This is a genomic window from Paenibacillus aceris, from assembly GCF_017874035.1.
Classification (GTDB): domain Bacteria; phylum Bacillota; class Bacilli; order Paenibacillales; family NBRC-103111; genus Paenibacillus_E; species Paenibacillus_E aceris.
Window position 1 is genome coordinate 173015 of record NZ_JAGGKV010000012.1, and the last position, 57671, is coordinate 230685.

The following is a 57671-nucleotide window of genomic DNA, read 5'->3' on the forward strand; positions in this document are numbered from 1 at the left end:
TAGTTCCTCATCCACTGCACAAGTGTCGAGTTTTTGGGAAATAGCGGATCATAGTTCCCGCTTGTCGGCTAGACGGATGGCTGCAAAGCGCATAACCACCTACCTCGTCTCACCACATTTCCCAAGCTGCAATCACCTTATTCTTCCCCGTCCGCTTTGCCGTAATTTCGGCTGTGTCCGCCTGCTCAATAAGCTGCTCAATCGAGCTTGGCTTGCACAACTCCAGGGAGGATACGCCTACGCTGACGGTGATGTTGTACGGACGCCCGTAGGCGAACTCTTTCTCAATCTCGCCCCGCAGCTGATGGGCAATCTTCAGAGCTTCTTTGCCGTCCGTTTTCGGTAAAATAAGAATGAGCTCCTCGCCCCCATATCGGCCTGCGATGTCACTCTTCCTCAAATTAAACCGGAAAATATCGGCGATTTCCCGCAGTACCCGGTCCCCTTCGGGATGTCCGAACTCGTTGACTCTCCGGAAATTATCGACATCGATCATGATGACCGATAGGTCCAGTTGATAGCGGCTGGCAAGCTCGAACTCTTCTCTCAGTTTCTCCATGAAATAGCCCCGCAAGTAAAATCCGGTGAGGTTATCAATAACCATTTCTCGATGCAGAAGCACGTTGATGATATGCGGTTTGATGAAAGAAAGGAAGTGCTCCATATGCTGCTGTTTGGTTTTGGTCATGCCGTCGACATGAACCTGTAAGGTAATTGCTTGATCGCCCCGCTGAAACAGTGTGAAGCTGAGCGCGCAGCTGTATTCGCTTCGTGCCTGGTAGGCAATCAATTCGTCATGATCGCGCAGACCGGAGGCCGTGACGAAAACCTTTTGCTTATAGTGCAGAAGCTTGTACGTGATCGAAAGCTGGATGACCGGAAAGTAGTCGAACAGCGCTTTGGTCAGTCTTTGCATGGTCGTGGATAGATCCAACGTTTCGGTCACTTGCTCGCTGAGCTCGATAATAATTTGCAGATCCAAGGAAAGCAGCAGCCATTGTTCACGGTCAGCAGTCATTTGCTGAACATACTCGTCGTGCAGAATGGTAGGGGAGGCCGGCACATAGGCAGGAGCAATCACTCTTTCCATGCAGGCAGTCAGAAACGGCCGCCACGTTTCCTTTTGAATCATCTGATAGCCGTTTAAGGCTCTCCGCAAATACAGCATGGCATGTTGGATATCGCCCTCGGACATGGACTTTTCTGCTGAAAGTCTGTAATAATCAGGCCAAAAGACGTCATAGGCGTATCGTTTCAAATAGGCTTCGAAATGGTCGAACCATGCCTCCAATTTCTCCGAGCGAAGCTCGAGCAGGAGGGGAAGCATCTCCCGGTATGCCCAGCCTGCATATAGCCCCGAGTTGTTTCTGGATATAAATTGCTCAAAGAGTTTGCAGGCTTGTTCGGCATCGCCTAGACTCGTTTGACGCAGAGCTTCAAGGAAAATAGCATGGTTCTCATTCTCGAGAGAGTCGGGAAGATGAACCGGTTGGTGCCTGCGAAAAGCGGCGTAGCCTCGGAACACGGACAATAAGGAGAGACTCCAATCCGTAATCTGCTGCTCAATCAGGCTGGACTCCAACTGCTGAAACAGCGTCCATTCTTCCCATTCCAGCGCGAATAAGAGCTGATTGGTCAAATAGTTTTCCGCCAAATCCTTGCGTCTTAGCAAGTCGACCTGCAAAACCCGTTCTTTATGATACAAGTAACTGGCAATATCGCCTTGATTCAAGGAAAGCTCCATCGCGTTCAGATGCCCGACTTGTTCCTTAATGGTGTATCCGGAACGCTTGGCGCCTTCAATTCCACGATAGACATACGTATTGATGATCTTATTGTTGCTCTGATAGGAATAAATGTCGTAAAGGCGCAGCATCAGATCTGTATGCGGTGAGGAGTCTAGAAGCGGCTCCAGCTTAGCAGTAATCGATAAGGCCCATTCCTCGGTTTCCGGAAAATGAATCAGCATATTGATGGTATAGTAATTTGTAATTTCGGCAAAATGACGCAGGGTAAGCAAATGGCGCTTAGGGTACACCACCTCGGTATAAAAAACATGCAGTCTATGCATTTCTTCATCTTGCAGCGGAAAACAGAGGTTGCTGGTATTGAGCAAAAATGCTGCCCTCACCCGATCCGCCAGCTGCTGGCTCTCGTCCAAAATAAAGGGAAAGAGCTCTTCTCGCAGTTGATAGACATCCAGGTCATTTTGAATCATGCGGATATACAGCCAACCAAAGCGATCGGAAATTCTTCCTGTCCGTTCATAGACGGTTAAAGCTAATTTTTCCGACAGCGCAAACTGATTGAGCAGATGATGCATGCGGCTGAGCAGCCGATCCAGGAAGACAAGGTAGGGCCTTTCCAGTTTTTCGTATAAATATTTGATGCGCTCTAATAATTCGGCCTTTTGGCTGTAGGAAAGCAAGGAGCGAATCTGTCTGTAATATTTTAAAAGTAAATAATATTCGACCTTGTACTCCCCGGCTTGGCAGGACAGAGAAATAAGCTGAGGCAGCGCAAATGGACGAAACCGATATAGATATTTCAGTGCGGTTTGGTAGTATGTCGCAAGCTCGCTCTCAGACAGCCGCCCCAGCGCCAAATTGGCGATGTCGCTCGAAATAAATAGACTGTCATTGCGGCTGATATGAATAAGGCCGATTTCTGCAAGTTTGGCTACCGAAAGCAGAATATTCCCAGAATCCAGCCGATTCGCGGTAAAAAGCGATACTAAGTTGATGGGCATTGGCAAACAGCACAAGAGTCTCAGGAGCTCCTCTTCTTTCTTATCCAAAAGAGCGATACGCTTTGCAAACAAATGAAGGGGGTTCAGCTTCTGATGATCCAGGTGAAATCCGGCTGTTTTTTGCCAACCGTTTCGTGTAAGCCCAATGCTATGGGACTCAATGAGCTCCTCCAAAATGATCCTTAAGTGGCTAGTGTTAACCTCATTTTCGTACAACCAAATTTTCAACTCGCTCACTAAAGCTTTATCCGCTCGTCCGAATTGTGAAGCGAGCAATCGCTCATAAATGGCCGGATCGGAGTGAAGAATTTCAAGCGTTTGAAAAGTTACCGCCTTAAATTGGGTTGGCACACAGCTCCCGCTGAAAATGAAATGCAGGCACTTCATCTCATGCCCGTGCTCCCTCCAAAAATTCAACAAAATGAGCTGTGAATCCTCATCAAAGTGCTCGCAGTTTTCAAAAGTGAAAACAAAGTTTTGAATCGGGAACAGCGGAATCACCGACGAGAAAAATTGATGCAGCCACTCCGTCAGCAAATACAGGATGTCGTCGCCTTCATAGTGTTTTTTGAGCAGTTGATCAAATTTCCTAGCCAGGTTGCGCAGCATCGTTACGGACTCAGGCAGGATATCGTAGGCTCGGTGCAGCGTTCTTGAGACTACTTCGCGCAAGGTAGAGTACGGCAGCTCCTGCGAGATGATTTTGAAGTAATACCCTTTTTCAATGACCTCATTAATGTACTGCGCATATAAATCGAAACGAATAGCCTCATCTTCACAGATGAGACCTAGCAGACGATCTTCATTGGACTTCAAAAAAACGCGAAAAAGCTCCTGCTGTTCATGTGAGAGAGGAGAAGCAGATGGGTGAAGCAAATTTGATCTTATTTGGATAGCCGTATTCGGCTGTGATTTAACAGGAAGATGCAGGCTGGCACGAAGGGAAGCTGCAATTTCATCAGCGAATAGAAACGTTTCCGGCTTGGTACGGAGCCGCTCGGATAAAGGCTGCAAAGCAGCAGGGACAACGTCATACATGAAATCCAGCAGCAAATGAATAGATTCAAAATCCGCGATACGAGATAAAAGAAACCTCCGTGCATAGCGTGGAAATAAACGGTATGGATAATCCGTCAGTAAGTGATTGATAAACTCAATGGCGGATGGGAATGGTTGGACATCAAGAAGAATAGCTTTCGTTTTTGGATGAAAAAACAGCATGTCGGGCAGCAAAAAGCCCATAAAGAACTGCTTATCATGCAGGAATGTGAGCGCTTCACAAATAGAGATAAGCAGCTTTCCTTTGGCCTCGTCACTCAGTTGTTTGTGATCCAATTGCGATAAGGGGATGAAGCCCTCGGGTAATGAGGGAAGCTGAACAATCAGATTTCCTTCAACGAGGTTCCAGCCTGTCGGCTGACGAAAAAAATCACCTTTAGCCGCTTCTGTCCAAGCAGTCAGGCGGCTTTCAATTTGTTTATAGTGAAAGTAGTGCCATAGCTTATGACTAAAATGCATTTCTGAATATTCAAAAGTGTGAGAGTAAGTTAGATGTCGAGTATCCGGATAGGTGCTTTGAATTGTAGTATTTATCTTACTCCCTCTCCTTCTAAAGTATAAGATTCTGTATGCAAGGGATGGGATGATTCCATCAATGTGGACTAGTCATTCAATTGTATCAAAAATAAGCCGTAAATGGGAGACACAATGCTGAAAATTCAAACGAAACAGCGCCTTCCTTGAGTCAGGACTGCCTGGCTATTGCTTGCCCGCTTGGACATCTACCTGCTTGGCTATATAATTTAGCCTAATTATTTGAAAACTAGGCATTGGTACATTCCTCGGACTAGGCATAGACGTATACTAACACAAACCTAAAGAGGAGTTGACTTATCAATGGCTTTCCAACCGAACCAACCTGGCCAAGGAAAACAATTTCAGTGTCCGCCTGCTGACCCTATAATGACGAGTCCAGAAAGAGTTGTTAGAGATTTCTATCACCCGCAAAAAGTTCAAGTTATCCATCCCATTCAAATCGTAAACAGACATCACTGTGTACCTGTCTATGAGCATGTGTACACTTGTGAAGAGACCGATGAGTATTGCGGCACTCACCCGCATCCGCACCAAGGCATGCTGCGCGACAAATAAGCGTGACACCCTAGTCTGAATCTGCGAAGATTCCAGCTAGGGTTTTTTTATCGATGGGATGCCTTTTCCTGTATAATGGAGGGATAGCTTTTTAAGAGTGGTGGAGGATCAAAGATGTTTGAACTAGATGCTAAGCAGTCACAATTCGATCTCGCGTCCCGCGTTCCGGTTAAAGTGCCAAAAGAGGCAGGAACGTGCGTGGAGTGGGTATCTTACTTTGATAAGCAATATGCGAATGCCAAGGTATATAATGCTTTTAGTGTCGAGGAATTGTATATGCGCGCCTGGGGACAGCTGAATCAGCTCGCAGATGAGTGGGAACCGACGATACGGGGGATTTACGATATTCAAGTAGTGTTGTATCTCATTCAGCTCTGTGATGCTTTGGCTGAGGCGAAGTCAGGTATGTATGATTTCTTCTATAATGCAGGCTATTATTTTTCCAAAATCGCGAAACACAGCCATGAACAGTTAACTTCCGTTCTTCGGGAGATCGATATGGAAAAAGCGCAAAAGAAGTACCCCGAACATTTGAAGGACCTTGCGTCTTACGTGGCTGTGCAGGCTGCTAAGGAATCAGAGGATTCCAATACCAAATGGTCTGAGACCAGTAAACTCCTGTGGTCCGGTTTGCTGAATGAGAAGAGTCTGGTAGCGGACGAGCTAGCCAGATTACGGCAGATTGCCGCCGATAGAGGGCGGGATAAGAGGACGCGTGAAGCTGCGGTCGTTGCTTTAGCGCATTTTGATATCTTGGCCGGCGAAGACGAAAATGCCTGGGATCGAGTGACGACAGGTTTTGATGAGATCAAGTCTCAGGATTGGTTCGGTTATTTGAGCACTTTTGTTAAGGAGCGGCAGTGGGGGCGGTTATTAAAGTGGCTCCGGTGGCTGAGACCCATTATCCAACAGGAAGCGCTGCATCATGCAGATGAGTATTTGGATTTTTGGAGAGAGGCGGCAGCCTATGTTGATATTGACAAAGAGCACAGAGAAGTGATGATAGGGCTGCTGCCCGCCAGTTATGGGCATTATGCCCGTTTCTTACTGGACAAAGAAGAATTTCAATCCTGGGCCGATTTGATTTTGGCGCTTCATGTATCTCCCGAATACTTGGATTCGGCTGTCTTGAAAAAGGTCGAGAGAGCTGATGTTCGCGTGCTGCTGCCCATATATCATTATGCGGTGGAGGAAAGTATTCAGTATAAAAATCGCGACGGGTATAAACAAGCTGTTAAGCTGCTTAAAAAGTTGGCTGCTGCTTATAAAAAGCTGAAACAGACACCAAGATTCGAAGCGTATTTGGTGCAGCTTATCAAGCAGTATTCGCGCTATCGCGCATTTCTCGAAGAATTACGGAAAGGGAAGCTATGGATATGATCAGCTTGTCACAGATACATATTCGGGTACAAATGCTCCCAACTGGGAGCTTTGCCTTCTATGGGGAGACGGAGCAAGCCAATGAGGTTCCTGCCTATGTGCTGCGGAAACTGCTATTTGCTTGGCATGAAGGGTCTTTTTATGGCACACAGCTCGAAAGCATTCGAACCGGATATGGTGAAGCTTTAGTCGTAACGCCATATATGGCAATGGATTACTTGGCTGGACCGGGCGTTTTATTGCATGGGAAATTATCGTGGGATTCAGACGTGCTGTTAATGAAAAAAGGGGCCTCTCTGTTCAGAGAGGCGCTGGCTGCCGGTTGGTACAAGCCGTCTTTTCGGCATTGGCTGCTTCAAGGCGGCATAGGGTGGAAGCCGCAGCTGCCAGGTGCAAAACTGGGAGAGCTTGAGCAGCTTTATGGCGGGCGGCTGGGTGAAGAGTTCTGGCTTGATTGGTTCAATACCGCTGCTGGGGAAAAGGTTAAAGAAGAGCCAGAGTCGGAGATTGGCGTGGCATGGAGCCGCTTATCGGAGGGGAATACACTGCTGAAGAAAGGGCCTGTCGCCGGTGTAAGCTGGATGCAGGAGCACGACTGGCTTCTGGCGATTGGCTGGAAACAGGACGACACGCCGTACCGGATTTGCGTGCAGCTCGTGGAGCCCTATGTGGAAACCTATTTGGACGGGACGACGGCGGCCAAAGATAACGGAGCTGACTGGCGTCTAAGATTCATCGCGCAGGATCGTAGGGATGCGAACCGATTCGTGGAATTCAGCACGACGGGGAACAGTCTGGCCGGACGAGCTCCTGCAGCGTGGCAGGATAGTATTGAGGTAAAAATTCAGGAGCAAACGGATCGGGTCCTGCGTATTTTGCCACAGTTGGAGAGTGAGTACCAGCAGGGGAAAATCGTGGAGCAGCTGTCGGATGATGAGGCTTGGGAGTTTCTAACGGAATCGAGCCTACAGCTCGTTGCCGCCGGCATCTCGGTGTTCCTGCCTTCGTGGTGGGGAGAGCTCAGTCAAGGGCGCCCTGAACTGCGTGCGAAAGTACGGAGCTCCGTGGGGACATCACGTAAGCCGATGTTTGGCATGGACCATATCGTTCAATTCGACTGGCGGGTCGCTTTGGGCGGGATGGATCTGTCCGAGGAAGAGTTTCATCAAATTGCGGAGCAGAAAAAAAGGCTGATTTATATCCGCGGCAAATGGGTCCAGCTTGATCCAGCAGACCTGGAGCAGTTGAAAGCCGTGATGCGGCACAGGGATAGAAGGAAGGGACTCTCCTTTCGGGATGTTTTGGAGATGCATTTGATGGAAGGAGAGGGAGATTCTCTAAGTATGAACCCTCAACTTTCCGAGACCTCTCAAGACGGGAAATTGGAGCGAGAGTTCAAAGTTACCATTGAGCTTAACAGCTCACTAAGGACTTTGCTGAGGAAGCTGAATCAACGAAAATCAATACCGCTTGCCCGCATTGACGGCCTGGAGGCTGATCTGCGGCCTTATCAGGCGGAGGGGGTGTCTTGGCTCCTTTTTCTGAGAGAGATTGGGCTGGGCGGGTGTCTGGCCGATGATATGGGGCTTGGGAAGACGGTGCAGTTTATTGCTTATTTGTTGGCGCTGAAAACAATAATTCCCTCACAAAGTCCGGCACCCTCCCTGCTGATTTGTCCAACATCCGTCCTTGGCAACTGGCAAAAAGAGCTTGAGCGCTTCGCGCCGTCTCTCAAGGTTCATCTCCATTATGGAGCACAGCGCCCCAAAGGGGAGGCTTTCGAAGCTTCCGTGGCAGGCGCAGACCTCGTAATAACCTCTTACAACATCGCTCAGTTGGATGAGGACGAATTATCGAGCTTGGCTTGGAACACGCTTTGTTTGGACGAGGCACAAAATATCAAAAATGCCTATACCAAGCAATCCCAAGCGATTCGCAGCCTGGAGGCTCTACACCGGATAGCTTTGACAGGGACACCGATGGAGAATCGCTTGACCGAGCTTTGGTCGATATTTGATTTTATCAATCCAGGGTACCTCGGGACGCTGAGGCACTTCAATCATCACTATGTGGGACCTATTGAAAAAAGCACCGACGGCTCGCCGGGATTGACTTCGCGCGTTCAGCGTTTAATCCGCCCGTTCTTGCTAAGGCGCGTCAAGAAAGATCCGGCGATTCAGCTGGATTTGCCGGAGAAGGTGGAGTCCAAAGCTTATGTGGCTTTGACTCCCGAGCAGGCAGCGCTGTACGAGAACGTCGTGCAGAGCATGATGGAGAGACTTGATAGCCTTTCCGTCATGGAGAAGAAAGGGCTCATTCTTGCTTCGCTAATGAAGCTGAAGCAGATTTGTGATCATCCTTCGTTGTTATTGAAGGATGGAGATCGTCCGGGGGAAGTTGGAGCACCCGGAGTGGAGAGAGCGGTACGCTCAGCGAAGCTGGAGCGCCTGCTTGAAATGCTTGACGAACTGAGGAGCGATGGAGGCGGCTGCCTCATCTTCACCCAGTTCGTCGAGATGGGCCACCTCCTGCAGCGCGTTATCGCGCAGGAGCGGGGGGAGCCCGTGCAGTTTTTGCACGGGGGAGTAGCCAAGGCGAAGCGCGATGAGAAGATCGCGCGCTTCCAGGACGAGGCGCTCCCGGAGGGGGAGCGCTGTAGAATCTTCATCCTCTCGCTGAAGGCAGGAGGAACCGGTTTAAACCTCACCGCGGCGAACCATGTTTTCCACTATGACCGCTGGTGGAACCCCGCCGTGGAAAACCAGGCCACGGACCGTGCCTTTCGCATCGGCCAGACCCGCGATGTGCAGGTGCACAAGTTCATCACATTGGGCACGCTCGAAGAGCGTATCGATGAGATGATCGAACGCAAAAAAGGCCTCAGCGATCAAATCGTCGGTACCGGTGAGAGCTGGGTCACAGAGATGTCGACGAGTGAGCTGCGGGAGCTGTTCTCACTTCGGCGGGAGTGGGTGGAGAAGTAATAACAAAGAAGCGCCGCATCATCGCGGCGCTTCTTTGTTATTTTGGAAAGTTTGAAGCAACAATGGCATCGATGTTTTGCTTTTCAGCAGGATCTTTAGCGATCAGCTTATCCAGCAAAGCCTGATCTTTCGAACCTTGCTTTTGAAGAGCGGCCAAATACCATCTAATCAGAACACGATTCGTTTGATCATCTAGGTTATCATTTATATGCGGTTGGATCGTTGCGGCAGCACCAGCGTAATCTCCACGCATATAGTTGATCTGCCCAACGTTCAAAGCCATATTTGGAGTAACCGCAAATTCGCGGCCCTGTGCCTGTTCTTTAGGCAGGTTTTTCAGAGAATCAACACGAGCAAGAACTTCTTTGTACGTTGCAAGAGCATCATCAAGTCTTTTATTGAATTCCTGTGTATTATTTTTTTCATTTGCTTGATTTGCAAGATCAATGTTCAGAGCGATACTTTTTTCATACATCTCCGTGTACCACGGGTAGTTAGGAATTTGGGATTGGGACCAAGCCAGCGCTTCCTCGCGCTTTCCTTTGAGCAGAAGCATATTGAGCTGCTGTAACGCTACAATGCGGTTATGCGGCTCTTTCTTCAATAGCTGATTTAGAAGATCTTGTGCTTGATTGAAGAAAGGTTCTGCTTTCGCGGGATCTTCCTTTTGCATTTGATTATAAACCTGAAGCAGAATACCGATTCTGCTGACTTGACCTGTTAATAAATAATCAGGATGAGCTGGATGCAAGGAAATCGCTTTGTCCAATGGAGCAACAATTTGATTGTAATCCTGAGACTTTTTAACGACCTCAATTGTTTCTTTATATGATCCATTCGCCGAAACGAGCTGAGCAGAGATATAGAACATCACAATCGACAAAACTGCCAGCAGTGCCGGGAACATTTTGTGAATTGCAGCAGAATCAGATTTAAAACGCAGCGGAGCTGACGAAACGTTACTGAGCAGTCCGCCAAGAGCAAGGAACAGAATAGCGCCCAGGTAGACATAACTCAAATCGAAGTCAATCATACTGTGGACCAAGAGAGAAATCGCTACAATGAAAAATAAGAAGTGCAGATCTCGTTTCTCTTGTGAACTTTTGATGTAACTTCGAATATAGAAGGCAAAAACCGCGAGAACGAATCCAACGAATACAAGAAAACCTAGCGCTCCGACCTCAACCAAATACTGCAGTGCGAAGTTGTGAGCCTGACGGCTTGTATAAGGATTGTTTTGATACTTTTCATATAAAGCAGCCCACGCGCCGCCACCGGCACCAATAACCGGATAATCAGACCACAGTTTCACGGCATCCTTATAAAAAGTACCGCGCTCTAGAACACTGTGCTGCTGGAAGTTAATATTTTCGATCCGTGTTTTCACGTTGTCTGGAAGAATGTTTTTAAAGCCTGTGTCACTTAGGATTAGGATAGCTCCTAGTACACCAACGATAATCGCAGCAATAGGAAGAATGAAAGTTGCATATTTTTTAGCATCGAAACGAGCTGTAACACGCTCAAGCCACGGAGCTACAAAGAGTTGAATAACGATTGCTAGCACAGTGAAAACTACGGAAGCAAGCAACAGAATTGACCAACCATGCCATGATTCTGAAGCACTAGGTTGTTTTTGCAAGCCAATACCGATATCTGTCACCTTTTGAAGAATAAGTAAAGATGTTATAAATGCTAGCCCGAACTGAATGAGAGCAAGAATTTGCCGGCTGATCGATAAGAAGAACAAAATAATTAGCAAAATAACAGGAATAACGACAATCGCACCGCGGGAAAGTGTGAGCCAGAAAGATACAATCATTGGCACCATCATGAGTGCGTGCGGCAGAACGGAATACCATTTGTGAGTTTTTATAATAAAAAATAAAGATCCAAAAAATAACATAATCAAGTAAGCCGCATATGTGTTAGCATATTGGAAGACGGATGTAAGCCTAAGACCATAAGATTCTGACATGACGACATCTCTATATACTAGTGGGTTGTTCTGATCCATAAGAGCAAACCATCCAAATAAATGGCCAGCAAAATTCCCATTACCGAACAAATAAAGAAGTCCAAAAATAACAATAACATAACCGGAAATCATTAAAATTCCAGCAACAATTAATGTGCCTAGTTTGTTTTTCGTCAAGAAAACACCTAGTATAAAGAATGTTGCATATAGTATTTGAATGTAAATCATGTTCGTTGCTAAATAATGCGAGGCTGCATGCGATAGTGAAATGACGTATGTCAGTGGCATCAACATGACCATAATGGTAAGCAAATCTTTACGCTCTTTGAGTTTATAAATAAAAAATCCTAAGATAGCAAGTAACAGTAAGATGATGGAAGACCATGCCGATGCCGAGTAAATCGAACGCTCGAAATCATAAGTACCTCCATTAAACAACGCCCGCTGAAAAGGCGCCCAGATAAGAAAAAAGCCAGCTAAAGTGGTCAAAATCCAAAAGATTACCGATGTCTTGTCTGTAGTTATCGTTCCGTTTGTTTTCGCTCGCGCAGACGCGTATGTATTCTTGCTTGCACTCATGACAATTTGTCTCCTTCTTTGCTATCGTTCGAGTTTATTTTAGCATACTGGAAGAGGGTTTCCAAATAATTAATCATAATATGTAGTATTAATGATTGTGTTTTTGCTATACTCGTATTAATGGATGTTCTGGGAGTATTATTGGTATAGGGGAAAAGTAAAGTGACGATGGTTTCAGTTATTATGAGTGTGTTTAATACGAATGATGAAACACTACTTCAACATTCTATTCAATCTATTATATCCCAAACTTTTTCTAATTTTGAATTTATTATTTGCGATGATGGTTCTACTGATGGTACCTATGAAATTCTAGAAACTATTAGCAAGGGCGACAGCAGGATCAAGCTTATTAAAAATGAAACAAACCTGAGGGCAGCCACGGCTCGAAACCGTTGTATATCTCTAAGCAAAGGGAAGTACATAGCGGTTATGGACGCAGATGATTATTCAGCTGTAAATAGACTTCAGATCCAGGTGGATTTTCTAGAGAATAATAAGGAAATTGACTTTGTCGGAAGTGGTGCCGATTTATACAATGAGAATGGCATATGGGGTCACCGTAAATATAATAGTACCCCTGAAAATAAAGATTTTCTATTTGTATTACCCTTTATCCACGCTTCGGTCATGTTTCGTAAAAAAGCTCTGAAGGCAGTCGGCGGATATCGTGTAGCAAAGGAAACGATTCGAACTGAAGATTACGATTTATTTATGCGCCTATATGCTAATGGTTATAAGGGAGTGAATCTTGAAGACACGCTATACTTTATAAATGAGGACCAGTCTCTGTACAAACGAAGAAAATATTATCACAAATTTAATGAGGCTGTGGTCAGATATAAAGGTTTTCGCGCACTTGGATTGATGCCAGGAGGCTTTTTATATGTAATTAAGCCACTTATTGTCGGTTTGATTCCGCTGTCAATACTAAATTTGCTGAAAGATAAGTACTATAGACATAAGAAGTTGGTGGATAAATGATTTCCCCAAAAGTATCGATTGTTATTCCCGTTTACAATGGATCAAACTTTTTGAAAGAGGCTATTGACAGCGCGTTGGCACAGACTTACTCCAACATTGAGATTATTGTTGTAAACGATGGCTCAACTGATAATGGCTCAACCGATACTATTGCCAGGTCTTATGGAGATAGGATTCGTTATTTCTCAAAGTCTAATGGAGGCGTGTCAACAGCTTTAAATCTGGGGATCGAGAAGATGACAGGTGATTATTTTTCTTGGTTAAGTCATGATGACGTGTATAAGCCTGAAAAGGTGGCTAAACAAGTTGAATTTCTACAAAGCCTCGAAGGTGGAGACAGCATGAAAACCATAGTTTATAGTGGGTATGAATTGATTAATGATAAATCCAGAACAATTGATATTGTAGATTTCTCTAAGCTTTATGAAATTTATCAATTATCTACCCCTCTTTTTCCCATTTTTAGAGGTCTTGCAAATGGATGTACAATGCTCATTCCAAAAAGCCATTTTGATCGGGTTGGCTTGTTCGATGATCAGTTAAAGACAACTCAAGATTATGAGTTGTGGTTTAGAATGTTTCGAGGAGGTAGTGTTAAGTTCAGCCCTGGGACTTATCTAAAATCGCGTGTTCATCCTAATCAGACAGGTAGGACAAATAAAGAACATATTGTTGAATGTGAAAAATTATGGATTGCGATGTTAAATGAAGTAAGCGATGAAGAAATGTGTGAAATGGAGGGGACCCCTTATCATTTTTACATAAGAACGGCAGAATTTCTTGAAAAACATTCTACTTACTGGGCAGCCGTAGAACATTCAAGGAAGCTCGCTGAAAATGAGATTAATATAAATAGTGGTAAAATACCGATTGAAAAAATGCGATCCACGGTGCCAACATCAATGTCAACGGGTGGAATATACTATAAGTTTCTTAGGGTTTTACATCACGTAAGAAGCGACGGTTATTTAGTCACTACAAAAAAAATATTAAAGAAGTTTTAATAGATACAGAAAATGAGAATGCAAAAGCAAAGTATAAGTTTAGATGAAAATGATTTCAGAACTTAGGAGTGAGAAAATTGTTTAAAGATAAAACATTACTTATTACTGGTGGTACAGGTTCTTTCGGCAATGCTGTCCTTCGGCGTTTCTTAAACAGTGATATAAAAGAAATTCGTATATTTTCCCGTGATGAGAAAAAACAGGATGATCTTCGAAATGAATATAAAAATCCAAAGATCAAATTTTATGTTGGAGATGTTCGAGAATATTCTAGTGTAGCAGCAGCAATGGGAGGTGTTGACTACGTTTTTCACGCGGCGGCCCTAAAGCAAGTACCTTCCTGTGAGTTTTTTCCCTTGGAGGCTGTTCGCACTAACGTGCTAGGTACCGAAAATGTTTTAAATGCAGCAATAGCTAATCAAGTGAAAAAAGTAATATGCCTTTCTACCGATAAAGCAGTTTATCCAATAAACGCTATGGGAATGTCAAAAGCTATGATGGAGAAGCTAGCTGTTTCTAAGGCCAGAATGGGATCAAATCACAATACGATTATCTCCGTCACGCGATACGGCAATGTAATGGCATCTCGAGGGTCTGTTATTCCATTATTCACCAAACAACTTAAAACAGGCCAGTCTTTAACAATTACAGACCCTAATATGACTAGATTTATGATGTCCTTAGATGATGCTATAGATTTGGTTTTGTTTGCCTTTGAACATGCAAAGGGCGGGGAACTTTTTATACAGAAAGCCCCAGCCGCAACTATCGAGGTATTGGCAGAGGCCATGCGTGAAGTATTCGATATAAACGCGGACATTACTTGTATTGGAACTCGTCATGGTGAGAAATTATACGAGACACTCCTTACACGTGAAGAAAATGTAAAGGCTTCTGATTTAGGTCGATATTATATGGTTCCAATGGATGATCGCGACTTAAACTATGGAAAATTTTTCGTGGATGGGGAAAAAATAATTACAGAAGCAGAGGACTATAACTCTCACAATACCGATAGGTTGAATAAGGATCAAATGGTCGACATGCTTAAGAAACTTGATTATATACAGAATGAAATGAAAACTAAGGCATATGGTGAGGGCTATTAATATGAAAGTTATGACTATTGTTGGGACTCGTCCTGAAATTATTAAACTTAGTTGTGTTATTGAAGAATTAGATAAATATACAGAGCACATTTTGGTTCATACTGGACAAAATTATGATTATGAACTTAATGAGATCTTTTTTACAGGTATGGGGATCCGTAAACCCAATATTTTTCTCGAAGCTGTCGGTCACACAGCAGCAGAGACCATTGGTAACGTGATTATTAAAACCGATGAATTATTTAAGGAATTGAAACCAGATGCTGTTCTGTTGTATGGAGATACGAACTCTTGCTTATCAGTAATTTCTGCTAAAAGAAACAAGATTCCTATCTTTCATATGGAAGCCGGTAATCGCTGCTTTGATCAAAGGGTCCCTGAGGAAATCAATCGTAAAATTGTAGATCAACTGAGCGATATTAACATGACTTTAACAGAACATGCTCGCCGGTATTTGATTGATGAAGGAATCAGACCTGAAACTATTATTAAAACGGGATCAAGCATGAAAGAAGTGCTGGAGCGCCAATCGGAGAGTATAAGAAACAGTGATGTAATGACAAGATTGAAACTTACTAAAGGTGAATACTTTGTTGTTAGCGCACACCGTGAAGAAAATATTGATTCTCCGACGAATTTCAGTGATTTAGTCGAGTCTCTTAATACAATCGCACAAACTTATTCAAAAAGAATAATCGTATCAACTCATCCGAGAACGCAAAAATTGATTGAAAATGAAATTTTTAAATTTCATGATTTAGTTGAATTGATGAAACCATTAGGTTTTGCAGATTATATTAAACTTCAGCAGAATGCATTTTGTGTTATTTCAGATAGCGGAACAATTACTGAAGAGTCTTCCATTCTGCATTTCCCAGCGATTACTATAAGACAGGCACATGAACGACCAGAGGGAATGGATGAAGGAACGCTTGTAATGTCCGGTTTAAAGAAAAGTAATGTATTGAACGCCATTAATCTTGTTGTTTCTCAGTATGCTGAGAAAACACAGCCTATGGCAATTGTTCCGGATTATGACACCGACAATGTTTCAAAAAAGGTTGTAAGAATCATACTTAGTTATACTGATTATATTAATCGAACTGTTTGGAAAAAAGAACAATAGAAGGAACGATGAACCATGAAAAAGATCGCTGTACTTGGTGCTACAGGAATGGCTGGCCATGTAATTGCCTTATTTCTCGAAGAGCACGGTTATGATGTTTATCGAATGTCTAGAAGTATTACGCCATCTGCTAAAAATGCTCAGATTGATGCAAATGATTTCACTCGATTAATTGGATGGCTTGAAGAAATTAAACCAGATGTAATTGTAAATTCGATTGGTATCTTGCAAAGGGAAGCAGATGCTCGTCCAGATATAGCAATTCTATTAAATGCTTATCTTCCCCGCAAATTAGAACAACAGTTCAAGGACAGCCCAACCAGGTTAATACATTTGAGTACAGATTGCGTATTCTCTGGTGCAACGGGAGGATATACAGAAGAATCATTCCCGGATGGTATGACCAACTATGACCGTTCTAAAGCTTTAGGTGAGGTTGTAAATGGGAAAGATCTGACTTTCCGTATGTCCATAATTGGACCAGACACAGATGTAAATGGTACAGGCTTATTTAACTGGTTTATGAAGCAACAAGGACTTACGAATGGATATACTAGAGCCCTCTGGAACGGAGTAACCACTATTGAACTTGCAAAAGCGATTGAAGCAGCAATAGAGCAAGGATTATCAGGACTTTATCACTTAACGCCGAATGGAATGATCAACAAGTTCGATTTACTTCACTTATTACAAAGAGAATTCGGAAAGAAAAATGTAGACATTGTATCTTTCGATAGTTATGTAGTAGATAAAACACTAATTAATACACGTACCGATTTTGATTATGTTATCCCAACATACCCCGAAATGATCAAAGAAATGGCTTTTTGGGTAAATGAGCACAAAGGGTTGTATCAATATGAATAAATTATTTGTGATGCTGAGTGGTTTTTTTAAGTATAATAACTTACTTTTTGAATTAGTTGTTAGAGATATAAAGATTCGCTATAGAAAATCTGTACTCGGTCTTCTTTGGACATTGTTAAACCCATTATTGATGATGTTAGTAATGACTATGATATTTTCATCACTTTTTAAAACAAACATTCCATATTTTCCGGTTTATTTTCTTACAGGTAGTATCTTGTTTAGCTTCCATTCTGAGGCAACCTCACAAGCGCTTATGTCAATAATTTCAAATGCAAGTTTAATAAAAAAGGTGTATATTCCAAAATATTTATTCCCTTTGTCTAGAGTACTATCAAGTATGGTGAATTTGGTATTTGCATTTGTTGCATTATTATTGGTTATGGTTATAGAGGGTGCACCATTCCAAGCAACGGTTTTATTATTCTTTATACCGATTCTCTACTTAACTTTATTTACAACAGGTTTAAGTTTAATTCTATCGGCGATGACGGTATTTTTTAGAGATATTAGCCATTTATATGGAGTTCTTACTCTTTTGTGGTCTTATATGACGCCAATTTTTTACCCAGTAACTATTATTCCTAATGAATTTAAATGGATGCTCGACTATAACCCAATGTATTATTATATTAGTTTTTTTCGTGAAATAATGATAGAAGGAAATTTTCCAGGCCTTGCTGATAATTTGTTGTGTTTCACAATAGGATTTATTGCTTTAATTGGAGGTTTATTTACTTTCTATAAATGTCAGAATAAATTTATATTGCATGTTTGAATATGCTGGTTTTTTAGGAGGATCATTTTGTCAGAGAATATTGTTGAAATTAATGATGTTTCCATGTTATTTAATCTAAGTCGTGAAAAAGTCGATAATATTAAGGAATATTTTGTTCGTTACTTGAAGGGAAAGCTAAGGTTTGAGGAATTTTGGGCACTGAACAATGTGTCATTTAATATAAAAAAAGGAGAGTCAATGGGAATTGTCGGTTTAAATGGCAGTGGCAAAAGTACTCTTCTTAAAATTATTGCAGGTGTACTAAAACCAACCACTGGACAAGTATCAGTCTATGGCTCGGTAGCACCACTTATTGAGCTTGGAGCTGGTTTCGATATCGAACTGACAGCTAAAGAAAATATTTTTTTGAACGGGGCTATTCTTGGATATAGCAGAGCTGAAATGAAAGAAAAGTTCGAGGAAATTTTAGATTTTGCTGAGTTACAAGAATTTGTAGATGTACCGATAAAAAATTTCTCATCTGGGATGGTAGCTAGATTAGGTTTTTCAATTGCCACAACAAGTAAACCGGATATTTTAATCGCAGATGAAATATTAGGAGTCGGTGACTACAAGTTCAAAAAAAAGTGTGAGAAAAGAATGGAAGAAGTTATAGAAAACGGGGCGACTGTTATACTTGTCTCCCATTCAATCGATGAGGTAAAAGATATTTGCACGCAGGTTGCATGGCTGAGCAAAGGGCAATTAATTAAAGTTGGTCCAGCGGAAGCAGTTTGTGATGAATATATGGCTAGTATGGAATAAGAATGAGAAGTGATAAGATGAGGGTCTTGCATATTACAGAGACTATGGCTTCTGGTGTTTTGAAATATCTTCAAGAAGTGGTTCGTGCTGAAAGCTCCGATGATGTAGAACATTTTATTGTTTATTCTCCAAACAGAGAGTATACGCCAAAGGACTTGAATAAACACTTTTTTGATTCTGTCTCCTTAATCGAGGTGAATATTGGGAAAGGATCTATACAAAGTATCAAATCTTTGTATGCAGAAATTTGTAAAATTAAGCCTGATGTTATTCATTTGCATTCTTCTATAGCGGGTTTTTTTGGAAGAATAGTTACGTTGTGTTTTCCGAAAGTTAGAGTATTTTATACTCCACATGGATATAGTTTTTTAATGATCAACAAAGCCAAAATAATAAGAATTGCATACTGGCTAGCAGAATCTTTATTGTCTCAAATAAAAGGTCAAATTATTGCTTGTTCTAAAAGCGAATATCGATATGCCCGTAAATTAAGTCCTCTTCGTAAACATTTTTTATTAGAGAATTGTATAGAAGTATTTCGTACTTCCAATAAATCTTCCTCTCAGCACAAGCAAATCATTGGTGTTGGCCGTTTGGAGGCCCAAAAGGACCCTAAGTTATTTATTGAAATTGTTGCCCAACTGAAACAGATTGATGCAACAATAAAAGCAGTATGGATCGGAGATGGTTCGCTAAAACAAGAGTGTGAGGAGCTAAACCGCACACTTAAAACAGATATTAACTTTACAGGATGGATTTCAAATGCTGAAACCATTGAATATCTCCAAGATTCAATGGTTTTTTTACAAACTTCCAAGTGGGAAGGACTACCTTATTCGGTATTAGAAGCTTTTGCAGTAGGTTTACCTATAGTGGCAAGTGATATCGAAAGTCATAGAGATTTAATGATTAACAGCTATGTTGGTTTCATTGCAGCAAATCAAGCCCAATATATTGATTATATATTAAAATTACTGATCGATGAAAAACTTAGGCGCAATATATCCGAGGCAAATATATTGAAATTAGAAGAAGGTTATGCGAATTTTTGCAAAACACTTAATTCTATTTATAACAATAAATGTGTGTAAATAAAAGTAAAGTGAAATGTCAATGAATAGTTCAGGAAGGAAAATTACAATGACGAAGAATTTTGAACCACTAGTTTCGATTGTGATACCTGTGTATAATGGCTCTAATTATTTACGTGAAGCTATTAATAGTGCATTATCTCAGACCTATAAAAATATTGAAGTTATCGTGATAAATGATGGATCTATCGACGGTGGAAAAACAGAAAAAATTGCTTTATCTTACGGGAGTAAAATAAAATATTTTAGGAAAGAAAATGGCGGTGTAGCAACAGCTCTTAATTTTGGTATTGAAAAAATGCAAGGAGAATATTTTTCTTGGCTTAGCCACGATGATTTGTATACGAACAATAAGATATTGAAGCAAATTGAAATATTATCAGAATTAGAAGATAAGACTACCATTGTAACAGGTGGATACGTAGTTGTAAATTCTAGGGGAGGATATCTATATGATGTAGATCCATTGTTGAATCATTCCATGGATAAATTAGAAAAACCTCTTTATTCATTATTGCGTGGTGCAATTCATGGCTGTGCCATGTTAATTCATAAGAGTCATTTCGAACGGGTAGGAGTTTTTGATACTAATTTACCAACAACACAGGATTATGATTTGTTTTTTCGAATGTTACGAGGTCAAAAAATAAAGTTTCATAAAGATTTGAATGTAAAATCACGTTCACATGAAGAGCAAGATAGTAAAAAATTAATTAATGCCCATATCGAAGAATGTAATGAATTATGGATTGGCATGATGCAAAGTCTAACTCCTGAAGAAAAATGTTTGGTAGATGGTTCCGAATATTTATTTTATAAAAACACATATAATTTTCTTAAAGGTTCAACCTCATACGATAAGGCGATAATTTATTCACTAACAAATTTTATTGATCAAGCAAGAAACGAAGTATTAACAAATCCTAAAAAACCAGATGTATTATTAGATTTACTAGATTGTATAGGTATAACCAACAAGGAGTTTATTAATTCCGAGTATAGTAGTGCAGTTGTAAAAATGAAAGAGAAAAAAAGAATTGGATTTTTAGGAGGTTCGCTTAATGATTTAGGTGGATTAAATAGGGTATTGTTAAATGTGGCTAGCATGTTATGTGAACAATTTGAAGTTTATTTTATAAATTTATTTGGCGATCAGTTAAGTGGAGGTTATGATTTCTCCAATGAAATAAAAATGATTAATTATGCTTATGGAAATCATGAGAATTCGGAACACGAACTTGCTAAACGTTTAAAGTTTTTAAATATTGATTTAGTAGTAATAAGTCATAATTGTAATGAATCATTTTTAAGATTATATCCTGTTCTACACCAATATAGTATTAAAACAATCGCGTGGAATCATGAGTTTTATTTTTTACCTCATATAAAAGAAGAATTATATCATGTTTTACCGTTGAGAATTAAGTATTTGGAAGAAGCAAATGTAGCTATTTGGCTAAATAGTTTTAGTGCGAATGTCTATGCTCTGTTAAATTCTAATACGGCAATAATGCCAAATCCAGTTACAATAAACAAAACTAAGGAACATGATAGTGTTGAAATAGTAAACAGACCAAAAGATGTAGTAGCTGTTGGTCGTTTTGATGATGATCGAAAAGGATTTGAACAATTAATTCATGCCTTTGCATTAATTCTCAAAAAAATCCCATCTACAAAGCTATATATTGTTGGACCATATGATTTGACACAGGTTACTTCTAAAAATAAAAGTATTACTTACAAAAAATTAATAGAAAAATTGAACATTCCTAGTTCAAATATTATTTTTACAGGTTGGACAAAAGATATTGCACCATATTTAATGAGTAGTTGTGTACATTTAGCGCCATCACATCATGAGGGTTTTGGTCTTGTAATAACAGAAACAGCATCTTATGGCGTCCCGTCAATAATATTTGAAGGATCAGGCATGGATGATCTTGTTTCAGATGGTAAATCTGGGTTTATTGTACCTATGAATGATGCAACAGAAATGGCTGAGAAAACTATTGAGCTATTAACAAATGATGAATTATTAAAAGATATGAGTGAATGTGCAAAAGGAATCTGTGAAAGATATGAACCTTTCAAAATAATTGCACGATGGGAAATTTTGATAAATGCTGTTTTAGAGATGAATAAAATGGAACTTGCTCAGTATTTAAAAGATAATTTTATGTATTCATTTAAAGATCAACAATCTTTTACTAAAGAAGTAATCAGAGAATATGAGAAATTCACTGCAAAGCTATTTTTTCATAATTCACAAAGTAAGTATAGTAATCAATATGAGAATCAAAATAATGATGAAATCGTTTATTTAACAACTAATAATATTGCTGAACTCTATCGATTAGAAATTGAGGGAATGAAAAGTTCTTTGTCTTGGAGAATTACAAGGCCATTGCGATTGTTTAAATTGATAATGAAGTCATTTAAACAAAATGGATTAAAAAATACAGTTTTAAAGATATTAGTAAATATAAAAAAAAAGTCGTATAGATATAAATTATAAGGTGAATCGATTTAGAGAGGGCGAATGTGAATACAACGAGATGTTTATATGCGGGCTGGAATAGTAGAAGTGGATGCACTAGCAGAAATCGTTTGTGCCAGGCGAAATCCTTGTGAGTTCGCCCTTTCTCTTGAAATCATGTCAGTAGGGGCTCCTTGTCAAATCGCTCTATTATCTCAATAAATAAATTTGAATAGGTGAGATACATGTATAATAATGAAAAAACAAAATATTTTTATTTACATATGCCCAAGTGTGCTGGCACCAGTTTAAGGATATTTTTACAAGAGCATTTTGGGAGAAATATTTATTTTACTGGTACTGAGCAAGTAAGCGATTTTTCACAGGAAATGTGGGAAGAAGTTTCCTTTATTGGTGGCTACTTGACTCCAAACTTTAAAGAAATATACGGTGAATATACAGAAATTATTGAATTTACAATACTAAGAGATCCGATAAAAAGATATATATCGCATTATAATTATTATAAAGAAATGTTCTCATTACCTTACTTTACAGAAAGATTTAGGAATATTGGTAGTTTTGAAGGTTATGAAAGAGATGTGATAGAATATCAAAAAGATATATATGAAAATATTACAAGCAAATCCTTTGAAGAATTTATTGATTATGAAAATTTTCGTGCGGAAACAGATAATATATTTGCAAGAATGTTAATGGAAAAAAATAAGTATCCACAAAATTTTGGTAGTAGTAAAACAATGAATAAATCAAATTTTATAGATATGGAAATAATATATAAACGTCTTGATGATATGGCATTTGTTGGAATACAAGAAGATATGAATACGACATTAAAGTTTACTTGTGATCTTCTCGGTATTCCTGAACATAAACCAAAAAAAGAGAGTATAACACAAAAAAACTATATTTCGATAGATGATTTATCACCAGATATATTAGATAAAATTCAAAGTAGATTAGAACTAGATTATCAAATCTACGAATATGGAAAGAAGTTGTTTTACATGAAAAAAGAACAAGTAATTGGTGATAAGACTTTAAAAAAACATTATTCTAAGAATGGTTCTAAAATTGATCTAGAAGTTATAGATTTATTGAAAAACAAGAAAGAACGTTCTGCAATTTTCAAGAGAGAGAATATTGTGCATAAAACTATTATTGATAAGAATAGTAGAATTTTAGAAATCGGCCCACTTAATCGCCCATTAATAACGCGCGAAGAATTTCCCAATAGTTTTTATGCTGATATTAGAAGTACAGAAGATATTAAGAAGCTCTATACATCTAATGATTATCTAAAGTTAACGGGTATTTACATTGACCCAAATACTATTATAGACATTGACTATATGCTTACGGATAGCTATGAAGAAACATTTAAAGACGAAGAAAAGTTTGATTTTATAATAGCTTCTCACGTTCTTGAACACGTCCCTGACTTGATATTCTTTTTAAGAGATGCTTCATCCGCTTTGAAAGAAAATGGGAAAATCATAATTCTTTATCCAGACAAGCGTTATTGCTTTGATCATTTTAGAGAGCCTGCTTCGTTTAGAGATGCTTATGATGTTTTTGTTAGAGGAACAAAAGAAACATCCAGAATGGTATTAGACTTCTACAATACTGTAATTGCAGAGAATAATGCTGAAGTTTTCTGGGATTCTTCTGAAATGCAAAAGTTGTTGCCGAAAAATAATACAGATGATGCTATCACAGCATATAATAAAGCTTTAAATGGTGAAAAACCTGATGATGTGCATTTTTGGCCCTTTACTGATGGGGGTTTTTTACGTTTTCTATATGATTGTATTCGTGCTAAGCTTATACCTTATTGTTGTATAGATTATTGTCCTACTTTTGAAGGAACACAGGAGTTTTTTGTTGTTTTAGAGCGCAATGATGAGATTTTAGCGGATAATATAAATGAATTAAATTGGCTATCTTTACTAATAGCGTCATCAGAAACCGATTACTTTAACTCAAATCATATTAATATGCGAAACCAGATAAATAGCCTAAATCAAAGTGAAGCTGAACTAAACTATCGTATAAATGAATTAAAGCAATATAGCTCTAGCCTGGAAAATGAATTAAATCTTCTAAGAGAAAATAATGATAACCTTCAAAATGATATAAACATTCTAAGAGAAAATAATGATAACCTTCAAAATGATATAAACATTCTAAGAGAAAATAATGATAACCTTCAAAATGATTTAAACATTCTAAGAGAAAATAATGATAATCTACAAAATGAATTAAATCTTCTAAGACAAAATAATGATAACCTGCATAATGAAATAAATCTTGTAAGACAAAACAATACTAACCAACAAAATGTAATAAAATCGCTACAAGAAAAAAATGATACTTTCGAATACAGTACGATTTGGAGAATGACAAAGCCACTTAGAATATTGTTAGATTCAATAAAGAAAATAATTAGATAAGGCTTAAATGCAAGAAATTGTGAATGAATGTCATGAGTCTTGCAAATGTCAATTGAAAGAGGCTAAAATGGGCAGAGCGGTATCGTAAACAGCTTGACTGCTTGAGGGTGTCGACAATAGGCTTCTTCTCGAGGGCTTGATGGATAATTATTTAGGTGACGAATACCCAAGTGAAGATTGGCATACCTGAAGAAATCAGACCAATGTTGAGGGCGGTGTAGTATTATAGAAATTTTGTCTAAAAGCTTAACTTTCCATAAATCAACGATCAATAAAACAAGATTGTCAAGAGCTTAATCAGCATAAGAGCTGTGTATTGTGGTTCACGGGCTTATCTGGTTCTGGAAAGTCGACTTTGGCTAATGAAGTAGAGAAACAACTTTACGCAAAAGGAATACGCACCTATATTCTCGACGGAGATAATATTCGACTAGGCCTTAATAGCAATCTAGGATTTAGTGCAGAGGATCGCAAGGAGAACATCCGTAGGATCGGTGAGGTTTCCAAACTATTCGTTGATGCGGGAGTGCTTGTGCTGACAGCATTCATTTGCCCATATGAAGCAGATCGACAGATGGCAAGGAACTTGTTTACTGTAGGTGGATTTATTGAGATTTACGTGAACTGTTCTTTAGAAATTTGCGAGCAACGCGATCCTAAAGGACTTTACAAGAAAGCTCGAAATGGAGAAATCAAAGAGGTTACAGGTATTACTGCCCCTTATGAGGTGCCTAGCTCGCCAGAATTGAATATAGATACCGGAAAGTACTCGCTGAAGGAATCGGCTGGGCGCGTTATTGAGTACTTGATTCAACAGCAAATACTTAAAATAGAACAGTTGAAACATCATGTCATATGAAATACGTTGATCGGCCTAGTAATTGGAATTGTTGATTAACTCGCGTCGGCAGAGCATGATTACAATAATCCATTCTGGTCATTAATGGTATTAAACATTCATTGCAGTCTAAATGTAAAATCTGTTGGATTTAAACAACGGGGGCAATCGCAATACTGAGATGGATTCCTTTAATTGGTTCCCGCCATATTCAGTTCATATTCCTGAAAAATTACCAGTTTTAGTAACGCAATGTTTATATTCCGAGTACCATTTAGCTCTGGGAAGTATTCCGATATTTAGTATAAAGAATTTTTTCGTGTATCCATTTATAAATGGTCATCAATTTTCACTATTTTTAGCAGGGTGGTTTATTGCTGAATTGTTTATTATTCAAATATTTTTCCTGTTTACGAAAGTAAAACCAAAGCCGAATAATGTCCTACTCACATCAGTTTTCATCCAGCAGTAATCTCGATATTACCTAAATATTCACCAATGTTTCATAACCCACAAAAAATATTAAAGAGATATAATTATTTTTAATAATTCCCTTCAGATTATTGTAAGTTTTTATAAAGAAAAACTGGCTAATACACACAATCTTAATTCCGAGATTCTTGCCGGTGTGATATTACAGATAATCCCGAGATATATTTATAAGAACATATAATATGTGATGGTGTGGAGCGATTATAAAGGTAATCCAATATTATCGCTTATTGTACTTTTTTATTCATGTCACGTGCCCTTTCAAAAATCTTACCCAAAAAGAAATTTTAATTTTAATAGGACGAAAGTACCTTCATATTTTGGCTAATCATTTATTCGTATTTTTTATGTTCAATGTGATATATATCAAGGCACCATCTTGATATAGGTTTACTGAATAACATAGTTTCGGTACTTCGTTGATTAAAATTGGTTTGTTTACGTTATTAATAGGAAAAGCAGTAAAGGAAGACAGATCCAGATTATTTAAGTAAGGCTAGCGAACTAGTCTTATTTTTTTTGGAACATTAATCTTAACGATATAACAATTTATTTATGGTATTATATTATAGTTAAGGTGTTCTCTATAGATTTAAATATCATTGTTGTAAACGATAACAGCCATAAGCTCGTTTTCAAACCAATGTAACTGGTATACGCACAACCAACATTATAAATCTACGATATTACTCCCATACGCCTCCGCGACAAGTATTCATGGCTAACGAGTACGGTGTTATTTGCAGGTGTTGGTACGAAAGTGTTTACTTCTTAGTTAGACATAAATTACGCCTAGCGAGGTGAAATCTTTTCATATGATTCGACAAAGTCAGAGGTTTTTAACACAACTGTATGCACTTTTCGATTTTATGTGTATACAGCTCGTTTTCCTTTTTTCATGGTGGATTAAGTTTAAAAGTGGTTGGATTCCATTCGATTCTCCGTTGCCATTTAAGCATTATTTGATGTGGAGCGTTAGTTATGCATTCATCGCAATTTTCTTAAGTTACATGACGAACTTCTATACGCCAACGCGTAAGAAGCAGTTTTCTTTTGAGGTCTTTAAGATAATTCAAGTGCATATTTTCAGTTTGATGCTACTTCTCAGCCTTTTGTTTATACTAAAAGAACTCGATGTGTCGCGTTCTTATCTTTTGCTTTTTCTGGTGAATAATATTCTTTTCATAAGCCTATACCGCTATATAATCAAAATCTCACTGAAACGTATACGCCAAAAGGGTTACAACAAGCAATTTATCCTTATTCTCGGTGCAGGTTCTCTGGGACGTCAGTTTTACACAAAGCTTAGGCAGCATCCAGAGTTGGGATATGAGGTAGTAGGGTTCCTTGATGATTATCAGGAGAAGCACGAAATCCCTTATCAAAACTATAAACCGATATTTGGGAAGATCGATGACCTTGAATCCATTTTGAACGATCGGATTATTGATGAGGTCATTATTGCTCTCCCGCTTGATGCCCACCGTAAATTCGGTCATATTATCAATGTCTGTGAGAAAATTGGCGTCAAAACACTGATTATCCCTGATTTTTATGACTTCTTGCCATCTCGTCCTTATTTCGATAATTTCGCCGAGATGCCGCTAATCAATGTGAGAGATATTCCACTGGATGAGTTCCGGAACAGGATTTTCAAACGGGCATTTGATATCGTGTTCTCGCTAGTAGCAATTATAATTACAGCGCCGGTGATGCTGGCGTCAGTCATTGCAATTAAGCTAACCTCTCCTGGTCCGATCATTTTCAAGCAGGAACGTGTAGGTTTGAACCGCAGGAACTTTATGATGTATAAGTTTCGCAGTATGAATGTATTGCCGGAAAGTGCTTCTAATACGGAGTGGACGGTTGAAAATGACCCGCGGCGCACAAAGGTTGGAACTTTCCTTCGTAAAACGAGTTTGGATGAGCTGCCTCAGTTTTTTAATGTGCTTTTTGGGCATATGAGTGTAGTTGGTCCAAGACCGGAACGTCCGTACTTTGTGGAACAATTCAAGGAAGAGGTTCCGAAGTATATGGTGAAGCATCATATTCGACCTGGTATTACGGGTTGGGCGCAGAGCAATGGCTTGCGGGGAGATACTTCGATTGAAGAACGTATCAAGCACGATATTTTTTACATTGAAAATTGGACTTTTTTATTCGATATCAAAATTATTTGGCGAACGATTATTAATGGTTTTATCAATAAAAATGCCTATTAATTATTTTTTCACTTCTACCGCATGTTTCGTCAACATCTTCCCCATACTAAGCATATACTTAGTGTGCGGGGAGGTTTTTTTATGATCGATCATGAAGACGCGTACCAAGATGAACGCTTGTCGATTGGCAAAGGTTTGATTGTTGGTGTGGTGTTCGGTTCCCTGATTTGGGCAGGTATTATTACCGGTATTGTGTATATGTGGTGAATTGATAAAAGACTGCTTAGGCTTGTTCAAAGCCTTAGGCAGTCTTTTTGTTTTAGGAGATAGACTTAGAAGAATGGGAAGGATTAAACTTTATTGCGATCTTGAGTCCTGTCACAAGTGGCTTTTCAACAAGTCTGTAGGTTATGTAGCATAGGGGTACGACTACAATAACAATGAATACATCCACAAATAGATAACCCAGGTGATTGGCGAAATGCGCAGCCACACTTAATTTCATTAATATTGAACTGAATATTATATGTGTAAGTAAAATTGTGTATGAAGCATCACCTAGTTTACTTAGAGTCTGCACCCACCTAGGCAACTGAAGCTGCTCAGGGACTGAAGAGGCACCTAGCAGTACGAAAATAGCCGGAATAACGTATAGCAGGTAGTTGTGGAAAGGAGTAAATTGATATTTGTTATTTATCCATAGGAGTAAAAATCCAAGTGCTCCTAAGGAAATCAGCAGTTTGTAATGTTTATTTCTATGTTTCTCGACCCATTTGGCTAATAAACAACCTGCCATAAATTCCAAGTTCACATCGCTAAAGAGAAAGCTTAGATAGAAGTGGCGGTCAATATCGGTACTTAACAGCGGTACACGCAGAAAGTGACATAAAGTTAAGGCAATCCATATGGATGCGAATATATAAGCTGGCTTTTTCTTCAGAGACAAGAGAAGGCTGAAAGCCAAGTAAAATAGCACAAAGTAACTTAAAGACCAAGCGACCGTCAGCACGGGCCCGTGTGATTGAGGGAGAAGCAGGAAAGATTTAATAATAGTATCTTTATGGGTTTCATAGCCGTATCCAAAGCTCGGAACAAAAAAATATACAGGCAGTACAGAGAGAGTGATTAGCCAGTAGAAAGGATAGATACGTATAAGGCGGTTGGTTAAGTAGGGGAGAGCGTTCATTTTGGTTCCGATTTTATTGCCATATGTATGATAGAGCAGGAAGCCGGTTAATAAGAAAAAGAAATCTACCCCGCCTGATCTCCCGATCGACCTGATCCCTAAAAAGTCATACTGATAATAGTTGAAGGACATGGATGAAGCATGGAAAAGCAATACAAATAATGCTGCTGCTCCTCTTGAGGCTTGGAGAACGATTTTTTGGTTGTTATTCAATGATAATTCCTCCGGTTCTTGAATGGTTCTTATACTCATCAATATCATCATGCCAGAAGTCTGTGAAAAAAGTATGTATACAATCTGAAGGAGAGCTGAAATGAATTGATTCATTAGGCAAATTCATTTTTTGATTAGACGATACCGGAGCTAGTCTTATTTTTTTTGCCAAAATCCGTCCAAGCCGGTAGCTTGGCTGCATAATCGTCCAAGTCCCCTCATATGCATGTACTATGTTGATGTTAATCATGAGTGAGGGGATGATCGAATGCGCCGGGTCACATGGGTGGTAGCAGTGGTAATGTGCTTAGCATTGGTTCTCGCGGGTTGCGGGATGGGCAAGAAAGATGCAGGATCTATCGTAAAGGATTTGGATCATGTGATCAGCAAGGCGGATAGCTATCAGGCTTCAGGCAGCATGATATTGCACACGGGCCAGCAGCCGCAGGAGTATCAAGTGGAGGTTGCGTTCTCGCCGGATCATTTCTACCGGATCTCGCTGACAAATGCGTCGAAGGATGTTACTCAGATTGTTCTGCGCAATGAAGAGGGCGTGTTCGTGTTAACGCCGCATCTGAAGAAGAGCTTCCGTTTCCAGAGCGATTGGCCGGAGAACCAGGGACAGGTGTATTTGTTCCAATCTCTAGCGAAAAGTATTATCGCGGACAAGGATCGCCAGTTTACAACGGATAATGATATGTATGTGTTCGACGTTGCCGCGAATTATCAGAATGAGCAGTTGTCTCGCCAGAAAATTTGGCTGAATAAAAAGACGCTGGCACCAACACAGGTTCAAGTGTCTGATGCGAACCAAAATGTGATGGTACAGGTGAATTTCACGAAGTTTGAATTCGACGCGAAGTTTGATAAGGATTTCTTCCAAATGGAGCGCAATATGACGAGCTGGAATATGCAAACCTTGCCGACGATGTCGGATGTTAAGGTAACGGATGCAAATCACCCGTCTATCTCTGATGTAACGGACAAAAACTTGTCTGCAACAGGAGGTCAATCGGATCAAACGAAAGCGCAAGATGGACAGAAAGCGACTGCGTCTACCGGCACGAAAACGGATGCAACGAAGCCGAATACCGCGGCAAGCAAACCGCAAAGTATCGGTATTATTGAGCCGAACTATTTGCCTAAGGATGTCGTGAAGCAGGACATTACAGATATGAAGCTGGGTGAAGACGCTGCAGTCCTTTTGAGATATAAAGGGAAGTACAACTTCAGTATGGTTGAGGTGCGGCCTCAGGCGAAGTCGGTATCCCTGCAGCCAGGCGACATTGTGGATCTTGGATTCACGATCGGTGTTCTAACAGGGGAGGATAAGAAAACACTTACTTGGACGAATGACGGTGTTGAGTTCAGATTGACGACAGGCGATTTGCCGACGAATGAAATGATCAAAGTGGCGATGGCGACGGAAGGTCAATCTGGTAAATAACTTGTAAAAAGGGGATCTGTTCTTAGGAGCAGGTCCTTTTTTGCAGCCCTATAAAAGGGCTGTATGAGCGATTCAGGGCCATTTTCAGAGAAAATTAATGTGGGAAAGTGTGGGAGAGAATGCGCGTCAGCAAGTTTCTGCAAAGGGTTAAAGAGGTGGAAGGAAGGGGCTGCAAATGCACGAGTGGAGTAGCTTCCAGCCGATTCCCAATCGATGGCGGCAATACGAACAAACATACTCACCAAATATGTAGTTTGGATATGACGCGATTTCGCCTTATTTGAGCCCAATGGACGGTTGACAGCATTTCGTGACTCGGTTTAACATAGGTTTATCGGTCCGAACGGGTTCGAATTATTGGAGGGGGAGTCCTGCTGCTCGCATAGAGCGGGCCTTCCCTTGTCCTTTGCATTTGAAAAAAGAGGTGAACGCTGGTGGATGCTTTTTATCGTCCCACGTGGGTTGAAATTTCGTTAGATGCTCTGCGAAGCAACATTGAAGGTTTTCAGAAGATACTGCCGGCAGGAATGAAGCAGATGGCAGTCGTTAAAGCGGATGCATACGGACACGGGGCTGTTGAAGTATCCAAAGAGGCTCTAGCCGCAGGTGTGGATTACTTGGGTGTTGCGTTTTTTGATGAAGCGTTGGAGCTTAGAAATGCAGGTATAACAGCACCGATTCTGGTACTCGGCTATACGCCTCCAGAAGGGGCCCGGCGTGCTCGTGAGCTAGATGTGACAATAGCCGTCTACAGCTATGATGTTCTCAAAGAGCTGCAAGATCAGCAGCACGAAAAGAAGCTGAAAATTCATATCAAGCTGGATACGGGCATGGGACGTCTCGGTTTGCATACGGAAGCGGATGCCATTCCTTTTATCGAGCAAGCGTTAACGCTGCCGAATGTGGAAGTGGAGGGTATGTTCACGCATTATGCGAACGCGGATGAAGTGGATAAAAGCTATACACTTGAGCAGTACCGCCGTTTTGAGCGGATTGTGAGTTATTTTACGGATAAAGGCGTTACATTTCCTTATATACATGCAGGCAATAGCGCAGCGGCTATTGATTTGCCGGGTTTAACTTATTCGATGGTGCGTTTGGGCATTTCGATGTATGGACTGTATCCTTCTGAGGATGTGGATCAAACGAAAATCGAGCTTAAGCCCGTGCTCAGCCTCAAAACAGGGATCGTTCATCTCAAAACGCTGCCCCCGGATTCCGGGATCAGTTATGGAACGATTTATCACACAAAGGGCGAAGAACAGATCGGGACGCTGCCCATAGGGTATGCGGACGGGTTTTCACGAATGCTTTCGAGCAAGGCGGAGGTTCTGGTTCGGGGTAAAAGAGTGCCGGTCGTTGGTCGCATTTGTATGGACCAATGCATGATTAATGTGTCTGACGTTAAGGATGTCCAGTCTCTGGATGAGGTTGTGCTGATCGGGGAGCAGGATGGCGAACGTATTACGGCCGAAGATATTGCGCGTCAGCTTGGAACGGTTAATTATGAAGTGATTTGCATGATTTCGCATCGGGTCGCGCGCGTGTATGTACGCGGCGGTGAACGTGTGGATGCCATCAATCCGCTTATGCGTCATCGTTACTAGACGGCGACAAACCCGTGCTTCATGAATTTACCATTAAGAAATTATCCTTCCTGTAGAGGAATTTTGGATTAGGCTATCGAATAGTGTAGTGTAGAATGTTATATCCAAGGATGTAACATATTTGATATACTGGGTGCATATATCTATTGTATAATTTGGTTTTCAAGTTGACATACTGGTAATATTGTCTTTGTATCGTTTCTGGGGGTGCGAGAGTGTGAGCAATGCGCATAATACGAAAAGGATCATGATTAGTTTGCCTGACAATCTGTTGCAAGAAGTGGACGGCATTGTCGAGAAGGAGAATTCCAATCGCAGCGAATTTATTCGCCAGGCAATGAAGCTGTATTTAATTGAACGCAAAAAGCGCAGTCTACGCGAATCCATGCAGCGTGGGTATATGGAGATGGCGAAAATTAATCTCAGCATGGCATCTGAAGCTTTTCAAGCGGAGGAAGAAGCGGACGGAACGCTTGATCGCTTAGTAAGCGGGGTGTAAGTAGTGATTGTGAAACGTGGCGATGTTTTTTTCGCAGATCTTTCGCCGGTAGTAGGATCAGAGCAGGGAGGAGTTCGTCCTGTTCTAGTGATCCAGAATGATATCGGCAACCGCTTTAGCCCAACCGTGATTGTTGCAGCGATTACAGCTCAAATCCAAAAGGCGAAGCTTCCCACGCACGTGGAAATTGATGCGGAGACGCATGGTTTCGATCGAGATTCGGTCATTCTGCTTGAACAAATCAGAACGATCGATAAGCAACGGCTCACGGACAAAATTACGCATTTGGATGAAGAAACGATGCGGAAGGTTGACGACGCTTTGCAAATTAGTGTGGGACTGATAGAATTTTGAATAGGATCTGGAACGGACGAGGGTAAGTGGTTCCCTCGTTTTTTGGTTTGCATACATACTTGAATTTAGGTAGAAGCGGGGAATGACAATGACCATATTGGATACGATGATGAACAAATGTTTTCACGCAGCCGGCGAAGCATCCGGAAATGCCGGGGTAAAAAGCGCAGAAGAAGAGCAGGCGGGAAGCAAAGGACCAAAGAACAAATACGAGGAAGAGCCGAAGGAGAAACTAGTCCTCTCTGAAGAGAAGAAAGCTGAGATCCAGGAGCGAATCTTAAAGCAGATCTCAGCGGAGCTGCAGCTGCCTGCAAGCAAAGTACAAACGACGATGGGGCTGCTTGATGAAGGGAATACGATTCCTTTTATCGCCAGGTACCGGAAAGAGATGACGGGCGAGCTGGATGAGAATCAGCTGCGAGATATCGAGGAGCGTCTGCAGTATTTACGCAACCTCGAGGATCGCAAGCTGGAGGTAGTTCGTTTGATCGACGAGCAGGGGAAGCTGACGGCTGAGCTGCGCAAATCGATTGAAGGCGCTGCAAAGCTGCAAGAGATCGAAGATCTATACAGACCGTACCGTCAAAAGCGGAAGACAAGGGCCAGTGTGGCCAAAGAGCGAGGCCTGGAGCCGCTTGCGGAATGGATCTGGAAGCAGCCGCGACAAGGTTCGCTGGAGCAAGAGGCGGAGCGCTACGTGAACGCGGACAAGCAGGTAGCAAGCGCTGCTGACGCTATACAGGGCGCGATGGACATCTTAGCGGAGAATATCGCGGACGATGCCAAGATTAGGGCTTGGGTGCGCAGATACACGCAGGATCAAGGGGTATTGCATACGGAGGCAAAAGATGCAAAGGCCGAGTCCGTCTATGAGATGTACTATGCCTACCAGGAGCCGGTGAAGCGTCTGCCGCCTCACCGTATTCTTGCCATCAACCGCGGGGAGCGCGAGGAAGTTCTAAAAGTTAACTTGGTTGTTGCGGTTGATAAAATTCATGATTATATAGCTAGACAAATAATTAAGGGGCAATCCATTGTCCAAGACGTACTTCGTGCGGTTGTGGAAGATGCCTATAAACGCTTAATTGCGCCGTCTATCGAGCGCGAAGTGCGCGGAGAAATGACCGAGATGGGCGAGGAGCAAGCGATTAAGATTTTCGCAGAAAATCTGCGTAATCTGCTGCTCCAAGCGCCCGTCAAAGGGCATGTTGTGCTCGGTGTCGATCCCGCGTACCGGACAGGCTGTAAGCTGGCCGTCATCGACGACACCGGTAAAATGCTTGAAATCGCCGTGACGTACCCGACACCTCCGAATAATAAGGTGGCGGAAGCCAAGGCGAAGTTCAAGCAATTGATCAGCAAGCACGGCGTAGAGCTGATTGTCATTGGAAACGGGACGGCTTCCCGTGAAACGGAGCAGTTTGTTGCGGAGCTGATTGGCGAGATCAAGGAGCAGAAGCTCAAGTACTTGATCGTCAGCGAAGCGGGGGCGAGCGTATACTCCGCGTCGAAGCTGGCGCAGACGGAGTTCCCTGACCTCGACGTCGCCGAGCGCAGCGCGATCTCGATCGCGCGGAGGCTGCAGGACCCGCTCGCGGAGCTTGTAAAAATCGAGCCGAAAGCCATCGGCGTCGGGCAGTACCAGCATGACGTTTCGCAGAAACGTCTGGATGAGAACTTGAAGGCCGTCGTGGAGTCGGCCGTTAACCATGTCGGCGTGGACCTCAACACGGCGTCCCCGTCTTTGCTCTCGTATGTGTCGGGCGTGAACGCGACACTGGCGAAAAACATCGTCAAGTATCGCGAGGAGAACGGCAAGTTCGGCTCCCGACAGGAGCTGTCGAAGGTTCCGCGCCTCGGCGCGAAAACCTTCGAACAGTGTGTCGGGTTCATGCGGATTCCCGGCGGCGGGAACCCGCTGGACAACACCCCGATCCATCCGGAGTCTTACGACGTCGTGGATCGGCTGTTTAAGGAGCTGCGCCTGGAACTGGCGCAGCTGGGCTCGCAGCAGCTTCTGGCGCTGCTGCAGACGCTGGAGCCGGAGGAACTGGCTCCGAAGCTGGGTGTTGGTGTCCCGACGCTGCGGGACATCTTAGAAAGCCTGCAGCGGCCTGGGCGGGATCCGCGGGACGAAGTCCCTGCGCCGATCTTCCGCACCGACGTGCTGCAGCTGGAGGACCTTGTGCCGGGCATGGAATTGACCGGCACGGTGCGCAACGTTATCGACTTCGGCGCGTTCGTCGATATCGGCATTAAAAACGATGGGCTGGTGCACATCTCCCAGCTTAAGAACGGCTTCGTGAAACACCCGATGGATGTGGTTTCCGTTGGAGACATCGTCCAAGTGTGGGTACTGAACGTGGATCAGAAAAAAGGCCGCGTCGGCTTGACCATGAAAAAGCCGCAGCAATAAGGTTTTGCTAATAGAAGCAGTTGGCAGCATATGGCTGTCAGCTGCTTTTTATCTTTTGCCACATCATCCTTCCATCATTGGATTGCAAATTAATTTATGCATCATCCTTCCCATCCGTAATTAACACCATCAATTCCTATGCGTTCTCACCTCCTTTACGGAGTAAACGACCGTATTTCGCTGACCAGCAACGGCAGTAACTAAGTCCTCGCCCGCTAAGCGCTTCAGCCACTCGGCAGCTAAGCGAATATTGACATTGCATTCGGCCGCGAGGTCCTGAATATGTATGAGGCCGTTACGGCGCTTAGCAATTTGAAGGATAGCCTGCTTTCGTAACTCCCATAGATCGGGTGTGGTAGAGGACGTTGATCCGCTATGTGCGTTGTATGATGACTTTCTTTCTTGCAGTACATAAACGTTGTCTCCTCGAACGCTCCAATGTCTTGTTCTGCGACGTAAAACCATGGATTATCGACTCCTTTTTTTTAAAAGTTGCTACAACAAAAAAGCACACCGAACCGCAGATCATCTGCCGGATCGAGTGTGCTTCACTCAACGAGTATTACATTTATTTACAGTATAGTGGGCTCATTTCAAATATGCAACATATTTTTTATGAATGTTTACTTTTATGTAACTGCTGATTGATTCGAGACGCATATGATTGTTTTGAATCGCGATCCAATGGACGAACAATCATTCTCTGTTTTGAGAAAAGAGCCAACGCGTAGGCAAAAAAGCCAGCACCTGTCTCGAACAAGTACTAGCCCTTTTATCAAAATTTACGCTTGCCCGGTCCGTCCGTCGATTGGGTGTCAGGCCACTCCTCTTGTGAGCGGCGGGTGCGGTAAAAGTACCAGCTATCATTCAGCAATCGGATTTGTCTGCGGTTTTTGTTCTGGAAGGCCCGCATTAATTGATTACAGAGCCATTGCGGCATATGCCCATCCCCTTCTTCGCCATGTACTTATAGCATATGAAGATGAGGTGAGTTGGGTGCAGGTCCTTTCGGTATTAACCTTCAAATTCCTCTTCGTACCACTGCTCCAGCTGCGCTTGAAGCGCGCGGATTTCGGTAAGCAGCGAGATGAGCGGATAGGATTTCTCCTGAATGCCGGCGAAAGATTTTTCCAAACGATTGATATACTCTAATCCTTGAATAAGTGTATATGTCGTTCCGATTAGTTCCAAATCGTCACATTCTGCAATAACTCGAGGAAGCTGAGGGACATCGCTAGCAGTCAATTTATCTAATTCTTTGTGTAATCTTTGGTTCAGGGCAGTCAGTTGATAGGAATAGGAAGATGGCATGGCAACGAATTCTAATTGCTGGTCGAGCTTAAGAATGGCATATCGCATTTGTGGCATATGATTATTCATATCCTTTCTGTGGAAAGCTTTCGTTCTTTCTTTTCTACTTGACAGTATAGCCGTACATACGGTACAAATTCAAGTGAGAACTTGTCTAGGCCATGCTTACGATGCAAGTTTTCTAAAGAAAACTCTAAGGAGCGTAGGGGATGGAGGATCGGGAACTGCAGCAGTGGATCGAGCAGATTTCTTTGGCGTCATTTGGAAGGCCGTTTGTTCATCAGGCGCGTTTTAACCGAAGATTGAGGTCGACGGGCGGGCGCTATTTTACAAAATCTCATGATATCGAAATCTCTTGGATGCAGTGGGAAACATTTGGCCGCGATGAGATTGAGAAAATCATTAAGCATGAACTTTGCCACTATCATTTGCATATATTAAAACGAGGCTATCAGCATCGCGACAATGATTTCAAAACGCTGCTGGCACAGGTCGGAGGTTCCCGATTCTGTCAATCGCTGCCTCAGGCACGTCAGAAAAGGACATATAAATACCGCTTGGAATGCGTCAATTGCAAAACAGAGTACTACCGCAAGCGCAAAGTGGATGTCCGTAAGTATGCCTGTGGAAAATGCAAGGGAAAATTGAAATCGTATACACTTGACTTACAAGCGCCTTCATAATAAAATTAAACTATTCATTCCCTGATAGCTCAGTTGGTAGAGCACTCGACTGTTAATCGAGTTGTCACAGGTTCGAGTCCTGTTCGGGGAGCCATATGTTTGGAGAGATACCCAAGTGGCTATAAGGGGACCCTCTGCTAAGGGGTTAGACTGCGTAAGCGGTGCGAGGGTTCGAATCCCTCTCTCTCCGTACTGATTTTGAAAATAAGCTCAAATGGCGTTTGCGCCGTTTGGGCTTATTTTTTTGACAGAATATGTTCTGGTTTTGGGGACGGTGGCCAGTCTCAATCTCTCGGGCAGGTGTAGGGGGAACCGGAGGGCGCTATTTTTCCAAAAACAGCGTTTTGAGTGAGGGAAAGGAAACTACTGTCCGCTATTTTGTAATTGTGGCATATATTTGGAGGATTGAGGTGAATTAGGATCCTGTAGTTCCCCTCTGCCCCAAGAAATTGTGCTTTTCATGTAAATAAGGGAATGAAGCTCGCCTTAAACGGTTCGGATCTCCAATGATAAATAGTATCCCAAAAAAGGCGCCCATGTGATCGTTGATTATCACTGCGGGTGCCTTTTCATAGTTAGAACCAGTGCTTGCGCTTAAAAAAGTACCACATCAAGCCCCCGATGCCGATCATCAGAATCCAGACGTATAGGTAGCCATAGTCCCATCTTAGTTCGGGAATGTTTTTGAAATTCATGCCGTATAGGCCGACAATAAAGGTAAGGGGGAGAAAAATTGTGCTGAAAATCGTTAATGTTTTCATAATTTCGTTCATCCGGTCGGACTTCATGCTCATTTGGAGCTCAAGCAGCCCTGTCAGCGATTCTCGAAAAATGTCTAATGAATCTACGACACGTGTGATATGATCCATGATATCAAGAAAGTATACATCATCTTCATCACGAGTGTAGGGGAAGGAATGGTGCGCGATAGCAGTTAGGGTTATTCTTTCATCGACAATGACGCGGCGAAGCTGATGCATCATCCTTTTCAGCTGGAAAATATCTTGAGCGATGCGAATCGCAGGATTATGATACACGGCCTGTTCCATTCTGTCCAGGCGATCGTCCAGATGCTCCACGATGACGGAGTAATCGTCGACACAGCGATCCAGAATGGCGTGGAGAATAGCGCCCGGGTGACTTATCCGTTCAGGGACCTCTTGGCATGAGAGATAGAGCTGATCGATGAAAGGAAGCTTATTTGTATAGACGGTGATAACGAAATTTGATCCGATGACAATCGCAATTTCCTGCGGCTCCAGCTGTTCGGAAACAGCGAAGAAGGTAAGGAAGATATGTTCTTTATACGTATCCAATTTCGGTCGTTGATTCAGCTTGACGGCATCTTCAATGAGGAGAGGGTGGCATTTGAATACGTCGCCTAGAACATGTTTGACTTCATCTGGTGACGGGTTCTCCAATCGCACCCAAACGACTTCGTTTGAGTCTGGAACGCGTACCTCTTCCTCATGGACTGTGGCATGTGTGGATTCATAAATGAGCATGGATGACAAACCAAACACCTCGGTTAGGTTGAATTGGTTTCAGCATACCATATTTGTCCCTCTGTGTTCCAGATTTTGCACTTGTCAATTAGGAACGGATCCATTATAATAACAATTGTCGTCAAAAGGGCTGCACAAGCTTAAAGACATTTCGCGGCCCGTTGGTCAAGTGGTTAAGACACCTCCCTTTCACGGAGGTAACAGGGGTTCGAGTCCCCTACGGGTCAGTTATTTTTTCCTCTTATGCGGTCGTGGTGGAACGGCAGACACACCATCTTGAGGGGGTGGCGCTCACAAGGCGTGAGGGTTCAAATCCCTCCGACCGCATCCCTAGTTTTACAAGCTTGGAACCCTTATTGTATAAGGGTTTTTTTGTTTTATAAATTTGTTTCATTTTTATGGAAAAAAGATTACATGTGAGGCGTGATCGTCTTTTTCATTTTTTAAATGTCATGAAAAAATTAATGGAGTCATTGTAAGTTTTACCATACAATGCTATTGAAGAAGAAAGCCCTTTCGGATACAATCTGTATCTGAAAGGGCTTTCTTCGCAACAATTACAACTATCTTAATCGCAGGTGTGGTGTTATCCAATTATGGATTACATACAAAATTATTAAGTGAGGAGAATTGTTGAATGCGCAAAAAAGTGTTGGCTTTATTGCTATCTTCCACTGTAATGCTTACTTCGTACGGAACTGCATTTGCGGCGGACAGTGCCGCTCCACAATCGTGGAACGTCTCAGTAGGAAAGGAACAAGATCAAACATCTCTGGACTCCATGTTTCCAAAGGTCATCTATATTCATGAAGGGGATACTGTTAAATTTACGGATGGAGCGAAGCTAACACCTCACACGGTAACTTTTCTTGCTGGAGCAGCGCCGCTTAACCCGCAAGATCCGAAAAGCCTTGCGCCTTCTGTACCAAGCGGTAGCAAATGGGATGGCAAAGGCATGATCAACTCAGGTCTGCTTGATCCAGGTGATGATTACTCGATTACGTTTACGGCAGCGGGGGCATACCCGTACGCATGTATTTTGCATCCGCTTATGACCGGGACGGTTGTCGTTCTTCCGGCAGGTGCTTCCATTCCGAATCTCATTGAGCAAACGGCAGGAGTCAAGTCTGATGTGGATGACCTTTTGGCGCAAGTAGAGGCCCTTAAACATGTTAATATGGATGGACATTACATGAGGCATGCAGATGGCAGCACGATGTATATGATTGATGCGGGCATGGGTCATCGCGGCTTCTCGATGAATACGATGATGCCGGAAACGCTGTACATCAATGAGGGCGATTCTGTAGAATGGACGAACAACAATTTATATGAGCCCCATTTCGTCACATTTAACAAACCGTCAGATTTGAATTTCTTTGGTCCCAATGGCGAGTTCAATCCCCAATTTATGGCGCCTGCTGGGGGAGCCAGTTTCGATGGCAGCGGATTTACAAATTCCGGTATGCTGATGGCGCAAAAAGCTTATTCGTTGACTTTTACCAAAGCGGGCAGCTATACCTATGAGTGTTACTTGCATTCAGGCAGTAAAATGACAGGAACGATCGTTGTTGCTCCCAAAGATGCCGTTAAGGTCATGGTAAACGGCAAGCCATTCACCACCGCTTCGGCGCAGCTGTATAATAATCACGTTTATGCTGCCATTGTTCCCATTGCAGAGGCTTTGGGCGGGACTGCGGAGTGGAACAATGATCTGCAGGCTGTCGTTGTCAACATAGGGGGTAAACACGATCTGCCAACTGGGTTGGTATCTGCATCTGGCGTTAAGGTCGTAATCAATGGCAAACAGTTCTTATCCGATCTTGCCCCGCAAGTGATTGATGGCCATAGCTATGCTGCACTTCAGGATATTGTTAGCTTGCTCGGCGGTAGCTATAGCTGGAACGAAGCTTTGCAATTATTTACAGTTACTATGAATGAATAATTGAATAATTGAATATCCCTAAAGGCAGGAGAGGAGCAGGACTGCTTCTCTCTTGCTTTTTTAAAGCGATTGGGGGGCTTAACTGCGATGATTCCGATCAGTTTGAAAAGGCCGCTACTGCGGACGTCTGTTTCCTTCGTTTTAACAGCGATCATTGTTTTTATAGTCTTACTATGTATCCAACCCTATTCAGCTAAAGCAGATGGAACCGGGGAAATCAAGAAGTTCCATTTGTATGCGACGGACGGGTATCTAACCTTACCCGATAAAACGCAGGTGTATGTCTGGGGTTACAGCCTGCAGAATGAACAAGGAACAGCTGTATTTCCCGCACCACCCCTGGTCGTGAACGAAGGTGATCAAGTCGAGGTCACTTTAACTAATATTGGGCCGAAAAAAGCAGGAATTAAGCGTTTAGCACATACGATCCACTTCCATGGGCTAGACACGGATCAAGCGAATGACGGAGTACCGCATACTTCCCAGAGTATTTTGGTAGGCGAGAGTTTTACTTATCATTTTACGGCCGAGCATGCAGGAACCTATTTTTATCATTGTCATGTGGATACGGTTGAGCATTTGCAAATGGGCATGCATGGCGCATTCATCGTGAAGGCAAAGGATGGGAGAAACCAAGCGTGGACCGGAGGCCCTGCCTATGACAGGGAATATACGTTTGTGCTGAATGAGATTGATCCGGTTTGGCACAAAGCGGTTGAAACAGGCACTCCGTACGATCGCACCGATTTCCATCCGCGTTATTGGACGATTAACGGAAAGGCTTACCCGGATACGGAAGGTGATCCGACCACTATGATTGAAGGCAAGGTCGGAGAGACGGTCCTCGTTCGAGTGATTAATTCGGGTTATCAGGCGCATGCTATGCATTTGCATGGACATCACTTTCAAGTAATCGCTTCGGATGGACGACCGCTGCCGGCTTTTTTGGATAAGGATACGATTAATGTTGGTTCTGCGGAACGATATGATTTGTTGATCACTTTCACACAAGACGGCGATTTCCCTTTTCATAGTCACAATATCGTTGATAACACGAATGATGGTGTTTACCCTGGGGGATTGCATACGATGGTCAGCATTGCTTCTGCTGCCAGTAAATCCATTGTCCTGCATGCCGGAGATGAGAATGTTCAGGCGGATGGTCAAACGACACGGTTGGATGTCCCGCCGCAATTGATCGGCGATACGACGTATGTCCCGCTAAGGTTCATTGGGAACCAATTGGGGGCGGATATCCGCTGGATGGATGAGGAGAAATCGGTTGTCTATACGACAAGCCATACACAGATTCAGCTTTGGATCGATCGAAACAAAGTCGTTATAAACGGCAAAGAGCTAACCATGGATAAGCCGCCGATTAACCTTAACGGCACCAGTATGGTTCCGTTAAGATTTGTTTCGGAAAACCTCGGGGCTAAAGTCAGATATGATCAAGTAACAGGCAATATCACCCTCGTGTATGATCCGGATAAACATGATATGGATATGGGTACGGGTATGGATATGGGCACACATATGCACACTCCTGATGCACAACCGTCCGCCCCATCACCATCCCATGCACAATCAGGGGAGCCAATCATCACGATCGATCAAGCGGCCTTTTCCGTTAAGGAGCTAAAGGTAAAAGCAGGAACCAAAGTAACCTGGATCAACAAGGACACGCAGATTCATACTGTAACTGATCTTAACGTTCAATTTGATAGCCGGAACATCGCTCCGGGCGAGAAATGGAGTTATACGTTTACTCGGGCAGGCACCTATACGTACTATTGTTCCACGCATACAAGCATGCAAGCAGTAGTGATCGTAGAATAACAACGTCCGTTGGGGATTTGTGTGCAGCGTTCTTGATTTACAACAAACCGTAGACAGACAGGGCCGCCTTTGCTTTTAAGCAACATGCGGCTCTGTTCGTTATGGAAGGTAGAAAGCATGGCTTTACATGGAAATTCTCCTGTTAATTTTAAGTTTAAGAATGGAATGAGGCACTTAAAAGAAAATCTCCATCTATAGCGCGGTCCCGATCGCAATACCGACTTGTTTTAGCACAGTTTTAACAACAAAAATAGTCGGATTTTTGAATATTCACCGGCCCTGTTCGTAGACTATGCTAAATAGGATCGACGATGGAGGCGAAAAATAAGATGCCTATAGAACATGTTCCGGATTGGCAAAATCTAAGTGTTTTAGAGAGAAATACGGAGCAGCCGCATGCGGATTTGATACCTTTCGGAGATTGGGAGGGTGCTCTGGTTAATGAGAGGGAACGTTCGCCGTATGTTCAATCATTGAATGGCGAATGGGATTTCAAATATGTGGAGTCTCCAGCAGCAGTACCTGTTGATTTCCACGCGGTCAGCTTTGAATCGACCGATTGGAACACGATACCGGTTCCTTCCAACTGGCAATTGCATGGGTATGGAAGACCCCATTACAGCAGCTGCCCGTATCCTTTCCCAATCAATCCGCCCTATGTGCCCAATCAAAATCCGGTTGGCTGCTACAGAACCCGGTTTCAGGTCCGAGAGACATGGAAGAATCGACAGATTCATCTCGCTTTTGAAGGCGTGGATTCGGCGTTTGAGCTTTGGATTAATGGAGATTTCGTCGGCTACAGCCAAGGGAGTCATTTTCATTCCGAGTTTCTTGTAAGCCCTTACTTGCGCGAGGGACAGAATGTGATTGCCGTCCAAGTTTATCAGTGGTGCGACGGCAGCTATCTGGAAAGTCAGGATAAATGGCGCATGAGCGGCATATTTCGCGGCGTATATTTGCTGGCCTCGCCTCAAGTGTCAGTTAGGGACGCACGGGTGAGGACGCGTCTGGATGAGCGCTATACGAAAGGGAGCTTAGAAGTTCGTGTAGATTTTGCCGGAGTAGCGGATCGCTCGCTAGAGTCGGATTCAAATCAGTTAAGAATCACGTTGTTGGATGCGGATCATCGTATCGTCTGCGACCGCTTCCACCATGTGCGGCAGAATGAACCCTCGGTTGAGCTGGTTGAGGAAGTGTTGTCTCCTCTTTTATGGACGGCGGAATCGCCTAATTTATATACGCTTTTATTGACAATGTACGGCAATGAGCAGCAAATCTTAGAGGTCAAAAGAATAAATGTCGGTTTCAGAGACGTTAGGATCGAGGAGGGCCGGCTGCTCGTTAACGGCTGCCCGATTATTATAAAGGGCGTCAATCGGAATGAGTTCGATCCTGATCTTGGCTATGTGACAACGATGGAAACGATGCTGCGCGATATTACGTTGATGAAGCAGCACAATATAAATGCGGTTCGTTTATCGCACTATCCCAATGATACGCGCTGGTTGGAGCTGTGTGACCGCTTTGGTTTATATGTCATCGATGAAACGGATCTTGAAACGCACGGGTTTCATTTCTACGGGAATGAGGGGCATCTGGCTCAGCAGCCCGAGTGGCAAGAGGCGTTCGTCCAGAGGGCAAGACGAATGGTGGAAAGGGACAAAAACCATCCGTCCATTATCATCTGGTCACTCGGCAATGAGTCCGGCTACGGTGCGAATCACGATGCAATGGCGGTGTGGATCAGAGAGGCCGATCCGACTCGCCCGATTCATTATGAACGTGCGTATGACGCCCCGGTCGTTGATATTGTCAGCTCGATGTACCCTGCGGTGGAAACGATCATCCAAGAGGGGAGCAATGACGATAAACGCCCCTATTTAATGTGCGAATTCGGTCATGCCATGGGCAATTCCGTGGGGAATTTGCAGGAGTATTGGGAGGCGATCTATACGTATCCCCGCCTGCTTGGCGGCCTAATTTGGGAATGGGCGGACCAAGGCATTAGACAGCGTACGGAAACGGATGAAGCCTGGTACGCATATGGCGGCGATTTCGGTGAAGAGCCGCATAGCGGTCATTTCTGCCTGGATGGGCTGCTTTTCCCGGATCGGTCGATCAAAGCCTCCTTGCTGGAGTATAAAAAGGCTATTGAGCCGGTGAAGATCGAGGTCATAGACGCACTGCTTGGAAAGCTGCGAGTACGGAATAGATATGATGTTCTGTCCTTGTCCCATTTGCAGGGGGAGTGGCATTTGCTGCGAGACGGATCCGTTGTGGACGAAGGAGTGCTCGAGTTGCTGCATACCCCTGCAGGGGAGGTTGAGGATATTAGCATTCCCATGGACAGCCATAAGCTGAAGCTCGCGGGCGAATACTGGCTCCACCTGCGTTTTGTGCTCAGGGATACGTTCATTTGGGCTGAAAAGGGGCATGAAATCGCCTGGGTGGATATTCCGGTGGCAGTCGTCGCAGAGGAGCTTCATACAAGACATGCCGCTGAGGAGGCAAGCCCTCTGACGATTGAAGAAAACGGAAGACACATTATTATTACGGGCCATGATTTCTGTATGCAATTCGATAAAGATCATGGCGCCTTGACAACGTGGATGTACAAAGGGGTTTCCTTGCTGACGGCAGGCCCCAAACTCAATGTATGGCGGGCTCCGGTCGATAATGATGTGCATCTCGCCAAAGAATGGGTGAAAGCCGGCTACAACCGGCTTGTTAGCGATGTGCGCGAGGTTGTGGTTGAGCGTACGGAAGCGGGAGGCTGCCGAGTTACGATGTCATCCATCGTTGGGGTGCGCGGTGGGAAGATTGCTTTTGAATCGGGCCTGATCTACGCCATCGCTGCGGACGGTGAAGTGACTCTGCAAGTACAGCTAGACCCGAGAGAGGAGCTGCCGCCTCTGCCGAGGTTCGGGGTAGAGCTTGTCATGCCGGCAGACTTCCACCTGCTGACCTGGTTTGGCCGTGGCCCTCATGAGTGCTATGCCGACCGCAAAGAGAGCGGGAAGCTGGGCATTTACAGCGGAGAGGTACAGGATCAGTTCGTGCCGTACATTAAGCCGCAGGAAAATGGCAACAAATCGGATGTACGGTGGTCGTCCCTGACGAATCCGCAGGGAGTCGGGCTATTGTTCAAGGGGCAGCCGACATTTGATACGAGTGTCCATCATTATACGACGGACGATTTGACTACGGCGAAGCACGTCCACCAATTGACAAGGGTCGATCAAACGATCGTCAAATTGGATGCCCGCCAAAGCGGACTAGGCAATCATAGCTGCGGCTATGCCCCTACGCTTCAGGCTTACTTGTTGGAAGCAAAAACGATGCATTTTACGATCAGTTTGAAACCCGTTTCACATTCAACAACACCGTAAATGGAGGGTTATCTAATGACATTGCTAGTTGCAGCATGTAAAACGGAATATTTGACGAATCCGATTGGCCTTGATGTCCTGAAGCCCCGCCTTTTCTGGCAATTGCGCGCCGATAACAGAGGGGTAGAGCAGAGCGCCTATCACATTATGGTTGCTTCTTCCCGGGAGAAGCTTGAGGATGGCCAAGCGGATATGTGGGACAGCGGCAAAGTGGACTCGAACGCTTCAACGCATGTGCAGTATGAGGGTAAACCGCTTCAATCCCAAGGGGAATATTATTGGAAGGTACGCATCTGGGACGGTGCCGGCGAGGTATCAGCATGGAGTGAGACGGCGTTCTGGATGATGGGAATGCTATCGCGAGGCGAGTGGAAGGCGCAGTGGATCGGACGTAAATCCGAGCCGGAAGCGCTCTTGCAGCCTTCACCCTTTTTACGAAAATCGTTCGAGATTGGCAAAAAGGTACGGCGGGCTATTGCGTATGCGACAGCGTTAGGCGTTTATGATTTGCATTTGAATGGGGAGCGCATTGGCGATCGCTTTGCCCCTGGATGGACGGATTATAACACCCGCGTACAGGTTCAAGCTGTAGATATTACAGAGAAGCTGACGGCTGGCGATAACGCGTTTGGCGTTATTTTGGGGGACGGCTGGTATGCGGGAACGGTTGGATTTCTAGGTGATAAAGTTTACGGAGAAAGACCTTTTTTCCTCATGCAGGTAAGCTTGGACTATGAGGATGGAACGAAGGAAAGCATCATGACGGATCGTTCGTGGACAACGAGCAGGGGCCCGATTCAATATTCGGATATGATCAAAGGGGAAGCGTACGATGCGAGAGAGGAATTAACCGGATGGCACGAGCCCGGCTATGATGATTCGTCCTGGGAAGCGCCGGATGTGCGCTCCGGGTATAACGGACTTCTCGTGGCTGCGGTAGAGCCTCCGATCCGCATTACGCAAACGTTAAAGCCGATCAGCCTGAAGAAGACAGCGACGGGTACCTATATTTATGATATGGGCCAGAATATGGTCGGTTGGACGGCCGTAAAGGTTCAAGGCGAACGTGGCACGATGATCACATTAAGTCATGCGGAGATCCTGAACCCGGATGGCACATTATATGTGGATAACTTGCGGGAAGCCTGCCAGCAGGATCACTATATCCTAAAAGGAGAGGGACAGGAAAGCTACGAGCCTCACTTTACGTTCCACGGCTTTCGGTATGTCGAGTTGATCGGATACCCGGGAGAGCCTGATCTGGACACGATTACAGGCAAAGTTGTTCATTCTGATACGCCAGTTACCGGTAAGCTGGAAACATCTGATGCGATGGTGAACCAGCTCTATTCGAACATCACATGGGGGCAGCGCGGAAATTTCTTATCCGTACCGACGGACTGTCCGCAGCGGGATGAGCGGCTTGGCTGGACAGGGGATGCGCAAATTTTTGCCCGTACAGCCGCTTACAATATGGATGTATCCCGCTTTTTCAGCAAGTATGTGTGGGATATGGTTGATTGTCAGCAGCCATCGGGCGCTTTCACTGATGTTGCTCCGGATGCGGGGTGGATCCGCCATAAAAACTGGAATACGAGGCTGAACTGGTTCGCCCCGGACAACTCCGGTTGGGGAGATGCCGGTGTGATTATTCCATGGACGCTCTATTTGATGTACGGGGATAAACGCGTCCTCGAGACGCATTACGAGGCCATGGTCAAGTGGGTCCACTATTTGAAAAACACCACAGACGAGCTGGTGCGCCCGGGTTATGCCAATTACGCCGATTGGCTGTCGATTGGAGCTGACACGCCAAACGAAGTGCTCGCAACGGCATATTTCGCTTACAGCACGAAGCTGCTTGCGCAAGTCGCCGGTGTATTGGGCAAAACCGAGGATGCAAGCCAATACCAAGCTTTGTTTGATGATATCGCTGAGGCGTTCCGCAACGCTTTTGTCGCTGAAGACGGACGCATTCATGGCGATACGCAAACAGTTTACGTCTTAGCTCTGCAATTCGGGCTCTTAACGAAAGAACAGCGCAAACAAGCGCTTGAGCGTCTTGTGGCTGACATCCACGGGCGTGGCGACCGATTGTCGACGGGATTCCTGGGTGTAGGCTACTTATTGCCGGCTCTGACGGATAACGGCAGTTTGGATGTCGCTTACAAACTGCTGACACAAGAAGCGTTCCCTTCCTGGATGTATTCCATCAAACACGGAGCAACCACGATCTGGGAGCGCTGGGATGGATGGACGGAGGAGCAGGGCTTTCAGACACCTTCAATGAATTCCTTCAATCACTATTCTCTTGGCTCCGTCGGCGAATGGATGTTTCGTTATATGGCGGGCATTGAAGCAGATCCTGAGGCGCCAGGCTTTCAGCATGTGATCATAAGTCCGAAGCCGGGCGGGAACTTGAGCTGGGTGAAGGCAAGCTATGAATCGCTGTATGGCTGCATTAAGGTGGAGTGGAGTCGATCGGACGAAGGGGACTTCCGTCTTCAAGTGGAGGTACCTGCCAATACGACGGCAACCATCCATGTGCCGGGCCAAACTTCGTCTGTACACAAGGTTGGCTCAGGAAGTTATGTGTTTGAAAACGTTTCTATGCTAAACTAAAGGCAAGTCAAACAGACCGGAATCGGATAGAAGGTGAGCGGGTAGCGCTGCCTTTCATCCGGCTCCGGCTGTTTTCGCATAGAGAGAGAGGCGGGTCATCAGGATGCGTTGGATGGAAAGCTTAAGGAAGAAGCTAGAGGCCCTATTTCCGAGAATTCGTACGATGCTGCTATTAAGTTATTTTGTCATCATTCTTTTCTGCATTACATTGATTGGTACTGCTTCGTTCTATATCTCCTACAACTCCATGGCGGAGCGTGTGGAAACCGCCAGCTCCCAAATCGTCCGGCAGATCGAGTTTAACATGGATAATGATTTTCATAATAAAAGAAATCTGCTCCTCGCTCCGTACTACAATCAGGAATACATTGACAACATTAATGCTTATCCGGCGATGGACAGCCAAAATAAATTTCTGTTTCGTCAGAAGCTTGGCGATTTGTTTCTGAAGAGCTTTAACATTACACCGATTCCGGATTTCATCCGTTTTCAGATCTACTACAGCAACGGGGAGCTGCTCAATTCCTCGGACAATACCTCATCTGGCAGCGCGAATCAGGTGCTGAACGCCGAATGGTTCAAGCAAACCATCGCCAAAGACGGGATCGTGAATTTCTTCAGTTCCCCTCCGGTTAACGGACAGGAAGAGAGTAAAACAGCTTACTCGACCTCGATACTTATTCGTGACTTTTCAAACCCGATAGGGTTCATTGTGGTGCGTGCCGATTATACTGACGGTCTGTTTAAAGGGATCGGTCAACGTGCGGACCTAACGAAGAACAGTCGTTTTCTTATATTAAATGACATTAATAATCCGATATTCGACTCGGCGGACGGCCGTGAGGCGGACATCGATGTGCAAGCCCTATCCCAGATTAAAGGGGACAGCGGCAAGTTTTGGACGGGCAGCAGCGATCAGACGATGCTTGTTTCGTATACTCGCTCAACGTATTCCAATTGGAAAACCGTCCTCATCATGCCCAAAAAAGAAATATTCAGTTCGCTTGATCGAATCAAAACAACAGCAATCTGGACCGCTCTGGCCGCTTTTTTGGTGACGGCGATCCTCTCACTGCTTTTCGGAAGAAGTATTACGAATCCAATCCTCAATCTCTATAAAACTGTTAACCACATTAAACGAGGGGATTTCTCCGTCAGGGTGGATATAAAGCGAAAAGATGAGATTGGCCGAATCGCCATGAATTTCAACGCCATGCAGGATGAGCTGCAGAAGCAGATTGAAACGAAGTATGTGTATCAAATTAAGCTGCAGCAGATGGAACTGGCTATGCTTTACTCGCAAATTAATCCTCATTTCCTGTACAACACACTCGATAGCATTAAAGCCATGGCCGACTACCACGATGTGGAGGAAATTGGTCAAATGGCACAGTCTTTAGCCGATATGTTTCGCTATAACACGAAAAATACCGATGAAACCGTCACGCTGCAGGAGGAGCTCGTGCAAATCGATGCATATATCAACATCCAGAGCATTCGTTTTGAGGGGAAAATCGACTATCAATTAGAAATCGAAGATGACCTGTACAATTTTCCTATGTTAAAAATGACCCTTCAGCCTTTAGTAGAAAATGCGGTTTTCCACGGTATCGAACGCAAAAGAGGCAAAGGCATGATCCATCTGAAGGCTTGGAAGGAAGGGGACTCGGTGTATATTCAAGTCAGAGACGATGGTGTCGGCATTTCGGAGAAGAGGTTGGAGCAAATCCTTGCGTCACTCAGACAACCTCTCTATCAGGAGGAGTATAAGTTGTCTGCAGCAAGCGGGGGCATTGGCGTCCAGAACGTATACGCGAGATATACGATTCGTTATGGGGAACAGTTTCATTTCAGCATTGAAAGTAAAAAAGGGGTAGGCACTAGAGTAATCTTAAAACTGGCATCCCACCTAAACTAAAAAAGGATGTAGGAATATTCAACATTGAAAGTCGTTATCGTGCATGGGGTTGAAGTAAGCGGTTGCAATATAATCAAATAGGAAAGCAATATTGAAGGAGGGGTACAGAAAATGAGGAAAATGAAAACGGTAACACTGTCTGCATCCATTGCGGCAGTTATGGCATTAACGGCTTGCGGAAGCGCAGGCACAAATACAGGAAGCAGCATACCGGCAGCTGCGACACCTGCTGCATCAACAGCCGCAGCAACACCGGCTCCAGCGAAAAAGGACCCTGTTACGCTAACTTTTGCTATTGCCAATACGGTTGACGCTACACCTTTTAATAAAATATTCAAAGAGTTTGAAGCAAAAACGGGCAATAAAGTCGAATTGCAGGCGCTGCCAGGCGGAGACTTCGATAACATGATGAAAACGCGTTTCTCCACAGGCGATTTCCCGGATCTATTCCTCATGCAGCCCGGTCCTAAGCAGTATGTGAAGCTTAGAGCATCCGAAACGCTTCGCGAATGGTCGAGCGATCAGGCGGTATGGGATCGCATTATTCCGACGATGAAAGATTTTCAAGCGGATGCGAACAAGAAAATTTATGGTGTCCCTTTCGGTGCAACCGGCATGATGGGCATTTATTATAACAAGGACGTATTTGCCAAGGCGGGCGTACAGCCTCCGAAAAACTATGCGGACATGATCGAAGGTGCGAAGAAAATCAAAGCAGCAGGCGTTACACCTTTTTATGAGGGAGTAAAAGATGGCTGGCCGCCGCAAGTGTTCTACTTTACGGGTTGGGTATCGAATGTGGACCCGGCTATCGGGGATGCGGGTGTTCAAAATTTAGAGAAGAATGCGCTCAAGCTGGCTGATATTCCGGCGCTCAAAGACCTTTTCGCGAAACAAAAGGAATTGAAAGAGCTTGGACTGATACAGTCCAACCCGCTGGCAGGCACATTTGATGAATTGCAAAATTTGATGGGCGAAGGCAAAGTAGGCATGGCATTCATGCTAGACGGTATCATTCCGCAATTGGAGAAGAAATTCGGGAAAGAGTTCGTGACGAGTAAAATTGGCTTCTTCCCATTCCCTTCCGCTGCAGATGCAGGAACAGCTATGATCACGCCGCCGAACCAATTGATGATTCCGAACAAAGCAAAACATGCGGATGTGGCTGCCGAGTTGGTTAAATTCATGATCACGCCGGAGATGGTGGATCTGTATTATCAAACAAGCCCGGGCATCCCGATTTTCCAAGGCGCTAAGAGCAGCTTGTATCCTGTGCAGCAAACGGTGAAAGATTTGATTGATGCAAATAAAGCGAAAATCAACGTGCAAAATCGTCTGACACCAACCTTCGCTGATTTCCAGAAAACACTGCAAACGTTCTTCATCGATGGGGATGTCGACAAAGCGCTGAAGGAATTCTCTGCGAACTATGAGAAAGACGGAAAAGCCAAACTGCTGGATGGTTTCAAATAAGCTGATTTAGATCCAAGTCTGTCCGGTCGGAACCTGCTTCCGGCCGGAACATCTTAAGATGAAGGAGGGGAGACGAGATGGGAAAGATGAAATACCCGCTTTATTTTTCATTCCCGGCCCTCGCCGTTTTTCTATTGTTTTTCATTACCCCAACGATCATTGGGTTTTACTATAGCTTTACGGACTGGAACATTAACGCGGATCAGATTCGTTTTAATGGGTTGGATAACTATATCGAGCTTTTCAAAGAGCCTCGGTTGAAAACGGCTTTGATTAACACATTGATCTTTGCGGCAGTCGTGACCTTGATGCAAAATTTTCTGGGATTAGGATTGGCCTTAATCTTGAATGAAGCACTTAAACTGCGAAATCTGCTGCGCATGATCTTCTTTTTACCCTATGTGATTGCGCCGATTGTTATAGGCTATATTTTCCGGGCGATCTATCATCCCGAGCATGGAATTATCAACACCTTGTTGGAAAAAGCAGGGCTTCAATTCATGGTGCATGATTGGTTGAATGATCCTAAGTATGCCTTGTTCTCGATTATTGTGACCGACCTTTGGCGTGTAGCAGGGTTCTCAATGGTTGTGTATTTGGCCGGCTTGCAATTTATTCCGAAGGATCTGATTGAAAGCTCATCCATGGATGGGGCGCAATACTGGCAGCGCTTCCGTTCAATTATATTCCCGCTGTTAGCTCCGGCCTTAACCGTCAATGTACTCCTTTCGATGATTGGTTCCATGAAGGTATTCGAGATGGTAATGGTGCTGACAGAAGGAGGACCGGGTTATACCACAGAAGTATTTTACACGTATATTCGCGGTATGTTCAGTACAGGCCTATTCGGTTATGCGACCGCAGTTAACGTTGTTTTGTTCGTCCTTGTCACTATTGTCGGCGTTCCCGTGCTGATGGCGATGAAGAAGAGGGAGGTCGAGATGTGATGAGAAAAAAATGGAGATTATGGATTCTGGAGATTATCGCCATTTGCTTGGCATGCCTGATTCTGATTCCCTTTCTGATGATTTTGATCAACTCGTTTAAAGGAATTCGAGAATCGGCGCTATTCGGCTTATCCCTTCCTTCGGAATGGCAGTTTTCGAATTATAAGGAAGTATTTCAGCAGGCGAACATTTTGCGAGGCTTCAAAAATAGTATTCTGATTTCAGGTTTAGTTGTCATCTGTGTAAATTTATTTGCCTCTATGGCGGCTTTTATCATTCAGCGAAGAGACGACCGGTTTCTGCAAGGGGCTTACTACATGTTCATTATGGGTCTAATTGTTCCAGTGTCTATCGTGCCTACGATTAAGCTGCTTGGCGATCTTCATATTAAAGGTACGTATTTCAGTCTGATTATGTATTATACGGCGGTACTGCTGCCTTTTGCCGTGTTTTTGCTCGTGGGCTTCATGAAGTCGATCCCGAGGGAGTTGGATGAAGCGGCTTTGCTCGAAGGCTGCGGCTATTTCCGGTTATACTGGCAAATCATTTTACCGCTGCTGCTTACGGTACTTGTGACGGTATCCATTGTCGTCATGGTATCGGTTTGGAACGATTTCTTTGGACCGTTTTATCTCATGACAGACAGTACGAAGTGGACGATTGTGCTGCAAATTTTCAATTTCGTAACGATGTACAGCACGAATTGGGGCGTTGTGTTTGCCTTCATGGTGCTTGTCATCTCACCAATTCTGATTATTTACTTACTGCTGCAAAGATATATTATTGACGGGCTGACGGCAGGCTCTATGAAAGGCTGAATATATACGAAATCGAAAGCTTTTAGGAGGGACAGGAAAATGCGAAGAGTCATCATTGTTGACGATGAAAAATGGATACGCAGAGGATTGATTCAGTCCATTTCCTGGAACGAATGGGGCTTGGAGCTTACAGGCGAAGCGAGTGACGGGGGAGAAGGCTATGAAATGGCTTTGGATAAAAAGCCGGATCTGCTTTTCCTCGATATGCGCATGCCGGGCCTTGACGGCAAACAGCTACTTGGCATGCTAAGCCAAGAGCTGCCGGACTTGCTGACGATTGTGATCAGCGGGTATTCGGATTTCGAATATACGAAAGAGGCGATTCGCCATAAAGCGTTCGACTACCTGTTAAAGCCGGTCAAAAAGGAAGAGCTTGCTGCCGTAGTGGAAAAGGCGCTCCAGGAGCTGGACCGACGCGAGGCGGAGAAACGCAAAGCGTCCCGTGTCCAAGGAGAGGATTGGCTGCGGCAGCTTCTGCTGCATGCCGAGGAAGGGGAGGAAGCCTTCGTTCCGTCCAATTGGCAAGCCGGTGAGTATACCTTGCTGCTGGGACGCTCGGACACCTTCCATGAACAGTTTGATTTTGCTCGTCTGCTGCCGGCTATTCACGAACAATTAAACCGGATGAAGCCCTTCCTTTTCGGGGGACGCTGGGAATATGAGGTTACGATTCTGCAGGAAAGCAGCAAGGAAATCATAATTGCTCTCTGTGGGGCCCGGCTAGAGCTCAAAGATTTTAGTCGGCTGCATGCGAGCGTGCAAACAGCTTTGAAGCAGGCGGGGAGTGTGAGCTTCAGCTTTGGCATGAGCACTGGGAAGTTAGAAGCTGCCAAGCTGGGAGAGGCGTATAGCGAAGCGAGAAAGGCTTTATCGGGTAAACCGCTGGCAGCGGTGAACACCTTGCTTTTTGCAGAGAAGAATGCCGGACATTTGTCTGGAAACTACCCGCAGGACAAAGAGAACGCGTTCTTATGGGTGCTCCAATCCGGCAATAAGCAGGCGGTGGAACAAGAGTTTGAGCGATTGTTTGCGGCATTCGTAAGTGACTCTACGACGGTTGGGCATTTGCAATGGTGCGCGGATTTGCTCCTTCATGCGGTGGAAAAACAGCTGCAGGCGAAGGATGTCAGGTTAGAGGAAATATGCGGCAAAAGTACGCTCGCTTATTCAGAATTGATTCACCAGCGCAATGACGCGGATGCCATGAAAAAGATTTTCAAAGATGACCTGCTTCCTGCTGTGCTCTGTTTCTACAGTCATTCCGGGGAAAAACAGGGGGAAAAGGTCGTCGGCGAGCTGAAGAAGTGGATGGAGAGCAATTACGACCAGTCTCTTTCCTTGCATCAAATTGCAAGCAGCTATTATTTGAATCCTGATTATTTAAGTCGGATTTTCAAGAAGATGACGGGGAAGAACTTCGTCGACTATTTAACTGATATTCGGATGCATAAAGCCAAAGAGCTGATGAATAAATCGAAGTACAAAAATTATGAGGTCGCGCAAAAGGTTGGCTATGAGGATTACCGGTATTTCAGCCAGATTTTCAAAAGAAAAGTCGGCATGACTATCGGTGAATACCGCAAGGACATCGGTCAGGCGGACCAATAAGGAGAGAAGAAAGTATGACGAAACGTCTAATTCCCGATACGCTTATGCTCGAAGAACGTGCCGCACACGCCATCAATGCCATGATCGGCATGGCGGATCGCGACCATAACTATATCCCGTTTTTTGCTGCTGATTTGATGCACAAACCTGCTTTTATGACGCACGGCGATTGGGACTACGGTTCCTCTCACGGACGTATGATCGACGGATTAATTCTTGCCCGCCATATGTCGGGAGAAGAATTCGGCAAAGAAGTTGAGGAGCGCTACCGTGCGAATCTGCTGTCCTTTTTTAAAGAAGACGGGATGAGCTACAGACAGATCAATCCAACCCGCAATTGGGAGCCGAATGCGAACCTGATTGATCAGCGGGCGGTTATTTTATCTTTGACGACTTGGTACATGGAATCGAAGGACCCGAAGGTTAAAGAAGCGGCTGACCGCCATGTGGCGGCACTCAAGCGTATCGCGGTCAAAGAGCGCGATGTCTGGTACTACCCGGCTTCGGAGTACAAAGAAACGGGCTGGCCGTCGAGCAACGCGATTCAACTGCGCTTAGCGCCGGACCCGGCAGCGTTCTGCGGCCGTTTAGTCATGCCTCTGTTGAAATATCATGAGCTGACGGGCAATCAGGATGCCTTTGAGCTGTGCCAATTCTTTACCGCGTTAATTATGGAACGCAGCGGCGTGTTCAATCAAGACGGCAGCTTCAACGACTCGCTTGCTTATCGGAGCGGCCATTTCCATACGCGGATTGGTACGCTTGACGCTATTGCGAGGTTCGGGGTATTCACAGGCGATGCGGCGATGATTGCTTGGGTTAAGAAATGTTACGATTGGGCGCTGACCAAATGCACGAACTTCGGCTGGACGCCGGGAGATCTGCACGAGCAAGCTTATGAGCATGAAACATGCTCCTTGGTAGATTTAATTGCCACGGGCATTACCCTGGCTCAGAGCGGTTATGTGGAATATTGGGGAACCGTGGAACGGTTTTTGCGCAACCATCTGGCGGAATCGCAGCTGCTGGATCTGGACTGGGTGGAGGAAGCGGAAGATAAGTCAGCTGACATTCCTGCGAACAAAAGCTTCTATAAAGTAGCGGAGCGCACGCGGGGATCTTTTGCCGGATACTCGGCGCCTAACGATTTCGTTTGTGATGTGAACGAGGGGCGCGGCCATACGAACGACTTGCAGATTTGCTGCTTAGGCTCAGGCACACGCGGGCTCTTCATGGGCTGGAGTAACACGATTACGGAGAAAAAAGGCACGATCAGCGTCAATTTCCTTTTGAACCGCGGCTCCAAATGGCTTGATGTCAGCTCCTACCTGCCCCATGAAGGAAAGGTTGTACTCGATATTCACACGGATATTTCCCGTCTGCAGATTCGTATTCCGGAGTGGGCCGGTTTTACGAAAATCAAATATGTTCGTGAACGTGGCGGTGAAGTGATGGAGGGCAAAGGGAACGAAGCAAGCAGCTGGGTAAATAAGCACTTCCTCTTGCTTGGCTCCGCAGTCGCAGGTGAGAAAATTACGGTGACCTTCCCGCTAAGCTTCCGCAAAACGTTGGAGAATGCGGTAGGTCAAACCTTTGAAACGGAATGGCGCGGTGATGATGTCGTAAATATAACGCCGAAAGGCACGAAGAAGCCATTGTACAGCGGGCGTCAGGTTTTTGAAGAGGCGCCTATGCGAGATGGGGATTATCGCCGGTTGGATCGGGAGTTTGTTTGGTAAGTAGGGCGGGTGCAGGTGCAGGTGCAGGTGCAGGTGCAGGTGCAGGCGCAGGTGCAAGAGCAGGAGCAGGAGCAAGAGCAGGAGCAGGAGCAAGTGCAAGTGCAAGTGCAGGAGCAGGGGCAAGAGCAAGAGCAAGTGCAAGTGCAGGTCAAATCAGCTTCCCAGGTG

General features: G+C 44.0%; 39 protein-coding genes, 4 tRNA genes and 1 pseudogene (1 of these 44 cut by a window edge). 37 read left to right on the forward strand and 7 right to left on the reverse strand.

What is annotated here, in order from left to right:
- Positions 1-109 precede the first annotated feature (109 nt).
- Positions 110-4267: a GGDEF domain-containing protein gene (locus tag J2Z65_RS21505; protein ID WP_167051900.1), complete on the reverse strand. Its 4158-nt coding sequence runs from the start codon at positions 4265-4267 to the stop codon at positions 110-112.
- Positions 4268-4645: 378 nt separating this feature from the next.
- Here J2Z65_RS21505 and J2Z65_RS21510 point away from each other — a divergent pair, with 378 nt between their 5' ends.
- From J2Z65_RS21510 to J2Z65_RS21520, 3 genes are all read left to right on the forward strand, one after another.
- A complete protein-coding gene (locus J2Z65_RS21510) occupies positions 4646-4900 on the forward strand; it encodes a hypothetical protein (protein ID WP_167051635.1) in 255 nt (84 codons plus the stop codon).
- 114 nt (positions 4901-5014) lie between these two features.
- Positions 5015-6280 (forward strand): hypothetical protein, encoded by a 1266-nt coding sequence (locus tag J2Z65_RS21515; protein ID WP_167051902.1) that lies wholly within the window; start codon positions 5015-5017, stop codon positions 6278-6280.
- On the forward strand, positions 6271-9264 hold the full coding sequence (locus J2Z65_RS21520; RefSeq protein ID WP_167051904.1) for a DEAD/DEAH box helicase: 2994 nt from the start codon (positions 6271-6273) through the stop codon (positions 9262-9264). The genes J2Z65_RS21515 and J2Z65_RS21520 overlap by 10 nt, the downstream gene beginning before the upstream one ends.
- 37 nt (positions 9265-9301) lie before the next feature.
- Here the strand turns inward: J2Z65_RS21520 and J2Z65_RS21525 are convergent, their stop codons facing one another.
- Positions 9302-11818 carry an O-antigen ligase family protein gene (locus tag J2Z65_RS21525; RefSeq protein WP_167051906.1) on the reverse strand — a complete coding sequence of 839 codons (2517 nt, stop codon included), beginning with the start codon at positions 11816-11818 and terminating at the stop codon, positions 9302-9304.
- A gap of 168 nt (positions 11819-11986) precedes the next feature.
- Between J2Z65_RS21525 and J2Z65_RS21530 the strand changes: the two genes are divergently transcribed.
- The 13 genes and pseudogenes from J2Z65_RS21530 (at position 11987) to J2Z65_RS35735 (ending at position 28251) form a co-directional block, all read left to right on the forward strand.
- Entirely contained in the window at positions 11987-12802 is an 816-nt protein-coding gene (locus J2Z65_RS21530; protein WP_193580743.1) for a glycosyltransferase family 2 protein, read from the forward strand.
- Positions 12799-13806, forward strand: coding sequence for a glycosyltransferase family 2 protein (locus J2Z65_RS21535; RefSeq protein WP_167051910.1), 1008 nt, complete (start codon positions 12799-12801; stop codon positions 13804-13806). The genes J2Z65_RS21530 and J2Z65_RS21535 overlap by 4 nt, the downstream gene beginning before the upstream one ends.
- Before the next feature lie 77 nt (positions 13807-13883).
- Positions 13884-14915, forward strand: coding sequence for a polysaccharide biosynthesis protein (locus tag J2Z65_RS21540; RefSeq protein WP_167051912.1), 1032 nt, complete (start codon positions 13884-13886; stop codon positions 14913-14915).
- Position 14916: 1 nt separating this feature from the next.
- On the forward strand, positions 14917-16041 hold the full coding sequence (wecB, locus tag J2Z65_RS21545) for a non-hydrolyzing UDP-N-acetylglucosamine 2-epimerase (RefSeq protein WP_167051914.1): 1125 nt from the start codon (positions 14917-14919) through the stop codon (positions 16039-16041).
- Between the two features lie 15 nt (positions 16042-16056).
- Positions 16057-16908, forward strand: coding sequence for a dTDP-4-dehydrorhamnose reductase family protein (locus tag J2Z65_RS21550; RefSeq protein ID WP_167051916.1), 852 nt, complete (start codon positions 16057-16059; stop codon positions 16906-16908).
- Positions 16901-17686, forward strand: coding sequence for an ABC transporter permease (locus J2Z65_RS21555; protein WP_167051918.1), 786 nt, complete (start codon positions 16901-16903; stop codon positions 17684-17686). Before J2Z65_RS21550 ends, J2Z65_RS21555 begins: the two co-directional genes overlap by 8 nt.
- Before the next feature lie 27 nt (positions 17687-17713).
- A complete protein-coding gene (locus J2Z65_RS21560) occupies positions 17714-18451 on the forward strand; it encodes an ABC transporter ATP-binding protein (RefSeq protein ID WP_167051921.1) in 738 nt (245 codons plus the stop codon).
- Between the two features lie 26 nt (positions 18452-18477).
- A complete protein-coding gene (locus J2Z65_RS21565) occupies positions 18478-19542 on the forward strand; it encodes a glycosyltransferase (RefSeq protein ID WP_167051923.1) in 1065 nt (354 codons plus the stop codon).
- 49 nt (positions 19543-19591) lie between these two features.
- Positions 19592-22057, forward strand: coding sequence for a glycosyltransferase (locus tag J2Z65_RS21570; protein WP_167051925.1), 2466 nt, complete (start codon positions 19592-19594; stop codon positions 22055-22057).
- 206 nt (positions 22058-22263) lie between these two features.
- Entirely contained in the window at positions 22264-24492 is a 2229-nt protein-coding gene (locus J2Z65_RS21575) for a methyltransferase domain-containing protein (RefSeq protein ID WP_167051927.1), read from the forward strand.
- 231 nt (positions 24493-24723) lie between these two features.
- Positions 24724-25351: pseudogene (gene cysC / locus J2Z65_RS21580) on the forward strand (adenylyl-sulfate kinase).
- 1286 nt (positions 25352-26637) lie between these two features.
- Complete coding sequence (locus tag J2Z65_RS21585) at positions 26638-28044, forward strand: undecaprenyl-phosphate glucose phosphotransferase (protein WP_167051929.1); 1407 nt, start codon at positions 26638-26640, stop codon at positions 28042-28044.
- 81 nt (positions 28045-28125) lie between these two features.
- Positions 28126-28251 carry a hypothetical protein gene (locus J2Z65_RS35735; protein WP_275690984.1) on the forward strand — a complete coding sequence of 42 codons (126 nt, stop codon included), beginning with the start codon at positions 28126-28128 and terminating at the stop codon, positions 28249-28251.
- A gap of 52 nt (positions 28252-28303) precedes the next feature.
- Here J2Z65_RS35735 and J2Z65_RS21590 read toward each other — a convergent pair whose 3' ends face one another.
- Positions 28304-29383 carry an acyltransferase family protein gene (locus J2Z65_RS21590; protein ID WP_167051931.1) on the reverse strand — a complete coding sequence of 360 codons (1080 nt, stop codon included), beginning with the start codon at positions 29381-29383 and terminating at the stop codon, positions 28304-28306.
- 268 nt (positions 29384-29651) lie between these two features.
- Between J2Z65_RS21590 and J2Z65_RS21595 the strand changes: the two genes are divergently transcribed.
- The 5 genes from J2Z65_RS21595 to J2Z65_RS21615 all read left to right on the forward strand — a co-directional run bounded on the left by J2Z65_RS21595 (position 29652) and on the right by J2Z65_RS21615 (position 35706).
- Entirely contained in the window at positions 29652-30830 is a 1179-nt protein-coding gene (locus J2Z65_RS21595) for an outer membrane lipoprotein-sorting protein (RefSeq protein WP_167051933.1), read from the forward strand.
- A 434-nt stretch (positions 30831-31264) separates the two neighbouring features.
- Positions 31265-32437, forward strand: a complete 1173-nt coding sequence (alr, locus tag J2Z65_RS21600; RefSeq protein ID WP_167051935.1) for an alanine racemase — start codon at positions 31265-31267, stop codon at positions 32435-32437.
- Between the two features lie 217 nt (positions 32438-32654).
- Entirely contained in the window at positions 32655-32936 is a 282-nt protein-coding gene (locus J2Z65_RS21605; RefSeq protein ID WP_028553892.1) for a CopG family ribbon-helix-helix protein, read from the forward strand.
- A 3-nt stretch (positions 32937-32939) separates the two neighbouring features.
- Entirely contained in the window at positions 32940-33290 is a 351-nt protein-coding gene (locus J2Z65_RS21610) for a type II toxin-antitoxin system PemK/MazF family toxin (protein ID WP_028553893.1), read from the forward strand.
- 88 nt (positions 33291-33378) lie between these two features.
- Positions 33379-35706 carry a Tex family protein gene (locus tag J2Z65_RS21615; protein ID WP_420850752.1) on the forward strand — a complete coding sequence of 776 codons (2328 nt, stop codon included), beginning with the start codon at positions 33379-33381 and terminating at the stop codon, positions 35704-35706.
- A gap of 129 nt (positions 35707-35835) precedes the next feature.
- Here J2Z65_RS21615 and J2Z65_RS21620 read toward each other — a convergent pair whose 3' ends face one another.
- From J2Z65_RS21620 to J2Z65_RS21630, 3 genes are all read right to left on the reverse strand, one after another.
- Positions 35836-36171 carry a hypothetical protein gene (locus tag J2Z65_RS21620; RefSeq protein ID WP_167051937.1) on the reverse strand — a complete coding sequence of 112 codons (336 nt, stop codon included), beginning with the start codon at positions 36169-36171 and terminating at the stop codon, positions 35836-35838.
- 310 nt (positions 36172-36481) lie between these two features.
- Positions 36482-36646, reverse strand: a complete 165-nt coding sequence (gene cmpA / locus J2Z65_RS21625; protein WP_090818813.1) for a cortex morphogenetic protein CmpA — start codon at positions 36644-36646, stop codon at positions 36482-36484.
- Between the two features lie 74 nt (positions 36647-36720).
- The gene (locus J2Z65_RS21630) at positions 36721-37074 is read right to left on the reverse strand and encodes a hydrolase/acyltransferase (RefSeq protein ID WP_167051939.1); all 354 of its coding nucleotides are present in this window, start codon (positions 37072-37074) and stop codon (positions 36721-36723) included.
- A 152-nt stretch (positions 37075-37226) separates the two neighbouring features.
- Here J2Z65_RS21630 and J2Z65_RS21635 point away from each other — a divergent pair, with 152 nt between their 5' ends.
- The 3 genes from J2Z65_RS21635 (at position 37227) to J2Z65_RS21645 (ending at position 37890) form a co-directional block, all read left to right on the forward strand.
- Positions 37227-37700 (forward strand): SprT family protein, encoded by a 474-nt coding sequence (locus J2Z65_RS21635; protein WP_167051941.1) that lies wholly within the window; start codon positions 37227-37229, stop codon positions 37698-37700.
- An 18-nt stretch (positions 37701-37718) separates the two neighbouring features.
- A tRNA-Asn gene (locus tag J2Z65_RS21640) sits at positions 37719-37794 on the forward strand.
- A 7-nt stretch (positions 37795-37801) separates the two neighbouring features.
- A tRNA-Ser gene (locus J2Z65_RS21645) sits at positions 37802-37890 on the forward strand.
- A gap of 385 nt (positions 37891-38275) precedes the next feature.
- Here J2Z65_RS21645 and corA read toward each other — a convergent pair.
- Positions 38276-39205, reverse strand: coding sequence for a magnesium/cobalt transporter CorA (gene corA / locus J2Z65_RS21650; RefSeq protein WP_167052137.1), 930 nt, complete (start codon positions 39203-39205; stop codon positions 38276-38278).
- Between the two features lie 155 nt (positions 39206-39360).
- Between corA and J2Z65_RS21655 the strand changes: the two genes are divergently transcribed.
- From J2Z65_RS21655 to J2Z65_RS21715, 13 genes are all read left to right on the forward strand, one after another.
- Positions 39361-39432: transfer RNA gene (locus J2Z65_RS21655), tRNA-Glu, on the forward strand.
- 18 nt (positions 39433-39450) lie between these two features.
- Positions 39451-39532 (forward strand) — tRNA-Leu (locus J2Z65_RS21660).
- 310 nt (positions 39533-39842) lie between these two features.
- The gene (locus J2Z65_RS21665; protein ID WP_167051943.1) at positions 39843-41150 is read left to right on the forward strand and encodes a plastocyanin/azurin family copper-binding protein; all 1308 of its coding nucleotides are present in this window, start codon (positions 39843-39845) and stop codon (positions 41148-41150) included.
- 87 nt (positions 41151-41237) lie between these two features.
- Positions 41238-42989, forward strand: a complete 1752-nt coding sequence (locus tag J2Z65_RS21670; RefSeq protein ID WP_167051945.1) for a stalk domain-containing protein — start codon at positions 41238-41240, stop codon at positions 42987-42989.
- Between the two features lie 329 nt (positions 42990-43318).
- Complete coding sequence (gene lacZ / locus J2Z65_RS21675; RefSeq protein ID WP_167051947.1) at positions 43319-46378, forward strand: beta-galactosidase, LacZ type; 3060 nt, start codon at positions 43319-43321, stop codon at positions 46376-46378.
- A 15-nt stretch (positions 46379-46393) separates the two neighbouring features.
- A complete protein-coding gene (locus J2Z65_RS21680) occupies positions 46394-49000 on the forward strand; it encodes a glycoside hydrolase family 78 protein (RefSeq protein WP_167051949.1) in 2607 nt (868 codons plus the stop codon).
- 112 nt (positions 49001-49112) lie between these two features.
- Positions 49113-50918: a cache domain-containing sensor histidine kinase gene (locus J2Z65_RS21685; protein WP_167051950.1), complete on the forward strand. Its 1806-nt coding sequence runs from the start codon at positions 49113-49115 to the stop codon at positions 50916-50918.
- 111 nt (positions 50919-51029) lie between these two features.
- Positions 51030-52391 (forward strand): ABC transporter substrate-binding protein, encoded by a 1362-nt coding sequence (locus tag J2Z65_RS21690; protein WP_167051952.1) that lies wholly within the window; start codon positions 51030-51032, stop codon positions 52389-52391.
- Between the two features lie 77 nt (positions 52392-52468).
- The gene (locus J2Z65_RS21695) at positions 52469-53338 is read left to right on the forward strand and encodes a carbohydrate ABC transporter permease (protein ID WP_167051954.1); all 870 of its coding nucleotides are present in this window, start codon (positions 52469-52471) and stop codon (positions 53336-53338) included.
- The gene (locus J2Z65_RS21700) at positions 53338-54156 is read left to right on the forward strand and encodes a carbohydrate ABC transporter permease (protein WP_167051956.1); all 819 of its coding nucleotides are present in this window, start codon (positions 53338-53340) and stop codon (positions 54154-54156) included. Before J2Z65_RS21695 ends, J2Z65_RS21700 begins: the two co-directional genes overlap by 1 nt.
- A gap of 39 nt (positions 54157-54195) precedes the next feature.
- Positions 54196-55764 carry a response regulator transcription factor gene (locus J2Z65_RS21705; RefSeq protein ID WP_167051958.1) on the forward strand — a complete coding sequence of 523 codons (1569 nt, stop codon included), beginning with the start codon at positions 54196-54198 and terminating at the stop codon, positions 55762-55764.
- Positions 55765-55778: 14 nt separating this feature from the next.
- Positions 55779-57503, forward strand: a complete 1725-nt coding sequence (locus J2Z65_RS21710; RefSeq protein ID WP_167051960.1) for a glycoside hydrolase family 88 protein — start codon at positions 55779-55781, stop codon at positions 57501-57503.
- A gap of 15 nt (positions 57504-57518) precedes the next feature.
- A protein-coding gene (locus J2Z65_RS21715; protein ID WP_338111536.1) for an aspartate/glutamate racemase family protein crosses the window boundary here: on the forward strand, positions 57519-57671 show its start. It continues 708 nt past the right edge of the window; the window shows 153 of its 861 coding nt (coding positions 1-153); it begins with the start codon at positions 57519-57521; the stop codon falls past the right edge of the window.

What these genes read in the sequence shown, in the direction of transcription:
- J2Z65_RS21505 (WP_167051900.1), bottom strand. Translation starts at nt 4,267, where the DNA reads ATGCATTTTAGTCATAAGCTATGGCACTACTTTCACTATAAACAAATT.
- J2Z65_RS21510 (WP_167051635.1), top strand. Translation starts at nt 4,646, where the DNA reads ATGGCTTTCCAACCGAACCAACCTGGCCAAGGAAAACAATTTCAGTGT.
- J2Z65_RS21515 (WP_167051902.1), top strand. Translation starts at nt 5,015, where the DNA reads ATGTTTGAACTAGATGCTAAGCAGTCACAATTCGATCTCGCGTCCCGC.
- J2Z65_RS21520 (WP_167051904.1), top strand. Translation starts at nt 6,271, where the DNA reads ATGGATATGATCAGCTTGTCACAGATACATATTCGGGTACAAATGCTC.
- J2Z65_RS21525 (WP_167051906.1), bottom strand. Translation starts at nt 11,818, where the DNA reads ATGAGTGCAAGCAAGAATACATACGCGTCTGCGCGAGCGAAAACAAAC.
- J2Z65_RS21530 (WP_193580743.1), top strand. Translation starts at nt 11,987, where the DNA reads ATGGTTTCAGTTATTATGAGTGTGTTTAATACGAATGATGAAACACTA.
- J2Z65_RS21535 (WP_167051910.1), top strand. Translation starts at nt 12,799, where the DNA reads ATGATTTCCCCAAAAGTATCGATTGTTATTCCCGTTTACAATGGATCA.
- wecB (WP_167051914.1), top strand. Translation starts at nt 14,917, where the DNA reads ATGAAAGTTATGACTATTGTTGGGACTCGTCCTGAAATTATTAAACTT.
- J2Z65_RS21550 (WP_167051916.1), top strand. Translation starts at nt 16,057, where the DNA reads ATGAAAAAGATCGCTGTACTTGGTGCTACAGGAATGGCTGGCCATGTA.
- J2Z65_RS21555 (WP_167051918.1), top strand. Translation starts at nt 16,901, where the DNA reads ATGAATAAATTATTTGTGATGCTGAGTGGTTTTTTTAAGTATAATAAC.
- J2Z65_RS21570 (WP_167051925.1), top strand. Translation starts at nt 19,592, where the DNA reads ATGACGAAGAATTTTGAACCACTAGTTTCGATTGTGATACCTGTGTAT.
- J2Z65_RS21575 (WP_167051927.1), top strand. Translation starts at nt 22,264, where the DNA reads ATGTATAATAATGAAAAAACAAAATATTTTTATTTACATATGCCCAAG.
- J2Z65_RS21585 (WP_167051929.1), top strand. Translation starts at nt 26,638, where the DNA reads ATGATTCGACAAAGTCAGAGGTTTTTAACACAACTGTATGCACTTTTC.
- J2Z65_RS35735 (WP_275690984.1), top strand. Translation starts at nt 28,126, where the DNA reads ATGATCGATCATGAAGACGCGTACCAAGATGAACGCTTGTCGATTGGC.
- J2Z65_RS21595 (WP_167051933.1), top strand. Translation starts at nt 29,652, where the DNA reads ATGCGCCGGGTCACATGGGTGGTAGCAGTGGTAATGTGCTTAGCATTG.
- J2Z65_RS21615 (WP_420850752.1), top strand. Translation starts at nt 33,379, where the DNA reads ATGACCATATTGGATACGATGATGAACAAATGTTTTCACGCAGCCGGC.
- J2Z65_RS21620 (WP_167051937.1), bottom strand. Translation starts at nt 36,171, where the DNA reads ATGGTTTTACGTCGCAGAACAAGACATTGGAGCGTTCGAGGAGACAAC.
- cmpA (WP_090818813.1), bottom strand. Translation starts at nt 36,646, where the DNA reads ATGCCGCAATGGCTCTGTAATCAATTAATGCGGGCCTTCCAGAACAAA.
- J2Z65_RS21630 (WP_167051939.1), bottom strand. Translation starts at nt 37,074, where the DNA reads ATGCCACAAATGCGATATGCCATTCTTAAGCTCGACCAGCAATTAGAA.
- J2Z65_RS21635 (WP_167051941.1), top strand. Translation starts at nt 37,227, where the DNA reads ATGGAGGATCGGGAACTGCAGCAGTGGATCGAGCAGATTTCTTTGGCG.
- corA (WP_167052137.1), bottom strand. Translation starts at nt 39,205, where the DNA reads ATGCTCATTTATGAATCCACACATGCCACAGTCCATGAGGAAGAGGTA.
- J2Z65_RS21665 (WP_167051943.1), top strand. Translation starts at nt 39,843, where the DNA reads ATGCGCAAAAAAGTGTTGGCTTTATTGCTATCTTCCACTGTAATGCTT.
- J2Z65_RS21670 (WP_167051945.1), top strand. Translation starts at nt 41,238, where the DNA reads ATGATTCCGATCAGTTTGAAAAGGCCGCTACTGCGGACGTCTGTTTCC.
- lacZ (WP_167051947.1), top strand. Translation starts at nt 43,319, where the DNA reads ATGCCTATAGAACATGTTCCGGATTGGCAAAATCTAAGTGTTTTAGAG.
- J2Z65_RS21680 (WP_167051949.1), top strand. Translation starts at nt 46,394, where the DNA reads ATGACATTGCTAGTTGCAGCATGTAAAACGGAATATTTGACGAATCCG.
- J2Z65_RS21685 (WP_167051950.1), top strand. Translation starts at nt 49,113, where the DNA reads ATGGAAAGCTTAAGGAAGAAGCTAGAGGCCCTATTTCCGAGAATTCGT.
- J2Z65_RS21690 (WP_167051952.1), top strand. Translation starts at nt 51,030, where the DNA reads ATGAGGAAAATGAAAACGGTAACACTGTCTGCATCCATTGCGGCAGTT.
- J2Z65_RS21695 (WP_167051954.1), top strand. Translation starts at nt 52,469, where the DNA reads ATGGGAAAGATGAAATACCCGCTTTATTTTTCATTCCCGGCCCTCGCC.
- J2Z65_RS21700 (WP_167051956.1), top strand. Translation starts at nt 53,338, where the DNA reads ATGAGAAAAAAATGGAGATTATGGATTCTGGAGATTATCGCCATTTGC.
- J2Z65_RS21705 (WP_167051958.1), top strand. Translation starts at nt 54,196, where the DNA reads ATGCGAAGAGTCATCATTGTTGACGATGAAAAATGGATACGCAGAGGA.
- J2Z65_RS21710 (WP_167051960.1), top strand. Translation starts at nt 55,779, where the DNA reads ATGACGAAACGTCTAATTCCCGATACGCTTATGCTCGAAGAACGTGCC.